Raw genomic sequence first — 55027 nt, forward strand, 5'->3', positions numbered from 1 at the left:
CGGCCCTACCGCACCGAGCAGGAACGACGCGACGCCTACCCCGACTGGCTCCACACCTACAATCACCACCGCGGACACACCGCACTCGCAGGCAAACCACCCGCCAGCCGCGTCCCCAACCTCACGGGTCAGAACAGCTAGTCGGTAGGTACACCGGCCGCCGGACCATCGGCCCCCGTCCGCACGTCGCGTGCGGGCGGGGGCCGTCGCCGTCGGGGTCACCGGATCCGCACCGGCCCCCTCCCCCGCACCGTCCGGACACCCAGCCGACCACCGTCCGCACGAGGGCGCACCGCGCCCGGTATCTCCCGCAGCGTCAGCACGATCTCGCCGTCGAACCGTTCCGCCAGCACCCGCACCAGCTCCGCCGCCCCGTCCGGCCGGACGTCGCGGGCGAGGGCGGGCAGCCTGCCCGGGGCGCTGAGGTCCTGCGCCTGGACGGCCCAGCGCGCCGCGTCGCCGTCCTCGCCCTCGGCCGCGTAGTGCACCGCGAGGCAGTGGACGGCCAGTTGGTCGCCGAACTGCGCGGCGATCCGCCACCAGAACACGGCGTCGGCGGAGCGCCCCATGCCGTAGAGCAGGCAGCCGAGGGTGCGGAAGGCCGCCTTCTCGGCGAGCTCCAGGTCCAGCGCGAGTTCGCACGGCTCCACCGTGCCCGCCACCCCCCGGCACAAGTGCCGGAGGTCGCGCCGGAGTTCGGCGCGACCGGCGCCCTCCCGCCGCGCCCCGGCACGACGGCCGGCGGCCGGGCGGACGGTCCGGTCCCGGCCCGCACCCGCCGACCGCTCGGACACCGGGCGTCCGGACGCCAGACGATCGGCCGCGAGGCGATCGGCGAGGCGCCGGGTGAAGTCCACCGGATCGTGGTCGTGGAACTCCCGTTCCAGCCCGGCGCAGTGCGCCCTCAGCAGGTCGGTCAGGTTCATTCCGCCGCCCGCCCCTCGCCCGACTCGCCGCCGCTCGCGTGCTCCAGCAGGTACTCCAGGTGCCGCCGCCCGAGGCTGTAGTACGTGCGGGCGGTGGTGTGCGCGATGCCGAGCGCGCGGCCGATGTCCGGGTAGGAGAGACCGGCCTGGCGCAGCCTGACCACGTCGGCCTGGACCGGGGCGCTGCGCGCGAGTTCCTCCATCGCCCAGTCCAGGGCGTCGAGTTCGGCGAGCTCCTCCAGCTCGTCCTGGCTGGTGTCGGGGCGGCGCTGGGCGATCACCTTGAGCCGCTTGCGCTCGGCGCGGTGGCGCTCGCGCAGGACGTCCACGATCGCGTCCTTGAGGATCTTGAACGCGAAGGCCTGCGGATCGGCGCTGGCCAGGGCCCGGCGCCAGTTCTGGTACAGCGCGGCGCCGGCGTTCTGGACGGCGTCCTGCGCGTCCTCGCGGTGGCGCAGCCGCTGCTGCGCGTACCGGAGGTAGCCGGGGTTCTCGCGGGTGAAGAAGGCGTCGAAGTCGGCCGGCAGGCCGTCGAGCGGATCCGTTCGCACGTCGTGCTCCTCGCCCGGCCCGGGGGTGGTCGGCACGCGCTTCCCCTTTTCCATGAGTCGGTGGCCGGCCCACCGGATGGCACGCCGACGGCCCCGTCGGGGGCTCGTGGTGTAACCGTCCCGGGGCGGCGGGTTGTTGACCCGATCCGACGGGCAATAATCGACCGCTTCCGTTCACTTCCGGACACCCGCGCTGACCTGCCCGTTCCGGCTCGCGGGAGCCACAGGCCGGCTCGACAGTGACGCAGATCACACTCAAGAGTCCGCCGACTTGACCGACGGCGCACGGAGCTACTCGACCGGCTCCACCGCCGCCGCGTCCAGCGCCGCGGTCACCCGGTCGAGCAGGACGCGCAGCGCGGCGAGGTCCTCGACGGGCATCCCGGTCGCCGTGAGCAGCCGGCGCGGCACCTGCCCGGCCCGCTCGCGCAGCACGGCGCCCTCCGGGGTGAGCGCGACGGTCACCGACCGCTCGTCCTCCGGGCTGCGCTCGCGGCGCACCAGCCCGGCCGCCTCCAACCGCTTGAGCAGCGGCGAGAGCGTGCCGGAGTCCAGCCGCAGGCGCTCGCCGATCCGCTTGACCGGCAGTTCGCCGTCCTCCCACAGCACGAGCATGACGAGGTACTGCGGGTAGGTGAGCCCGAGGTCCTTGAGCAGCACGCGGTAGACACCGCCGAAGGCGCGCGAGGCCGCGTTCAGCGAGAAGCAGATCTGCTGGTCGAGGCGGAGCAGTCGCTCGCCCGACGTGGCGGGGAGTCCGGGAGGCGTGGTCATGCGCCCCATGGTACCGATCGAGTTCACGCGACTTAGTTGTGCGCAATTGAATTGCGTGCTCTACTTGTCGTCGGCGGGGGCCGCGGCCACCACGGGAGCTAGACCACCCGAGGAGCACCGGCCCCGCAGGACCACCAGCAGGACCACCCGCAGCAGGAACAGCAGAAGGGAACGCACCATGGACGCGCTCTACACCGCAGCCGCCACCGCGAACGGCCGCGAGGGCCGCGCCGTCAGCTCCGACGGGCAGCTGGACCTGACCCTGGCGATGCCGCCCGCGCTCGGCGGCAGCGGCCAGGGCACCAACCCCGAGCAGCTGTTCGCCGCCGGCTACGCGGCCTGCTTCGCCAGCGCGCTGGGCCTGGTCGGCCGCCAGGCCCGGGTCGACACCAGCGAGGTCTCGGTCACCGCCGAGGTCAGCATCGGCAAGGACGACGCCGGCTTCGGCCTCTCCGTCGTGCTGCGCGTCGAGCTGCCCGAGTCGCTCGCGGGCGGGAACGGCGAGCTGCTGGTCAAGCAGGCGCACGAGGTCTGCCCGTACTCCCGGGCCACCCGCGGCAACATCCCGGTCGAGCTCGTCGTCGAGTAACCACGGCATCGACAGCCACCAAGCCCGAGCAGGGCCCCGGGGCCCGCCGCACACCCTCGATGCGGCGGGCCCCGGCCCGTACCGGCACCCGACCGGCCGCCCCTCAGCCGCCCGGCTCCGGCCCGTACGCGGACCGCAACGTGTCCAATCTGAGCCGGTACTCCTCCGCATCGATCTCCCCGCGCGCGAACCGCTCCGCGAGCAGCTGCTCCGGGGTCAGCCCCGCCACCGCCGACCGCGACGGACCGGCAGCGGCCGCACCGCGCGGCAGGGGCCGGTGCGAGCGCGAGACGTACCGGGACAGGGCCACGGCGGCGAGCACCAGCAACACCAGGACCAGCAGCATCACGAGCACCATCAGGGCGATGCCCCAGCCACTCAGCCCTTGGTGCACGTACCCGTGCCAGTGCCTCATCGGGACCTCCTCCTCCGGCCCCAGCGGGCCTGTCGAGGTGACTGTCGCCAGTACCACCATCGTGCGCCCACGGACCCCCGAAGTGCGCTGAAGAATGCGTGAGAAATCGCTCTTGCAGCACTGGCACCGCAGGCCGGGGTAGCGTTTCGGCCCATGGACCACCACGCACCGGCCGGCGAGCGCTCCGCCGAGCAGCTCGTCGCCGCCGGGGTGCTCCGGCGCCACGCGGACGGCCGCCCGCACCCCGCGCTCGGCCACTCGCCGATCTCGTACGTCTCCACCGCGCTGTGGGCCGAGCTCACCGCCCTCGCCATCGCCCCGGCCGCCGCCGAGACCACCGCCCACGCCCTGCTGTGCGCGATCGCCGCCGACGCCGCGGACGCGGCCCTCGCGCCGGGCAACGAGACCGCCCCGCGCGACGACCTCTACGTGACGTACCCCGCGCACATCGGCTCGCACCGCCGGGTCGTCTGGTTCCAGCGCTCCGGCCCGCGCGGTCCGATCACCGCCACGTTCCCGCCCGAGCACTGACCGCCCGAGCGCCGGCCATCCGGGCACCGGCCACCCGCACACCGACCGCCCGAGCGCCGGCCCACCGGAGCAGCCGGGACCTCAACGCTCCACGACGAGGCTGCGGCACACCCAGCTGAGCCGGTCCGGCCCGCCGGCCGGCGGGCGGTCGTGGTACGTCCCGTCCGCCACCGACAGGTTGACGATCAGGTACGCGTGCCAGGCCGGCCCGACCCCGTGCAGGTCCGCGTACACGAGCTCGTCCCCGACGTACCAGTCCACCGAGTGCGAGCCGAGCACCACCCGCAGCCCGAAGGTCGCGCCCGGGGCGATGCCGCTGTCCCCGCCGCGCCAGTACCGGAAGCCGCCCCGGACGTGGTTGGAGAGCTCCAGGAGGTCCGGGTTGTCCGGGTGGTACTCGAAGGCGTCCACCTCGTTGCCGCCGTCCCGCCAGGTCCAGATCGCCGGCCACGCGCCGACGGCGACGGGCAGCGTGATGAGCGCCGACAGCTCGTCCCCGGTGCGGACCTGGAATCCCTCGGGGCTGCCCTCGGTGGTCAGCAGGCTGCACGTCCACAGCCCGCCGACGGGCCGGCGGGTGGCCGTGAACACGCCCCCGGGGCAGTACGCACGGCTGAGGTAGTCGAGTTTGTGGTCGCTCCGATTGGTCGGCCCCATCTGTGGATAGGCGCTGGTGCGCCCGGCGATCCACTGCCTGGTCGAAGTGAAGTCCGCGTCGAACACGACTGCCACGGCCGCCTCCCCGGTGCTCCGCTGTTCCGGCAGTCCTGCCCGCCGGACACAAGGAGTGAGTTACCCGATACTCTCCGCAGTATGCGAAGGCAAATCGGGGTGCCCGGGCCCGCGCCGCCGACGCCGTCGACCCCGGATTCCATGAACGCCGTCAACTCCACTCTCCATGAACACAGTTGACGACTGTCGGCTTCCGTCAGCCCGCGGCCGCGGTCGCTCCGCCGGAGTCGAGCCGGTCGGTCACCGACACCACGCCGTCCACCGAGCGGCACAGGTTCAGCACGATCGGCACGAGGTGCGGCTCGGGCACCGTGCCGCTGAGCACCACCCGGCCCTGCTCCACCTCGACGCCGATCTCGGCCGGGCTGACGCCGTCGATCCGCCCGAGCACCTCCTCGACGATCTCGCGCCGGATCACGTGGTCCTCGCGCAGGAACACCCGCAGGAGGTCCCCGCGGCTCACCACGCCGATGACCCTGCCGTCGTCGTCCAGCACCGGCAGGCGCTTCAGCCCGTGCCGGCTCATCAGCCGGGCCGCGGCGACCACGCTGGTGTCGGGTGTGGTGCAGACCGGCTGCGTCGTCATCAGGTCCGCCGCCGTGACCGCGCCGACCGGAGTCGCCTGCGCCGCCTCCGGGGCGGGCAGCAGGCCGCCCGGGTCCTCCTGGGCGGCCAGGGTGCGCAGCAGGTCGGCCTCGGAGACGACGCCGAGCGGCCGCCCGTCGGCGTCGACCACCGGCACGCCGGTGATGTCGTAGTCGGTCAGCAGCGCGACGATCTCCCGGAAACCGGTCTCGGGCGCGACCCGGACCACGGGACTGGTCATCACTGATTCGACGGTGGCATGCCGCAACGCCGGTTCACCTCGTCCAACGGGCTCCTCCGGCCGGTTCCTCCCGACCGGTACCCGCAGCATGACCCCCGGCGGCGGCGATCGCCAGGGGCCAAGGGGCCGAACGGGTGGGACCTACGGCCCTCCCGCCGAACGCGGTGATGACGGGCGGCCGGGAAGTCGGCCCCGCCGACGCTCAGGAGGGAACGGCGACCCCGTGCGCGGGCGTCCACACGGACCCGTCCATCGGCGCCGCCGCGGACACCGTCCCGCCATCCCGGACGGTGCAGCCATCACGTGATCGACTCGCCGGCCGCCCGCTCCTGGGCGCCTCACCCCCGAGGCGCCAACTCGGACTCGTAGTGGGGCAGTTCGACAGTGGTCACCTGCCTGCCCAGCGCCAGCATCCGGTCCAGGACCCAGCGCCGGTTCAGCAGCGCGTTGCGCACCCGCAGGCCGCCGGCGGTGCGCGGCGCCAGGAACGGGCCGGTGCGGTCGCCACCCTTCTGGCACCCCTGGGCGTAGCCGCGCAGCAGGCGCTCGTAGCGGGCGAAGGCGGCGCGGTGGTCGCCGCGCGCCCTGGCCAGTTCACCCGCGAGGACGTACGCGGCCACGACGGCGGTGCCGGTGCCCATTCCGCCGATGGTGGCGCCGCAGGCCGCGTCGCCGAGCAGGGCGATCCGGCCGGTCGACCACGCGGGGACGTCGGCCCGGCTGATCGAGTCGAAGTACAGCTCCGGCGCCTCGCGCAGGCCCTCCAGGAGCCGCGGCACCTCCCAGCCGAGGCCGTCGAACGCGGACCGGACGAGCTCCTTCTGCTGCGCCGTGTCGTGCCGGTCGTAGGCGAGTTCGGGCGACGCGAAGACGAAGAAGGCGCCGGCCCGGGCCGGGTCGCGGTGGTCGGCGCCGACCGAGGCGAGGCGGCCGGGCACGTTCAGCCCGATCGAACCGGACCCCGGCCCGAAGCCGTTGGGCAGCTGCCAGGTGGCCGCGTAGTACCCGAGGTGGCGGACGTGGCGCTCCTCGGGGCCGAAGGCGAGCCGGCGGACGTTGGAGTGCAGCCCGTCGGCGCCGATCACCAGGTCGAACTCGCGCTCCGCGCCGCGCCGGAAGGCCGCCCGGACGCCGCTGGGTGTCTCCTCCAAGGCGGTGATCGAGTCACCGAAGACGTACTCGGCGCGGGCGGCGCTGTACCGGTGCAGCAGCTGGGCCAGTTCGCCGCGCGGGACCTCCACGTCGCCGCCCGCGAACTCGGCGGGCAGGTGGAGGAGCCGGCGTCCGTCCGGGCCGACGAAGGTGATCGGGCTGCCGCCGGTGCCGAGGGCGCGCAGCTCGTCGAGCACGCCCATCCGCTCCAGCACGGTGAGGTGGGTCGCGCCACGGAAGTCGACGTCCTGCCCGCCGCCGCGCAGCGCGGGGGCCAGTTCGACGACGGTGACCTCGAAGCCGTACCGGCCGAGCCAGTGGGCGAGGGCGGGGCCGGCGATGCTCGCGCCCGAGATCAGGACCTTGGTGCTCATCGGAAACCACTCCGTCCCATAGGGGTCCAGAACTGCGTCCATCAGACACAGTTAAGCTGCTGTGTACGGTAGACACAGTTGATTCCGGACGCAAGGCCCCGAGGAGCGGACGTGGCAGCAGACGTGGACGAGCCGGCGAACGACACGGTGCGGCTGCTCTGGGGCCCACCGGCCAAGCCCACGCGCGGGCCGAAGCCGGCTCTGAGCCTGGAGCGGATCGCCGCGGCGGGCATCGAGGTCGCGGACGCGGAAGGCCTCGGCGCCGTCTCGATGCAGAAGGTGGCCGGGCTGCTCGACTACACGAAGATGGCGCTCTACCGCTACGTCCCCGGCAAGGCGGAACTGGTCGCGCTCATGGTCGAGTTCGCCGTCGCCGAGCCGCCGGGCTCGCCCGCGGGCGGCCACTGGCGGGACCAGCTCACCGCGTGGGCCGCGGAGTTGATGCGGTCGTTCGTCGCCCACCCGTGGCTGCTCGACGCCACCGTCGGCCCCCGCGTGATGGGCCCGAAGGAACTCGCCTGGCTGGAGCGGATCGTGTCCGCCCTGGACGGCCACGGCCTCACCGGCGCCGAGCGCATGGACGCCGCCGTCCTGCTCGCCGGGCACGTCCGCGGCATCGCCCAGCAGGCCCGCGCCGCCGGGGCGGACGGCTCCCCCGAGGCCCGGCTCCTCGCGGCCCTCGGCGTCCTGGTCCAGCGGCACGCCGACGACTACCCCGCCCTCGCCGCCGCCATGGCCGAACCGGGCGGCCGGGACAACGCGCTGGACTTCGGCCTCGCCCGCATCCTGGACGGCCTGGAAGCCCTGATCGACCGCCGCACCGGGCAGCCGTGAGCAGCCGTAATCCGGTCGAACCAGCCCCGGCACGGTCGCTACGATGCCGCCCCATGGCGATGTTCGTGCACCTGACCTCGACCGCTGACGCACCCCGGGTCCGCCGCGCCGGCATCCGGGCCGACAGCCGCGGGCAGGGCGGCGGGCGCGGCGTGTACTGCTTCCCCGTTCTGCCCTCGTACACGCTGACCCACCAGTGGCTGCGCGAGCTGGCCCGGTTCGGCACCCGGGGCGGGCTCGTCGCGGTGCACGTCCGCCTACCCGACGACGAACCGGTCCTGGCCGGCCACTACCGGGACCGCGCCAAGGACGCCCAGCGCCACATGCCGGCCGCCGAGGCGGTGCGCCGGATCCGCGCGCTGGCGGACCCGCGCGGCTGGGAGGTGTTCCTGCCCCGCGCGGTGGGCGCCCGCGAGATCCACCGGATCCGCACCGCGCCCCAGGTCACCGGCTGGCGCTACCTCCCGGACGCCCACGGCACCCGCCCCTGCACGTGCTTCGGCTGCCGGATCCGGGGCGAGTACGGCGGCCGCCGCCTGCGCGAACGCCACCCGCACCCGCTGGACGGCCCGCCCCCGCCGGTGCGCGTCCTGCTGGCCCGCATCGACGCCGCCGGCACCCCGGGCGACCCGGCCGAACTCCGCGCCGCCCTCCACTGGTTCTCGCTGCGCCGCCGGGGCCCCGTCGACCGCGTCGCCCACCTCGCCGCCCACCCCGACCCCGACGTCCGCGAGGCACTCGTCCGGGCCGTCTGCGGCTGGTCCACCCCGGGCACGCGGGAGCTCCTCACCGCTCTCGCCGCCGACCCCCACCCCGACGTCCGCGAAGCCGCCGAAGCGGTCCTGGACGACAACGACTGAGCCGCAGAGCCCTCAGTACCCCTCCCGCACCTCGAACGCCCCGCTGCTCCGGTTCACGGAGGGCTCCTCGGGGTCCGTCACGCTGCGCCCCGCGGTCACTTCCGTGTCCCACGTGCCAAGGACTCGCATCCCGTGATCTCCACTCCCGTGATCTCCACCCGCCGAGCGTGGCACACGCCACCGACACCCAGGGGGGCGCGCGGGGCGCCGCCGCACAACCGCCCGCCCGCGCCACGACCTGCGAAGTCCTCGTCCGTGCACGTCCGCTGCCCTAGCGTGGCGGGACGCGAGCCGCCCAGTCCGGGAGTGAGATGCCCACACGCCGTTGCCCGCGCCTGCGGTCGGTCCTGGTCGCGCTGGCGCTGGCGCTCACGGCGTGCGGCAGCGGCGGCACCACCACCGGCCCGGCGACGCTCGACTGGTACAACTTCCCCGACGACTCCGGCGCCCTCCAGCAGGCCGCCGACGCCTGCGGCCGGGCCTCGGGCGGGCGCTACACGATCCGCTACGACAAGCTCCCGCGCACCGCCGACGGCCAGCGCCAGCAGCTCGTCCGCCGCCTCGCCGCGCACGACGCCGGCGTGGACATCCTGGGGCTGGACGTCACCTGGGCGCCGGAGTTCGCGGAGGCGGGCTGGATCCGCGCGTGGACCGGCGCGCAGAAGGACGAGGTCACCGCCGACACCCTGCCCGCCGCGCTGAAGACGGCCACCTGGAAGGACCGCCTCTACGCCGCGCCCTACAACTCCAACACCCAACTCCTCTGGTACCGCGACGACCTCACCCCCACCCCGCCCCGCACGTGGGCCGAGTTGCTCGCACAGGCGGACGCCCTGGCGAAGGAGGGCAAGCCTCACTACGTCGAGGTGCAGGGCGCCCGGTACGAGGGCCTGACCGTCTGGTTCAACACCCTCGTCAGCAGCGCCGGCGGCTCCGTGCTCACGCCCGACGCCGATGCGCCCTCCCTCGGTCAGCCCGCCGTCACCGCCGCCGGCATCATCCGCGACCTCGCCCGCTCCCCCGCCGCCGACCCGTCGCTCGCCAACCAGATGGAGGACCAGAACCGGCTCGCGGTGGAGTCCGGCACCGCCGCGTTCGAGGTCAACTACCCGTTCGTCTACCCTGCGATGAAGGCCGACCGCCCCGACCTCTTCGCCCACTTCCGCTGGGCGCCCTACCCCGCCGTGACCGCGGACCGCCCGGCCGCCGTGACGATCGGCGGCATCAACCTCGCGGTCGGCGCCTACAGCCGGCACCCGGGCCTCGCCCACGAGGCGACGCTCTGCCTGCGCAACCGCGACAACCAGCTCGTCAACGCGCTCAAGGGCGGGCTCCCGCCGTCCCTCCGGAGCCTCTACACCGCACCGGAGCTGACCGGCAGCTACCCCTTCGCCGCCGACGTCCTCACCGCCCTCGACAACGCCTCCCTCCGCCCGCGCACGCCCGCCTACCAGAACGTCTCGATCGCCATCGCCCACGCACTCTCCCCGCCCTCCGCCGTGGACCCGCGACGCACCGTCGCCGACCTGTCCGGCCAGATCAAGGACGCACTCGGCTCGAAGGGGCTGATCCCGTGACCATCACCCGGGCCGACCCGAAGAGGGCCTCCGCCGGTTCCCGCCAGGAGCGCCGCCTCGGCTGGCTGCTGTGCGCCCCGGCCGTCCTCGTGATGACGGCCGTGACGGCCTACCCGGTCGGCTACGCCGTCTACCTCTCCCTCCAGCGCTACGACCTGCGCTTCCCACAGCGGGCGCGGTTCGTCGGGTTCGCCAACTACGCGGACGTGCTGTCGAGTCCGTACTGGTGGCAGGCGCTGTGGGTGACCACCCTGATCACGGTCGTCTCGGTGACGATCGAGCTCGTGCTCGGCCTCGCGCTCGCCCTGGTGATGCACCGGACGATCCGGTGGCGCGGCACCGTCCGCACCGCCGTCCTCGTGCCGTACGGCATCGTGACGGTGGTCGCCGCGTACTCGTGGCAGTACGCCTGGACTCCCGGCACCGGCTACCTGGCCGCCCTGCTGCCGCCGGGCAGCGCGCCGCTCACCGACCACTGGCAGGCGATCGGGCTGATCATCCTCGCCGAGGTGTGGAAGACCACCCCGTTCATGGCGCTCCTGCTGCTCGCGGGCCTCGCCCTCGTGCCGGAGGAGACGCTGCGCGCCGCGCAGGTGGACGGCGCGGGCCCCGCGCAGCGCCTGCGCCTGGTCGTCCTGCCGCTGATGAAACCCGCGGTCCTCGTGGCGCTGCTCTTCCGCACGCTCGACGCGTTCCGCGTCTTCGACGACATCTACGTGCTGACCGGCGGCTCCGACAACACCGGTTCGGTCTCCATCCTCGGCTACGACAACCTGTTCACCGCGCTCAACCTCGGCATCGGATCGGCGATCTCGGTGCTGATCTTCCTGTGCGTGGCGGCGATCACGCTCGTCTTCGTCAAGGTGTTCGGCGCCGCGGCGCCCGGCGGCGGGGAGGAGCGGCGATGAGCGCCGACACCCGGCGCCGGGCCGGATGGACGCTCGTCGACATCGTCGTCGTGCTCTACGCGCTGTTCCCGGTCTGGTGGATCGCCGCGCTCTCCTTCAAGGACCCGAGCACCCTCACCGACGGCGACTTCGTGCCCCGCCGCTGGACGCTGGAGAACTACCGCGGCATCTTCCGCACCTCCGAGTTCACCCGAGCGCTGCTCAACTCCGTCGGCATCGCCGTCATCGCCACCACCGTCGCCGTCGCGCTCGGCACCATGGCCGCCTACGCCGTCGCCCGGCTGCGCTTCCCCGGCAAGCGGCTGCTGATCGGCATGTCGCTGCTGATCGCGATGTTCCCGCCGATCTCGCTGGTCTCCCCGCTCTTCGACATCGAGCGCGTGCTGGGTCTGTTCGACACCTGGCCCGGCCTGATCATCCCCTACATGACCTTCTCGCTGCCCCTGGCGATCTACACCCTCTCCGCGTTCTTCCGGGAGATCCCGTGGGACCTGGAGAAGGCCGCCCGGGTCGACGGCGCCACGCCCTGGCAGGCGTTCCGGCTGGTCATCGCCCCGCTGGCAGCACCCGGGGTGTTCACCACCGCGATCCTCGTCTTCATCTTCTGCTGGAACGACTTCCTGTTCGCGATCTCGCTCACCTCCACCCGCGCCGCGCGGACCGTCCCGGCGGCGATCGCGTTCTTCACCGGCAGCTCGCAGTTCCAGCAGCCGACCGGGTCGATCGCCGCGGCGGCCATGGTGATCACCGTCCCGATCGTGGTCTTCGTGCTGCTCTTCCAGCGGCGCATCGTGGCCGGCCTGACCGCCGGCGCAGTGAAGGGGTGACCGATGGCCGAACTCGTCCTGGACGGACTCACCAAGCACTACCCGGACGGCGCGGTCGCCGTCCAGGGCGTCGATCTGACCATCGCGGACGGGGAGTTCGTGATCCTGGTCGGCCCGTCCGGGTGCGGCAAGTCCACCACCCTCAACATGATCGCGGGCCTGGAGGACATCACCACGGGCATCCTGCGGATCGACGGCCGGGTCGTCAACGACCTCGCCCCGAAGGACCGCGACATCGCCATGGTGTTCCAGAGCTACGCCCTCTACCCGCACATGACGGTACGCCAGAACATGGGCTTCGCCCTGCGGTTGGCCGGCACGGACAAGGCGGAGATCGCCCGCAAGGTCGAGGAGGCCGCCCGCGTCCTCGACCTCACCGAGCACCTGGAGCGCCGCCCGGCCCAGCTCTCCGGCGGCCAGCGCCAGCGGGTCGCGATGGGCCGGGCCATCGTCCGCGCGCCGAAGGCCTTCCTGATGGACGAGCCGCTGTCCAACCTGGACGCCCAGCTGCGGGTCCAGATGCGCACCCAGATCGCCCGCCTCCAGCGCCGCCTCGGCACCACGACCGTGTACGTCACCCACGACCAGGTCGAGGCGATGACGCTCGGCGACCGCGTCGTGGTGATGCGCGGCGGGGTCGTCCAGCAGGTCGGCGCGCCGCAGGAGCTGTACGACCACCCGGTGAACCTGTTCGTCGCCGGGTTCATCGGCTCGCCCGCCATGAACGTCCTGGACGCCACCCTGGAGGAGGGCGCACTGCGCACCGCGCTGGGCGAGCTGCCGCTCGACGACCGGCTGCGGAGGCGGCTGGAGGGGGCCGACGCGCCGCGCCGGGTGGTGGTGGGCATCCGCCCGGAGCACTTCGAGGACGCCTCGCTGCTGGAGCACCCGCCCGGCGGGCGGACGGTGACGGTGGGTGTCGAGGTGCTGGAGTCGGTCGGCTCGGACGTGTTCGTGCACTTCACCGCCGAGGGCGGGCCCGAGGTCGTGGCCCGGATCGGCACCGCCACCCGGGCCGCCGAGGGCCGCCCGCTGGAGCTGTGGGTGGACACCGCCCGGCTGCACGTCTTCGACCCCGGCACGGGCGCCGCGCTCACCTCCGCGGCCCGCTGACCAGTGGCGCACCCCACCGACGTGCCAGTCCGGCCGAACCGGGCGATCATGGGACGGACCCCGCCCGAAAGGTGGACCGCGATGTTCCAGCTCCTGTGGATTCTGCTCATCGGCTTCGTGCTGGGCGTGCTGGCCAAGCTGTTCCTGCGCGGGCCGCAGCCGATCCCGTGGTGGCTGACGATGCTGCTGGGCGCCGCCGGCGCCTGGCTCGGCAACGCGGTCTCCGGCTGGATCGGCGTGCGTCACACCTCGGGCGTCGACTGGATCCGGCACTTCCTCCAACTCGGTTTCGCCGTGGCCCTGGTGGCCTTCGTCGCCCCGGCATGGACCAGATCGCGACCCAGCCGTTAGGGGTTGCCGGTGCCAGGTGCGGGACTCCCGCCGGGGACCGGCCGCTCAGCCCACGTGCACGGCCGGGCGCCGGCTGCGGTCGGGCTCGGCCTCGCGCAGCACCTCGCGCGTGACCGGCGCGATCTCGCCCTGCCCGAGGAGGAAGAACCGCAGGAACTGGGCGAAGGGGTTGCCCTCGGTCCACTCGAAGTAGATGTGCGGCTGCTGCCCCGTCAGGTCCCGGACCCGGAGCAGCAGCGCCGCCAGCGCGTTCGGCACGCTGGAGCTCTCCAGTGCCAGCACCCGGTAGCGGTCGTGCAGCACCTCGCCGTGGACGGTCAGTGCGGCCTCGAAGTCGGACGGGTCGAGCACCGTGACCTCGACGAAGACCAGGTCGTCCTCGGCCGGGATGTCGTTGTCGGCGCGGATCTGGCGGATCTTGTCCCGGTACTCGGCGAGGTCGCGGCTGTTCGGCTCGTTGGCGATCAGCCGCAGCGGCCGGTGGGTGTAGTCGCGGACGAAGCGCTCGGCCGTCTCGTCCAGCACGACGTCCGTGACGCGCAGTTCGAAGGCGCGCTTGAGCCGCGAGAGGAAGGAGACCAGCATGATCCCGGCGATGAAGCAGGCGCCGATCTTCACACCGTCGGACCGTTCGACGATGTTGACGGCCGTGGTGTAGAGGAACACCGCGGCGATCACGGCGAAGGTGATGCTCCAGCGCTTCTCCCTCGCCTTGCGGGCGGCGATGGTGACGGCGACCGCGGCGGAGCTGATCAGCACCAGCACGCCGGTCGCGTACGCGCCGCCCTGGGCGTCCACGTTGGCATCGAAGATCCACGTCACGAGGAAGGCGATCAGGGTGAGCACGATGACCGTCGGCCGCACGGCGCGCGCCCAGTGCGGGGCCATGCCGTAGCGGGGCAGGTAGCGCGGCATGAGGTTCAGCAGCCCGGCCATCGCGGAGGCGCCGGCGAACCAGAGGATGGCGATGGTCGACAGGTCGTAGATGCTGCCGAAGGCGCTGCCCAGGTACTCGTGGGCCAGGTAGGCGAGGGCTCGTCCGTTGGCCGGGCCGCCGCTCTTGAAGTCGTCCTTCGGGATGAGCAGCGTCGTGATGAGGCTCGTGGTGATCAGGAAGACGCTCATGATCACGGCGGCGGTCGTGAGCAGTTTCCGAGCGCCGCGGATCCGCCCGGTCGGCTTCTCCTCGGTGTCGTCGGGATCGCCCTCGATGTGGGGCATCACGGCGACGCCGGTCTCGAAGCCGGAGAGACCGAGCGCGAGTTTCGGGAAGACGACCAGCGCCACGCCGATCATGGCGAAGGCGTTGCCGTGCTCGGCGGTGAGCCCGTCGGTCCAGTCACCGAACACGTGCGGGGCCTTGACGACGTGCCAGAGTCCGTTGACCACCACCACGACGTTGAGCGCGAGGTAGACGGCGACGAGCACGACGGCCAGGCCGATCGCCTCGCTGAAACCCTTGAGGAACACCCCGCCGAGCATCGCGACCAGGATCAGGGTGAGCATCACCTGCTTGCCGGTCAGGGCGCTGTGCAGGTGGGGGTTCTCGATCAGGTGCGCGGTCGCGTCGGCGGCCGACAGGGTGATCGTGATCATGAAGTCGGTGGCGGCGAAGCCGAGCAGCGTCAGCACGAAGAGCTTGCCCTGCCAGAACGACAGCAGCCGTTCCAGCATCGCGATCGAGCCCTCGCCGTGCGGGCTCTCCACGGCCACCCGCCGGTAGACCGGCAGCGCGCCGAACAGCGTGACGAGCACCAGCACGATCGTCGCGACCGGCGACAGCAGGCCGGCGGCGAGCGCCGCGATGCCGGGCTGGTAGCCGAGGGTGGAGAAGTAGTCGAGGCCGGTCAGGCACATGACCCGCCACCAGTGCGCGCCCTTCTCGTGCGGGGCCTGCGCGTGCGGACCGGGGTGCTGCTTGGCCATGTCCGCCAGGCCTTCCAGCATCCAGGCCCGGAACCTCGCGCCGCGCGTCGGAGGCACCACCCCCGGATCGGCCGAACCCGACGAAACCACGTACACCCCTGTCCATGAGCTCGTGTCGACGACGCGGCCGGGCCGCCCACGGCTCCGGACCCCCTGGCCGCCGGGCGGGCGGCCCGGTCAGGCTAAGGGACCCGAACGCCGCCGCCGCGGAGCCTCACGACCGGACGCGCCGGTGTGCCCCCGGACGGCCCTCTCCGGTGGCGGACGGCCGCGGACCGTGCATCGACCCGGCGCGGCGGTTCCGACATGATGACCGGAAAGGGTGAGGATGTCCGCGCACCGTGACGCACGGGTGCACGAATGGAGAACACGGAGACGGGCCCAAGGAGGTCGGCGTGGCGGACGAACGGGCGGAACCGAGCCGGCGGGGGGTCCTCGGTCTGGGCCTGATGGCGGCGGCCCTCACCTCCTGCGGCACACACCATCCCGACGCGCCCGCCACCCCGCTCCCCTCCCCCGATCCCGGCGTCACCACCCCACAGCGGGCCGGTCTCAAGGACGACCGGGAACCCGAGCAGTCGCTCCCCGGCAACCCGGACTGGGAGATCACCGACCCCGGCCCGGCCGGCGCGATCGAGGGCTTCGCCGACCGGGTCAGCGTGCTGCCGGGCGAGCCGGTCGGCCTGCACGTCTCCACCCCGGCCGCCGCGTTCACCGTCTCCGCCTACCGGATCGGCTGGTACGGCGGCGCCCGCGCCCGCCTGGTCTGGCGCCGCGAGCACGTGCCGGGCGCGAAGCAGCCCGCGCCGCACGTGGACGGCACGACCCGCACCGTCCTCACCGGCTGGCAGCGGACCCTTGCCGTCGACACGGCCGGCTGGCCCGAGGGCGCGTACCTGCTGCGCCTGGACGCCGAGGACGGCTCCGGCCGGCGCTACGTCCCGCTCACCGTCCGCTCGGCCGTCACCGCCGGGAGGACGGTGGTGATGAGCGCCCCGGCGACGTGGCAGGCGTACAACGAGTGGGGCGGGTACAGCCTCTACAACGGCCCGACCGGCGGCCTCGCCACCCGCTCGCTGAAGGTCACCTTCGACCGACCGTACGAATACGACCACGGCGCCGGGCTGTTCCTGGTGTACGAGGCGCCGCTGGTCGCCCTCGCCGAGAAGCTCGGCATCCCCCTCGCGTACACGACCGGGATCGACGTCGCCCGCGAGCCGGCGCTGCTGCGCGACGCCACCGCCGTCCTGTCGCTCGGACACGACGAGTACTGGTCCCCCGAGCAGCGCGCGAACGTCGTCGCGGCCCGGGACGCCGGCACCAACCTGGCCGTCCTGGGCGCGAATTGCTGCTTCCGCCGGGTCCGGTTCGAGCCCACCGACCTCGGCCCGGACCGCACGGTGGTCTGCTACAAGGACGCCTGGGCGAGCGACCCCGGGTACAAGGCGGGCGCGCCGGCGACCACCGACTTCCGCGCCGGCCCGGGCGCCGACCCGGAGAGCTCGATGCTCGGCGTCATCTACGACGGCTACCCCGTGGACGCGCCCTACGTCGTCGGCGCACCCGACCACTGGGCGTTCGAGGGCACCGGCGTCGCGGCGGGCGCGTCCTTCCCGCACCTGGTCGGCGTCGAGTACGACAAGGTGGACACCGCCTTCCCGGTCCCGCGCCCGATCGAGGTGATCGCCCACTCCCCCGTGGTCTGCGAGGGCCGCCACTCGCACGCCGACACCGCGTACTACACCGTCCCGAGCGGCGCCGGGGTGTTCGCCACCGGGACGATGCGCTGGGTGGAGACGCTCGACGCGCACGGCCCCGGGGGCACCAGCGCCGACCACGGCATCGACGCCCGGGCCGGCGACCTGGTGCGCAAGGTCACCGAGAACGTCCTGCGCGCCTTCGCCGCCGGCCCGGCCGGACGCACCCACCCCGCCCGCGACAACCTCGCGGCCGTCTACGGCGGGCCGTAGCCCGTCAGCCGGTGGCCGGGGCAGTAGCGGTCCCCCCGAGTCTCCGCGGCGGTGGATCGAACAGGTAATGGCCTCACCCAAGCATCCATCGCAGTCGAACCGATCTCCGACGCCGGATCGCCCGTCCTCCGCCCGGTGCCCTGGAGCGGAAGCGCTCACGGGCGCGGATACACTCGCACGGTCCAATCAGTAGATCACGGACACCTGTGAGGCGGGGCACGGGTGCCGTCCGGAAAGCGCGTGAGGGAACAGAGCATGGTCGAGGCCTCCCCCAAGGTCGTTGTCGTCGTCCCCACGTACAACGAGCGGGAGAACCTTCCGGTCCTCGCGGGCCTGCTGGCGCAACTGCCGGTGCCGGACCTGCACCTGCTGGTGGTCGACGACAACTCCCCGGACGGCACCGGCGAGCTGGCCGACAAGCTGGCGGCCGGATCGGACGGCCGGATCGGCGTGCTGCACCGCACCGAGAAGGACGGCCTCGGCCGGGCCTACCTCGCGGGCATGGCCCGGGCGCTGGACGAGGACGCCGACGTCGTCGTGCAGATGGACGCCGACCTGTCGCACCCGGCCTCGGCGATACCCGAGATGGTGAGGACCCTCCTCGCCGGCGACACCGCCGTGGTGCTCGGCTCCCGCTACGTGCCCGGCGGTTCGACCGCCTCGGAGTGGCCGTGGCACCGCAAGGCCCTGTCCGCGTGGGCCAACTTCTACGTCAACACGATCCTCGGCCTCGGCGTCCGGGACGCCACCGCCGGCTTCAAGGCCTGGCGGGCGAGCACGCTGCGGGCGATCGACCTGCCGACCGTGCAGAGCAACGGCTACTCGTTCCAGGTCGAGATGAACTACCGCGTGATCAAGCGCGGGATGACGATCCGCGAGGTGCCGATCCGCTTCGAGGAGCGGGTCGAGGGCGCGTCCAAGATGAGCATCGGGGTCCAGGTCGAATCCGCCCTCGCCCCCTGGAAGCTGCGCCTGGGCCGCCGCAACTCCTGACGCCGGCGCGGGCATCCGGGTGCCCTCGGGTGCGATCGGCGGTGTGAACCGCGGTTGCGGGGAAAGAAGGGCGGCATGGCCCTTCTCCCGGAGTCCTTCACGGCCGCCGTCCGTCGTGGCGCCCGAGAACCGTTCGTCGTCCAGACCGTCCGGGCGACGGTCGCGGCCACCCTGTCCTACGCGGTGGCGACGCGCCTGAGCAGCGAGCCGGCCCCGCTGACGGCGCCGCTCACCGCGCTGCTGGTGGTGCAGGTCACCGTCTACTCGACGCTCAAGACCAGCATCCGCCGGGTCAACTCGGTGGTCGTCGGCGTGCTGATCGCGATCGGCTTCAGCGCCGTGGTGGGACTCTCGTGGTGGAGCCTCGGGCTGATCATCCTCGCCTCGCTGACGATCGGCCGGTTCGTCCGGGTCGAGGAGTTCGTCCAGGAGGTCGCGATCAGCGCGATGCTGATCCTCGGCGTCACCAAGCTCGCCTCGCAGGCCTGGGACCGGGTGCTGGAGACGCTCATCGGCGCCGCCGTCGGACTCCTCTTCAACCTGTTGTTCGCGCCGCCGGTCTGGGTGGACACCGCGGGCGCGTCGATCGAGGACCTCGCCCGGCGGGCCCGGCAGCTGCTGGTGGACATCGCCGAGGAGCTGGGCCGCCCCATCCCGGTCGCCGTCGCCGTCGAGCGGCTGCACGAGGCCCGCCGGCTGGACCAGGCGATCGTCGGGGTCGACGCGGCCCTGCGCCAGGCCGAGGACAGCCTGCGGTTCAACCCCCGGATCAGCGAGGGGCTGCTGTCCCGCCTGGTGCTGCGCACCGGCCTGGACACGCTGGAGATCTGCGTGGTGGTCATCCGGGTGCTGGCGCGCTCGCTGACCGACCTGGCGAAGCAGCGCGGGCCCGGCGAGCGGCTGTTCGCGCCGGAGGTCGCGGTGGCGCTGGAGGAACTGCTGGCGCACATCGGCGGCGCGATGGTGAGCTTCGCGGTGCTGGTGACCACCCAGGTGAGCCGCAACGCCGAGGAGGCCGAGCAGCGGCTGACCGCCGAACTCGCGGCCGCCTGGGCCTGCCGGGAGAACGTGGCCCGGCTGCTGCTGCGCCAGGTGCAGGAGCACCCGGAGGCCTGGCAGCTGCACGGTTCGCTGCTCGCCGAGGTGGACCGGATCCTCGACGAGATGGACCTGGAGCACCGCAGCCGGCGGCTGATGGAGGAGCTGGACCGGGCGTCGGTGGCGAACCGGGAGCGGTTCTCGCGGTTCGCCGGGCTGCGGGGGTGGGTACGCGGCGAGCGGAGGCGCCCGGCCACCGTGGCCGGGCGCTGAACCCGGGCCGTCGTCAGGGCATCGTCCACGGCTCCTGCGGCAGCGGGTGGCCGGTCTCCAGGTAGGTCTTGAGGTTGGAGAGGACGGCCTCCCAGCCCTTGGCCGCCTGCGCCACCTCGTCCTCGTCGGCGAGGTGCTCGTGGGTGACGGTGAGCCGGGTGAGGTCCCGCCAGCCCTCGATCGCGAAGGTGACCCGGGACGGCCCGGCCGGGCTCGGTGCGTCCGGCGAGGCCCAGGTGGTGACCAGCCGGTGCGGGCGGTCGGCGGTCTCGACGTTGCCGATGACGTCCGCGATCCCGGAGTCGTCCGCGCGCTGGTGCTCCCAGGGCGCGCCGGGCAGCCAGGTGGAGACGTTGCGGTGGCCCCAGTAGAGACCGGACTCGTCGGCGTTGGTGAGGGCGTGCCACACGCGTTCGGGTCTGGCACGCAGGTAAAGGGCGGTGCGGTACGCGGGGGCGGCCATGGCGCCTCAGCCCTTGGCCGCGTCGAGCGGCGGCTGGATCTCGGTCTTCTGCATGCGCCCGACGGTAGCGGCGGGGTCCGACGGTCGGGCCGAGCCACGGCCGGGGGTCACCGGTTCGGCGCCCCCGGCCGCCTCGACGGCTACGGCTCAGTGCACCCAGCCCGCGTAACGGCGAACGAAGCGCTGGCCGGTGTGAGCGGTGACGACGACGTCGTAGCGGCCCTGCGGGTCCAGCGGCCAGGCGATGTTGGCCTGCCGGCCGGGCTTGACCCACACGGTCTGCGTGGTGCCCGCGAAGTCGTTGGGCGCGGCGGTGAAGGCGACGTCGGTCAGGCCGTCGTTGGCCACCTGGAGGGTGAGCTTGACGTCGCCGCGCAGGTCGGCGGTGACGATCGGCACGCCGATGTCGTTCTGGCCGTCCTGCCCGTCGCGGACGACGGTGCCGGCGAAGCGGCGGACGAAGCCGTCCGGGCCGTGCACGGTGAAGTCGTAACGGCCGTCGGTGGCCGCGGCGTCCCACACGTACGTGGCGGTGGCGCCGGGCGCGACGGTGAACGGGGTGCCCGCGAACGGGAACACGATGTTCGGGTACACGGTGTAGGGGAAGGCCACCGAACCGTCGTTGCTCATCGTGCAGGTGACCTTGCCGGTCTTCCGGTCCACCTCGGCGTCGGCCCACGGCTGGTACGGCAGCGGGCGGTGCGGGCGGTCGCCGCGCTCCTGGACGGGCATCGACTGGGCGCCGACGGCCGGCAGGGCGACGCCCGGCAGCTTGGTGCCCGCGTCGGCCCTGGCCATCAGGGCGTTGGTGTCGGGCAGCCGCGGGATCGAGAAGTCCGGTGCGGCGAAGTCGAAGCAGCTCGTGAGGTCGCCGCAGACGGCCCGGCGCCAGGCGGAGATGTTGGGCTCGGCGACCCCGGTGACGACCTCCATGAAGCGCAGCACCGAGGTGTGGTCGAAGACCTGGGAGTTGACCCAGCCGCCGCGCGACCACGGGGAGGCGACCCACAGCGGCACGCGGTTGCCGAGGCCGATCGCCCGCCCCTGGGTGAACTCCTCGGGCGTGCCGGCCTCGGGGGTGGGCGGGACCATGTGGTCGAAGTAGCCGTCGTTCTCGTCGTACATGACGAGGAAGACGGTGTGCTGCCACACCTTCGGGTTGGACATCAGCGACTGCAGCGCCATGTCCACCCAGTGCGCGCCGTAGGCCGGGCCGGCCTCCGGGTGCTCGGAGAACAGGTAGGGCGCGACCAGCCAGGAGATGGTCGGCAGGGTGCCGTCCTTGCAGTGCCGGTCGAAGTCGGCCGGGTCGAACTTGGTCATCGCGTTGATGTAACGCGGGTCCGTGGTGGGGAAGTTGTGGAACTGCTTGAAGTAGGAGAGCGCGTTGTCGTCGTAGTCGCCGGTGCGGTCGTCCTTGCTGGGGTTGTGGTAGACGCGCCAGCTGATGCCCGCCCGCTCCAGGCGCTCGGCGTAGGTGGTCCAGTCGGCGACGGGGTTGTCGGTGACCGGGGTGTTGTCGATCCAGGGGCCGGTGGTGCCGTCGCGGCCGGGGCCGGCGGTGCCGGTCCACAGGTAGAGGCGGTTGGGGTCGGTCGGACCGGCGAGGGAGGTGAAGTAGGCGTCGCACAGGGTGAACGCGTCGGCCAGGGCGTACTGGTAGGGGATGTCGTCGCGCGTGAAGTAGCCCATGGTGCGCTCGCCCTTGGCGGCGATCCACTTGTTCATCGCGCCGTTGTTGATGGCCTGGTGGCCGGTGGCCCAGTCGTGGGCGAGACCGCCGGCGTTCTGCGCGTTGTACTTGGAGGTGTCCATCCGGTACGGCAGCATCACCCCGCCGTCGCTGCGGCGGCTGTCGGGCTGGCGGAACACGTCGGTGCCGTCCGGGAACTGGAGCGCCTGCTTGTCGCCGTAGCCGCGCACGCCGTTCAGGGTGCCGAAGTAGTGGTCGAAGCTGCGGTTCTCCTGCATGAGGACGACGACGTGCTTGACGTCCTTGATCGTGCCGGTGAGTTCGTCGGACCCGGGTGCCGGGGCCGCGTTCGCGGGGGTCGCGGCGAGGCCGGTCAGCGCGGCGGCGCCGGCGGCCGCGGTGGCGCCGACGAAGGTGCGGCGGGAGAGTTCGGACATGGCGAACTGGCCTCTCAGAGCTGGAAGGTGGCGACGGCGGCGGCGGTGTCGGACGGCCACTCGTTGGCCGCGGTGTTCGGCTCGGGCTGCGGCCAGTCGGCCACGAGGGTGTGCGCCTCGACGAGCTTCAACGGGCCCGCGTACTGCACGTAGTCGATGCGGTCCTGCGGCTCGGGCTTGGCACCGCGCTGCTTGCGGGTGGGCGACCAGGTGGCAGCCGGAACCTTGACCGGATCCGGGCTCTCCTCGCGCAGCGTGTCGGTCAGCCCGGCGGCCTGGAACTCCTTGCTGACGGGCCAGTCGACCGCGCCGACACCGCCGTGCGCGGCGGCGGTGGCGGCCGTCCAGTCCAGGTGGGAGGGCGAGGAGAGCGCGCCGGCGAGCACCACCGGGGTGTGCTTGGCGATGTCGGCGCGGACGGCCGCGGCCAGCGCCTTCGCCTGCTTCATCCGGACGGAGCCGTTCTCGACGGCCTGCGCCTGCGCGGCGGTGCGGCCGTCCTGGATGCCGTACGGGCCGTAGTCGGCCTCGTCGAGGTGTGCGGACCAGAAGCGGACGGTCCGTCCGCCGGGCAGCTGCACGGTCGCCGCGGCGGCGGGCAGGTCGGCCGTCGCCGGGGTGATGTCGGCCAGCGGGTGGCGGCTGAGGATCCCGACGCTGCCGGGACTCTGGTAGGCGTACCAGCCGAGCGCGTCCGCGAGGGTCCGCGCCTGGGTGCCGGCGGTCTCCTGGAGCGCCACGACGTCGAGGCCCTGGGCGAGCACCACGCGCAGTTGCTTCTCCAGCGCGTCGGTGTAGCCGGTGCCCGCGTCGTGCAGGTTCCAGCTCGCGGTCTTGAGGCGCAGCGGTCCGGCCGGGTCGGCGACCGGGATCAGCACGGTGACGGTGTCGGTCGCGCCGGCGCTGTCCTTGACGCCGACGACGACGATCTCGGGGTTCTTGCCGGCGGCGGCCGAGGGCGCGGTGCCGGTGAGGGTGCCGTCGGCGGCGACCGAGGCCCACGCCGCGCCGCCGACCTTGCGGAAGGCGGCGGTGCCCGCCGGGTTGCCGGCCGGGCGGGACCACAGGCCGCCGAGCTTGACGGACACCGCGGCGCCGGGGGCGACCGGGGCGGCGGTCAGCGAGTCGACGGCGGCGTGCGGGCGGACCACCGCGGGCTTGGGGCGGAAGCTGAACGGCGCGGTCCGGGCGAGGATGCCGTAGCCGTCCTTGGCCAGCAGGTAGGCGGTGTACGGGCCTCCGGTGAGCGCCGAGGTGTCGAGCTGGACGTCGCCGGAGCCGGCCGGGGTGTACTTCCACAGCAGGGAGGAACCGGTGCCGGGCTCGCGGCTGCCGTCGTAGATGCCGACCCAGTTCTTGGCGTCGGGGGCGTCGGTGGTCCAGTGGAAGGTGAGCCGGTCGCCTTCGGTCGGGTTGGCGGGTGCGGTGAGGGTCAGGGCGCTGCCTGCGGCCACGGTTGTCCTGTCCGCCGCCGGGGAGGCCGGGTCCGCCGGGATCGTCGGGGATCACCGGGGGCCGGTTCCGCGCGCGGCTGGTCACGGAGGCTGAGGAGGGGAGCCACAGTTGGCTGTACAACTGCGGGCGCCCTCATTCATCCGAAAGTCAGCGACCGGAACGTGAACGACGCGTGACGCACCATCGGGCGGTTCGGGAACTCCGGGACTTGCGGGTGTTCGAGCGAGCTTCGGAGGATCTGCCCGGATTCCCCCGATACGGCCCCTGACCTGCGGCGATCCACCACCTATTCCGCTGGCGGAGGACCCTTCCGCCCATTAGGCTCGGCGCGCCCGCCCCGCTCGGGGCGACGGCCCGACCGGCCGGAGCGCGGCGTGCGCGCCCGGCGGCCCCAGGAGTGGACCAATTCTGATGATGTGTGCGGTGTGCGGGGCTCGCCCTGCCGCGATCCCGAACCGGCGCTGCTGGAGCTGCACCGAGGCCGACCCCACGTGGCCGAGGGCGTACCGCTCGCCCGTCGTGCCGGCGATCCTCACCTACGTGGCGCTGGCCTTCAACATCCTGCTGGCCGCCTTGGACGTCGGCACCGACGCCACCGCCCTGGTCTTCCGCTCCCTTGCGAAGGACCCGGGTTCGGACGTCGAGCTCACCGACTTCGACACGCTGGAAAGCCTGACCAAGGTGCTGAACGGGCTGGCCTTGCCGCTCCTCGCCCTGAGCGCCGCAGCGTTCATCACCTGGTTCTACCGCGTGCGGCAGAACGCCGGCCTGTTCCTGCCGCTCGGCCACCGGCGCGGCAAGGGCTGGACGATCGGCGCCTGGATCACACCGATCGTCCAGTTCTGGTTCCCGCAGCAGCTCATGGCCGACAGCTGGGACGCGAGTGCGCCGGTGGGCCCGGACGGACGGCGCCGGCCGGTCGGGCGAGGTCTGGTCTCGGCCTGGTGGACGGCGTGGATCGTCTCGCTGATCCTCTACCGCATCGCCGCCGAACTGGGCGTGCACTCCGCCGGCCCGGTCGACCCACAGGCGCCGCTCGTGGTCGACATCGCCGCGGCGACGGTCCGCATCGCGGCGGCCGTGCTGGCGATCCTCGTGGTGCGGCGCCTGACGGCGATGCAGGAGGAGCGGCGGGCGATGGTGAATCCGTACGCGGCCGCGGCGGACGCCTCAAAGTTCGCGTTCGGGATCGGGCCGGTGGAGGAGGTCGTGGCTCCCGCGGACGGTGCAGAGCCGAGGGACGCCGTCGGCGGGCACTGAACCGGGCGGCGGGCGGCGGCCCGGCGGGGGCAACTCCCCTGCCGGGCCGTTGTGCTGGCGTCAGGAGCGCCAGGCCGGAGCGGTCACGATCGCCTTCAGGTGGTCCACGTCGAGCGCGGGGTCGCCGGGCCTGAAGGTGTAGGCGTTCTCGCCGTTCCACTCCGAGATCCGCACCTGGCTGCCGTCCGGGGAGTGCACCGCGGCCGTCCAGTGCAGGACCGGGTTCGTGGCGGTCTTCCCGTTGCCGAAACGGTTGGTGACGACGAGCGTCCCGTCGGGCCGCTTCTCCCGGGTCTCCAGCGGGGTCGGGAGGTCGCCGTCCATCGTCCTGAGCTCGTCCCGGCCCCGCTGGGACGGCGGTTCCGCGCCGACCATCAGCATGCTCGTGCGGCCCTCGAAGGTGACCGTAAGGACGGCGTGCCCGGGGTCCTGGCTCTCGACGTTCGCCCCGGCGGGCAACAGCGGGATCACCTTCGCGACCAGCTCCGCGTTCGACGGGCCACTCGTCGAGGGGGCCGGCGCCGGGGCGTCGCCCGGCTTCGGTGCGCCCTTGACCGGGGCGAGCGAGGCGAAGACCCGGTCCCAGACCGGGGAGGTCACCAGGTCGGTCAGTTGGGCGTCGACCAGCGGCGGGCTCGGCCGGTTCGCCGTGGCCGGCTGCCCGTTGTACTCGGTGAAGCCGACGCGGCGGCCGTCCGGAAGCGCCAGCGTGGCCCGCCACTCGCGACCGCCCTTGGTCGTGGTGCTCCGCAGCTTGTCGATCACCAGCACGGAACCGTCCGGCCGGACCGTCCGGTCGCAGGAGTCCTGCGGTGTCTGGAACGGGTCCGTGCAGACCGCACCGGCATCCGGCCGCAGGTTCGTCCGCTCCGCCGAGAACTCGACGATGCTCGCCCCCGCCCCGTCGTCGAACAACAGGACGGCGCCGGCCTGGTGCCCGCTGATCTTCCCCGGGCCGTTGGCGTTGAGCTCCGTCACCGTGCCCTTCGGCAGCAGGCCGGTGAGCAGCGTGACCAGTTCCCGCGACGACATCGCCGGCAGGTTCGGCGCCGGGTCGGCCGGGCCGACGGCGCCGAACGTCCCCCGGTCCACGGCCGCGAAACCGCCCGCCCCGGCCAGCACCAGGACCGCGAGGCCGCTCGCGATGACGGTGCGCCGGCGGCGTCGCCAACGGCGGCCGCGCTGCTCGGCCACGACGGCCAGGGTGTGCTGCACCGGCTCGGGTGCCAGCTCGGCGGCGCCGCGCAGGGCGCGGGCGAAGCCGTCCTCGAACTCGTCGTCAGTGGGCATGGCGCAGCACCGCCTTCTCGGAGGAGGAGTTGAGTCCGCTGGTTCCGTTCGTCCCGCTCGAACTGGTCGCACTGGTCGCACCGTTCACGCCCGTGGATCCGCCCAGGGCCGCGTCGATGTCGTCGCCCAGCACGCCGCGCAGGCGGGTGAGGGCCCGGCGGCACCGTGAGCGGACGACGCTGCTGCTCAGTCGCAGGGCGGCGGCCGTCTCCTCGACGCTGCGGTCCTCCCAGAAGCGCAGCACCAGCACGGCGCGGTCCGACGCGGGGAGCTCGGCGAGGGCGCGCAACAGCGTCAGCCGCAGCGCCGGGTCCGGGTCGTGCACGCCGACCTCGGGGAATTCGTCGGTGACGCGCTCGGAGGCGCTGCGCTTGCGGCGGTACGAGAGGAAGGTGTTGACCAGGACGGTCTGCGCGTAGCCGCTGGGGTTGTCCAGCCGGGATATCTTGCGCCACTTGACGAAGATCCGGCCGAGCGCCTCCTGGACGAGGTCCTCGGCGAGGTGGGCGTCACCGCCGGTGAGGAGGAAGGCGGTGCGCAGCAGGTGCCGGGCGCGGGAGGCGACGAAGTCCGGGAACTCCGGCCAGTGTGGTTCGGCCGGGGCGTCCGCACTCGATGATTGATCCATACCTTGGTAACGCGATGGGCCCGGGATCGTGTGACAGCTTTCGTCAGGAGGTCGTACGGACGCGCCTGCACCCCCGGGGCGGGCGCCCAGGGGTGCGCGGTGATCGGTTCAGGCTGGTGTCGGCCGGGGCGGCGGTTGTCGGCTCAGGCGGGCATCGGCTCAGGCGGCCATCGGCTCGGCCGGGCATCGGCTCAGGCGAGGGCGAGGAACAGCTTCTCCAGCTCCGCCTCGGTCATCGGCGGGGCGTCCTCGCCGGCCACCGCCATGCACTGGCGCATGCCACTGGCGACGATCTTGAACCCGGCCCGGTCGAGGGCCCGGGAGACCGCGGCCAGCTGGGTCACGACGTCCTTGCAGTCGCGGCCCGCCTCGATCATCGCGATCACTCCGGCCAACTGGCCCTGCGCGCGACGCAGTCGGTTCAGGACCGCGCCGACCGCCTCCTCGTCCACCTGCATGTCCGGGCCACCTTTCACGTCGACTGTCCAGTGTACCCGGTGGGGTATCCGAGCCGGGGGCGTCCCCGCACGCCACCACGGTGACCGGCGCCCCCTCGCCCGGCGTCAGCGCCGGGCCAGGCGGCGCTCGCCGCCGGCGCCGGTCGCGTACGGAAGCTCGTAGTGCGCGAAGACGGCGGGCTCGTCCACCGCGGGCAGGACGTCGTCCGTGCCGATCGCCGGCGCCTGCTTGACCAGGCTCTTCGGGAACGCGACCTTGACGTAGCCCGGCCCGACCACGGCCCCGTCCAGCGGGACGAAGGCCAGACGGCGCCTGGACATCATGCCGACCGTCACGGTGGCGAAGAACGGCTCGTCGGTGGACGTCTCCACGTACACGGACTCCAGCGAGCCGATGCGGGCGCCCTTCTCGTCCACCACCGCCTGGCCGCGCCACTCCCGGATGTCCGCCATTCCGATCGCCATGATCGCCCACCTTCCCGTCGACCACCTGCGATTCCCGTCCTCGATTCCCATCCTCCGACGGAAGGCCCGGGTACGCCCGACGAGCCGCCTCGCCTCACCGCCGCGCCCAGGTCGGGGGCATCACCCTCGACGGCGTCGGCGGACCGGTCGACGCCCACACCTCCAGCGGCGGCATCGAGGGCACCGGCCTCCACGGCGACCGGATCCGGGCCCGCAGGGCCGCCGGGGCGCCGCCGTCGCCGCGTTCCACACTGGTCCGGACCGGTGGAGACCGGCAGGTCCTCAGAGCCAGCCGCGCTCCTTGGCGCGGAGGCCGGCCTCGAAACGGCTGCGCGCGCCGAGGCGGGACATCAGGGCGGCGGTGTTGCGGCGAACGGTGCGGACGGACAGGGCGAGGCGGTTGGCCACGGCCTCGTCGGTGAGGCCCTGGCTGAGGAGGTCCAGGAGACCGCGCTCGTGGCGGGTGAGCTCGTCGTTGCGCGGGCCCGACGCGGCCTCCCCGGCGGCGTCGGCGGCCGCGACCAGCGGTTCGGCCGTCTCCCAGACCGCCTCGAACAGGGCCCGCAGGGCGGCGACCACGCCGGGTGCGGTGATCAGGACGGCGTCCAGGCAGTCCGGTTCCAGGGTGGTCGGGACGATGGCCGCCGCCCGGTCGAAGACCAGCATCCGGCGCAGCGGCGTGGCCGGGACGGTGCGGATCTCGGCGCCGTGCGCGGTCAGGACGGCGGCGTAGGCAAGGCTCGGCTCGTGCCGGCGCACGCTGTCCGGGTACACCGAGCGCATCCGGATGCCGCGCGCGAGACCGTCGAGGTTGAGCCTCAGGGCGTTGGCGGTCGCGACGGCGCCGCCCGTCCGCGTCTGGAACGAGATCGTCTCGAACTGGTTCTCCCGGGCGAGCTGTTCGATCCGGGCGACGACGGTGTCCTGGCCGAACAGCCGCTCGGTGTCGCGGTGGCGGATGCCGGGCTCGGCGATGGCGTACTCGGTGAGGAGCCTGGTGACGGTCGACCGGGTGCGGTCGAACTCGGCCTGCTGGGCGAGCAGTCGGGCCTCCTGCCGGGCCAGCAGGGCGCGCAGGCCCTCGCTGGGGTCGGCGAGCCGCAGCGGGCCGGGCTCCGCCGGGCCCGCGCAGCGGGACGGCGGCGCGGCGAGCGGCGCGGGGCCCGTTTCGACGGACGGCCGGAGCAGCCCCGCCGTGGCGAGCCGGTCCAGTGCGTCGCGGACCTGCTCGGCCGTCAGGCCCAGCCGCCCGGCGATCTCGGCGTGGTGCGTCACGCCCTCGCCCAGCATCAGTCCGTACACGGCCCCGGCATCCCGCCCGAGCCCCAAGCCCTCATACACCCGCTGACCTCCCCCGATGTCCCTCTGGCGCGATCCTGCCACTGGCCGGATCCTGCCCGCCGGTGATCTTCCCACAGCCGGCCACCCGCCGTCAGACTCTCGTCTGCCGACGGCCACACCCTGCCGCGGCACCGTGGAAGTCGTAGGAGGAAGTTCATGTCCCAGCCCGCCGCCAGCACCTCCCGCCGGCCCGGAGGCGCCGTCCGACTGCTGCTGGACTGGGGGCCGACGCTGCTGTTCAACATCCTCGCGCCGGTGCTCACGTACAACGCGCTCAGCGGGCACGGGATGTCGGAGGTCAACGCCCTGCTGATCTCCTCGGCCTGGCCGGCCGCCGACCTCGGCGTCTACTTCCTGCTGCACCGCAGGCTCGACGAGTTCGGGATCTTCACGCTGGTCACGCTCGTCCTCGGCGCACTCAGCGCGCTCGCGTACAACACCACCGAGCTGATCTTCATCAAGGACTCCGCGCTGACCGGCCTGATCGGCCTCGGCTTCCTCGCCACGCTGTTCGCGCCGCGCCCGGCGATGTTCTACTTCGGCCGCAAGTTCGCCGCCGGCGGCACGCCCGAGGGCGTCGCCCGCTGGAACGGCCTGTGGGAGCACGAGGGCTTCCGGCGGGGCCAGCGGCTGCTGACGGTGATCTGGGGCGTCGCGTTCGTGGTGGAGTCGGCGCTGCGGATCGCGCTGACCTACGTGCTCTCGACCGCGGCCATGGTCACCGTGAGCAGCCTCATGCCCTGGGTGTTCCTCGGCGGCCTGATCTTCTTCACCATCACCTGGGGCCGGCGGCGCCAGGCGCGGATGCAGGAGACCCTGGGGCTGGCGGACGCCCCGACGCCTACGGCCTGACCTCCTCCGCCGCCGTGGAACGCTGGTGGTCGGCGTGGTGGTCGGCGTGGTGGTCGGCGTACCGGCGGAGCACCGGCTGGAGGTAGTCGACCCGGGGACCGGCCAGGGCGGCGGCCTCCTCGGGCGTGGCGATGAGGGCCATCCCGTCGAACTCCGGCTCGACGCCGCGCGAGCGCTCGTCGGCGAGCATCGCCTCGAAGTCGTCGCGGAGTGCGGCGGCGGACCGGGGTGGGGCCAGGTAGAGGACGCCGACGTTGCCGTTCGTGGTGTGGACGACGATCCACCGGCGCAGGTCCTCGGGAGACGCGTCGACGCCCGTCTCCTCCAGGAGCTCGCGGGCGGCGTGGTGCTGGAGGGCGGGCTCGTCCAGGAGGTCGTCGCCCGTCGGGGGTTCGACGTTGCCCCCCGGGAGGCCCCAGCGGCCGGGGTGGGCGGTCGGCCCCGCCATCCGGCCGACCAGCACGCGACCGTCGTCGGTCGGCTGGACGACGGCGACGAAGAGCGCCGGCAGCCAGCCGGTCGTGCCGGGCACGCGACGCAGGACGAACTGCCGGTAGGTGGTGCGGGCCCAGCCGAGCTCAAGGTCCTGTGGACCGTCCGGCCGCAGCCCCGCGCAGACGGCGACCGGGCCGTCGAAGAACGTCGGGTTGGCCCGCACCGCCTCGGCCCAGGCGCGGTCCATCGCCGCCCGGTCCTCCGGCGTGAGGTCGGGGGCGGCGGTCTCGGCGAGCCGGATGCGGGCGGGTGCCAGGATCTCGACCTCGGCGGGGGCGGGCTGTCGTGCGGTCACCCGGCACATGCTGGCACAGGCCGCGCTGCCGGGCCGAACCCGCCGTGGAGCGCATGCCACCGATCGCCGCCCCCACCCGTCGATCAGCGCGCGAACCGGCGCAGCGCGGACCAGCCACACCGGCGCACGGCGGCGCCCGCTCCGCGCGCACCCCCACCGAGCGCCGGTCCTGCCTCCCCGGACCCCGATCCATACGGCACCCTGATGCCGCCCGCCTTGTCCGCACCCGCAGCGATTTGCCACCGTGATGGGGTGAGCGGCCGGGAGGTGCCCCCGGACCGGAGGACGGGGGATGGCGGACGATCGACAGGTGCGCGTTGCACCAAGCGACGGCCGACCACAACAAGGCGGGCGCATGAGCATGGCGGGCGCATGAGCAAGGCGGGCGCATGAGCAAGGCGGGCGCATGAACGAGCTTGGCGAGCGAACAGTCGAAGCCGACGACACCGCGGGCACCCCGCGGATCGCAATCCTCGACGGCCGGTACCAGCTGGCCGTCCACGGCCTGGCGAGGGCGGAGGATGCGTTCGCCGTCGCCTACTCGGTGACCCCGCCCATGCCCGGCGACCTGCGCATCCCCTCCCCCGTCGCCCCGCAGCCGTCCCTCCGTCTGGAGGCCGACGACGACCTCGGCCACCGCTACACCGGCTCCGGCGGCGCCCACGGCCTGAGCGCCGACGGGCTGCGCACGGAGGGAACGGTCTCCGGGCGGCCCGCCGTCGCGGCGGCGGCCGCGGAGCTCAGGGTGCGGCTGGTCTTCCTCCTCGGCCCGGAGGAATACGCCTACCGGCTCGCGTTCCCGCTCTCCCCGTAGGGCAGGTCGCCAACAGCACGCCTCAGAGCGCGACTTGGGTTTCGGCGCGCTCGCGGATGTACTCGTCCGGGTGCGTCCGGGCGATCTCCACCGCGCGCTCCACGAGCGGGTGCAGCTCGGCCGGGTAGGCGCGCGGCACGAGGGGCAGCCCGGGAAGGATGCTGCGGCGGACGTCCGGGTCCTCGTTGGCGACGAACTCCCGCAGCGCGGCCGCGTGCCACGCGTTCCGCACGCTCGCGCCGTCGTCCCCGTCGGTCCACCGGTCACCGGCCGACAGCGCCGTCCAGTACCAGGCCCGCGCCGCTCCCGCGCGCTCCTCGTCCGTGCCGGTCCGCAGCCGACCGAGCAGTGCCGTCCGGACCCGGCGCCGGCCGAAGGCCGTCAGGGCGGGCTCGACGAACCGGCGGTTGAAGCTCGGGTTCGGGTCGTAGACCGCGGCGGCCAGCAGCGCCCCGAAGTACTCCTCGGGCAGTTCGGTCCGCCCGGCGAGCGCCTTGTGGACCTCCCAGCGCCCCGCGTCGGCGAAGTCCGCCCCCGGCGCCACCTCGACGTCGAGCAGTCGGAGCAAGGCCGTCAGACGCTCCTCGAACGCCCGCGGTCCCGCCTGGGCGCCCCCGGGCAACGGCCGGAGACCCCGCACCTCGCCTGCCGTCTCTTTCGCTTCCACGAACCCCTCCTCATCCTGAGTCACCGGCACACTACTCGCTGCACATCCGTTCGGAGGTCGTTTTCGCGCAGGCCGGGGGCCCGATCGGCGCTGCCGGACCGGGTTTGACGAGTCCTCGCCCCCTCCACCACCCTTCCACTAATCGAATAGTGAAAGGGTACTTTGCCGATGCAAGAGGTCCTCGCGCCCGCACGCCCGATCCGCCCCAACCCCCGCCCCGGTCCCCAGTCCTTCCCCGGCCTCCTGGCCCGCCGGCTCGTCGTCCCGCGCCGACCGGCCGTCCTGGCCTGGGGCCTGGCCGCCGGGTTCGCCGCCCTCTACGCGTGCGTCGGCATCAACCGCCACCGACGCGGCCTCACCAAGGCCTACGACCTGGGCATCTTCGAACAGGCCGTCCGCGCCTACGCGCACGGCCGGGCACCGATCGTGCCGCTCAAGGGGCCCGGCTACCACCTGCTCGGCGACCACTTCCACCCGCTGATCGCCACGCTCGCCCCGGTCTACCGGGTCTTCCCGACCCCGGTCACGCTGATCGTCGCCCAGGCGCTGCTCATGGCCCTGGCCGTCGTCCCGCTCACCCGCTGGGCGCACGAGGTGGCCGGGCCGCGGGTGGCCCTCGCCATCGGCTGCGCCACCGGGGCCTCCTGGGGAATCGTCCGGGCGGCGGCCGACGACTTCCACGAGATCGCGTTCGCCGTCCCGCTGCTCGCCTTCACCGCCACCGCGCTCGGCAGGCGCCGCCCGCTGGCCGCCGCGCTGTGGTCGCTGCCGCTGCTGCTGGTCAAGGAGGACCTGGGCCTGACGGTCGCCGTCGTCGGCGCGATCGCCGCCTGGCAGGCCCGGCAAGGCCGCCGCAGCCCGGTGCCCGGCCTGGCCCTCGCCGCCACCGGCCTCGCCGCGACCGCCGTCACCGTGCTCGTCATACTGCCTTCGTTCAATCCGGCCGGCGACTTCGACTACTGGCAGCAGATGGACGGCAGCTGGCACCCTTCGACCGGATCGCTGGCCGCGCGCCTGGCCTGGCCCCCGATCAAGTGGCTGCTGCTGTTCCTGCTCGCCGCGACCGCCGGGTTCCTCGGCCTGCGCTCTCCGCTCGTCCTGCTCTGCGTGCCCACCCTGACCTGGCGCCTGCTGTCGGCCAATCCCCACTACTGGGGCGTCAGTTACCACTACAGCGCGGTGCTGATGCCGATCGCGCTCGCCGCCCTGGTCGACGCCGTCCGCCGGGCCGACCGCCGCCGGATCCGGCGCGCGCTCGCCGTCAGCGCCCTGGTGACGGCCGTGACGCTGCCGCTCTACCCGCTGCACGAGGTCGTGATGCCGGAGGCCTGGCGGACCTCGCCGCGCCTCACCGAGACCCGGGCGCTGCTCCGCCTGATACCGGACGACGCCGCCGTCGCCGCCTCCAACCGGCTGGCGGCGCAGCTCACCGACCGGGCGGTCGTCACCCTGGTCTGCCGGCCGCCGGACGGGCCCGGGCCGGAGTGGGTCGCCGTCGACCTGCGCGACCCGAGCGTGCAGTCGCCGTGTGCCATCGCGGCCACCACCCACATGGTGACGGAGTACCGGCAGCGCGGCTACCGGCCGCTGATCGACCAGGACGGCCTGCTCCTGCTGAAACGCCCCTGACCAGCCGGAGCCCTCGCAGCACCCCGGGTCCGGCTTGACCCGAGCGCCGCAGTGGGCCACCATTCCACTATTGAACTAGTGAAAGGCTGCGACGGGTGTGATCGAGTACCGCATCGAGCGGCGCAGCGGCGTCTCCACCTACCAGCAGATCGTGCAGCAGACCAAGCAGGCCCTGCGGCTCGGTCTGCTGCAGCCGGGAGACAAGCTGCCGACCGCCCGTGAGGTGGTCGAGCTGACCGCGATCAACCCCAACACCGTGCTGAAGGCCTACCGCGAACTCGAACGCGAGGGCCTGGTCGAGCCCCGGCCGGGGCTCGGCACCTTCGTCCGGCGCTCGCTCGCCCGGCCGGAGGCGGCGGCCGACGGACCGCTGCGCGCGGACCTGGTCGGCTGGGTGGACCGGGCCCGGGAGGCCGGGCTGGAGCGCGAGGACATCGCCGCGCTGATGGCTTCCGTGCTGGAGCAGCGCTTCGACACCGGGGTCTCCCCGGCGACACCGAACTGAGAACTACGTGTGGGGGACCGGGTGAACGACCCGACGAACATACCGCCGGCCGAAACGCCCGTCGAAGCGGCGGCGATGGCGGCCGTCGGCCTCGGCAAGCAGTACCGGGGGGAATGGGCGCTGCGCGACTGCGACTTCACCGTGCCGGCCGGGCGGATCTGCGGGGTGGTGGGCCCCAACGGCGCGGGCAAGAGCACCCTGCTCGGCCTCGCCGCCCGCCTGGTCGCCCCGACCGAGGGCGAACTGCGGGTCTTCGGAGAACCCGCCGCAACGGCCGAACTGCGCGCCCGCGTCTCGTACGTGGCCCAGGACAAGCCGCTCTACCCGGGCTTCACGGTGGCCGAGACGCTGCGGCTGGGCCGCGAGCTGAATCCGGACTGGGACGACGAGACGGCCCACCGGATCGTCGAGCAGGGCGAGTTGAGGATGCGGGCGCGGATCGGCTCGCTCTCCGGCGGCCAGCGCACCCGGGTCTCCCTGGCGCTCGCGCTCGGCAAGGTGCCCGACCTGCTGCTGCTCGACGAGCCGATGGCCGACCTCGACCCGCTCGCCCGGCACCAGCTCATGGGCACGCTGATGGCCGAGGCCGCCGAGCGCGGCACCACCATCGTGCTGTCCTCGCACATCCTCCCCGAACTGGACGGCGTCATCGACCACTTGCTGCTCGTGCAGCGCGGTCGGATCCGGCTGGCCGGGGACCTGGACGACATCCTGGACGGGCACCGGCTGCTCACCGGTCCCGCCGAGGCGCCCGCGCCGCCGGCCGACGTCCTGGTCGAACGGCGCGCCGGCGGCCGCCAGGCCACCGCGCTCGTGCGCACCGACGCACCACTGGACGGTCCGTGGGAGGGCGGCCGGCCGAGCCTGGAGGACCTGCTGCTCGGCTACCTCCGTTCCCCTGCCACCGTTCCCCTGCACGAGGAGGTCCTCCAATGAGCGAGCGAAGCATGGGGGTCTCCCCGGCCGAAGGCTGGGGGAGAGTCATCAAAAGGTGCGCGTGGGCGCATGCTCCTGCCGAGCGAAGCGAGGCGGGCGCATGAGCGCGAATGTCCTGTCCGATCGCGCCACCTCTGCCGTCTCCGCGGGTCGGCGGCCCGCCGCCGGGCGGGTGCGCGGGCTGCTGTGGCTGGCGCTGCGCCAGAACCGCTTCGTCCTGTGGACGATGGCCGCCCTCCTGGTCCTCCTGGCAGCCGACCTGCTCTGGATCCACATCGCCAGCCGGCACACCATCGGGGTCCTGCGGCGAACCGGGTGCTTCAGCCCCGAGAGCTGGGACAGCACCCAGTGCTGGACCCTGCTCTCCCCCATCAACCGGTCGGCGTTCTGGTACACGCAGGTGCTCCAGCCCGCCGTCACCGCGATCCCGCTGCTGATCGGCGTCTTCGTCGGCGCACCACTGCTCGCCCAGGAACACGAGCGCGGCACGATCCGCCTCATCCGGGCGCAGTCCGTCAGCCCGCTGCGCTGGCTGACGGTCCGTCTCGCGGTGCCCGGCCTCGTCGTGCTGGCGGCAACGGGCGTCCTCGCGGCGCTGATGAGCTGGGTGTGGTGGACGGACATCGTCCACGGCCCGATCGCCTTCGACCCGCCGTTCCAGTTCTTCACCTACCCCGCCCTCGGGGTCGCGCCGGTGGCCTGGTCCCTGTTCGCACTGGCCCTGGGCGTGCTGATCGGCCGGTTGCTGCGCCGTACGCTGCCCGCGATGTTCATCACCGCGACGCTGGTCGCGCTCACCCACGGCCTGGTCCGCTGGGGCCGCCCGTACTTCCACCCGCTGACGGAGCGGGTGGTACCGCTCAACGAGGCCCAGCCCACCAACTCGTGGCTGATCGACCGCGGAGTGACCCTGGCCGACGGGACCCGGGTCGGCGACGACCTGTGCCGCTCCACGATCCACGGCTGCGACGGGGCCACCGCCTCCTGGATCCAGTACCACCCCGCCGCCGACCTCGTACCGGTCCAACTCGTCGAGGCCGGAATCCTGCTGGCCCTCACCGCCGCGGCGCTGGCGGCCGTCTTCCGGCTCGACCGGTCGTAGCGCGCGGTCGTGGCGTCAGGCCGGGCGGCCGGGCGGGACGAGGCCGGACTGGTAGGCGATGGCGACGAGTTGCGCGCGGTCGCGGGCGTCGAGCTTGGCCATCGCGCGGTGCACGTGGGTGCGGACGGTGAACGGGCTCACGTACATGCGCCCGGCGATCTCCTCGTTGGTCAGGCCGGTGGCGGCCATCGCCATCACCTCGCGTTCGCGGGCGGTCAGCACGGCGAGGCGTTCGGCGCCGGCGCCGGTGGTGGCGGAGGCGGCCGGGTCGGGCTGGGCGAGGAACTGGTCGATGACGGCCCGGGTGGCGGCGGGCGAGAGGAGTGCGTCACCGGCGGCCACGGTGCGGACGGCGGCGAGGAGCTCCTTCGGGTCGGCGCCCTTGCCGAGGAAGCCGCCGGCGCCCGCGCGCAGCGCCTGGGCCACGTACTCGTCGATCTCGAAGGTCGTGAGGATGAGCACCCGGGTGCCGGCCAGTTCCTCGTCACCGCATATCTCGGCCGTCGCACCGAGGCCGTCCGCACCGGGCATGCGGATGTCCATGAGCACGATGTCGGGCCTGGTGGCGCGGGCCAGCTCCACCGCCTCGCGACCGTCGGCGGCCTCGCCCACGACCTCCATGTCGTCCTCGGCGTCGATGAGGACGCGGAAGGCGCCGCGCAGCAGGGCCTGGTCGTCGGCGAGCAGTACGCGGATCGTCATGCGCGCTCCTTGTCGGGTCGGGCGGCATCGGAACAGGCTGTGCCGGGTCGGGCGGCGTCGGGGCCCGGGTCGCGGGCGCCGGTGCGCAGCGGGAGTTCGGCGGTGACGAGGAAGCCGCCGCCGGGGCGGGGGCCGGCGGCGAGGTGTCCGCCGACGGCGCCGGCGCGTTCGCGCATGCCGATGAGGCCGAAGCCGCCCTCGCCGGGAGCCTGGTGGGGCAGCAGCACGGGGCGGCGGCCGGTGGTGACGGGCGGCGGGCCGCCGTTGGCGACGGTGAGGGCGACCCGGCTCTCGGTGTACCCGATGGTGACCTCGGCGTCGGCACCGCGCGCGTGCTTGGCGACGTTGGTCAGGGACTCCTGGACGATCCGGTAGGCGGTCAGGTCGACGCCGGGCGACAGCGGCCTCGCCTCGCCCCGGACGGTGAGCCGGACCGGGAGGCCGGCCCGCTCGAAGGCGTTGATCAGGTCGGGGAGGCGGTCGAGGCCGGGGGTGGGTTCGAGCGGGGCCGGTTCCTCGGCGCGGCGCAGCAGGCCGACGGTGGCGCGCAGCTCCTGGAGGGCGGAGCCGGTGGCGTCGGTGATGTGGCTGAGCACCTCGCGGGCCTGGGCCGGGTGGCGGTCCATGAGGTGGACGGCGATGCCGGCCTGGGCGTTGGCGAGGGCGATGTGGTGGGCGACGACGTCGTGGAGGTCGCGGGCGATCCGGATGCGCTCGTCGGCGACGCGGCGGCGGGCCTCCTCCTCGCGGGTGCGCTCGGCGCGTTCGGCGCGCTCCTCGATGGCGGCGAGGTGGGCGCGGCGGTTGCGGATGGAGTCGCCGAGGGCGCCGGGCAGCAGGGCCCAGGCGAGGACGCCGAGCCGCTCGCCGAGGTGGCCGCCGACGTCGACGGCCAGTGACGTCGCGGTGAGCAGGACGGCGGTGACGATGGAGGCGCGCAGCGCGGTGGTGCGGTCGGTGCGGACCGCGAGGAAGTAGAGCGCGCAGAGCAGCGGGGTGGCGAGGGCGGGGGTGAGCTTCGGGGTCGTCGGGGTCAGCAGCATCGAGCAGACCAGCGTGACCGCGACGACCGCGAGCGGGTGGCGGCGGTGGGCGAAGACGGCGAGGACGGAGACCAGTGCGAGGACGCCGGTCAGCGGGTTGAGGCCCTGGAAGTGGCCGCTCTGGTCGAGCGTCGCGCCGCAGGCGGTGGAGGTGACGAGAGCGGCGCCCCCGACGACGTCCAGCAGCCGGGGGTGGTTCTGGCGCAGGTGCTGCCAGGTGGTGGTCATGGGTGCTCTCCGGGTCGCGAGTCAGGGGCCGTCGGCGCGAGCGGCGGTGCGCTCGGCGGCGGCCCCTGACTGCAACGGTAATCGGTGGGCGTGCGAATCGGTGGGCGTGCGAATCGGTGACCGGGCTGTTCGGTGACCGGGCTAGACGCCGACGGACTCCCGGACCGGGGCCGGCGCGGGGGCGGCGGTGTGCAGCTTGCTGCCCTCGACGTCGACGTCCGGTATGAGGCGGTCGAGCCACTTCGGCAGCCACCATGCGCGGCGGCCGAGCAGGGCGAGGACGGCCGGGACGATCGTCATGCGGACCACGAAGGCGTCGAAGGCGACGGCGGCGGCGAGGCCGAGGCCCATCATCTTGATCATCGGTTCGCTCATGCCGATGAAGCCCGCGAAGACGGCGATCATGATGAAGGCGGCGGCGGTGACCACCCGGGCGTTGTGCCGGAAGCCGGTGACGATCGCCTCGCCGGGCTCCTCGCCGTGCACGAAGCCCTCGCGGATCCGGGTGACCAGGAAGACCTCGTAGTCCATGGCGAGGCCGAAGACCACGCCGATCATGAAGATCGGCATCATGCTCATCACCGGGCCGGTCTGCCGGACGCCGATCAGGTCGGCGAGCCAGCCCCACTGGAAGACCGCGACGACGGCGCCGAGCGCGGCGGCCACCGAGAGCAGGAAGCCCAGCGCGGCCTTGAGCGGGACGAGGACGGAGCGGAAGACCACCAGCAGCAGCAGGACGGCCAGGCCGACGACCACGGAGAGGTAGGGCACGAGCGCGTCGGTGAGCTTCTGCGAGACGTCGATGTTCATCGCCGTGGTGCCGCTGACCAGGACGCTCGCCCCGGTCTCCGTCCTGAGAGCGGCCGCGCGGCCGCGGATGGCGTGCACGATGTCCTTGGTCTCGGCGGCGCTCGGGCCGGTCGCCGGGATCGCGTTGAGCAGGGCCGTGTCGCCGGCCTTGTTGAACATCGGCGGGGCGACGGTGACGACGCCGGGCAGCGCGGAGACCGTCTTGGCGACCTCGCTCGCGGCGGCCTTGGGGTCAGGTGCTCCCTTGGCGTCGACCAGGACGGTCAGCGGGCCGTTGAAGCCCGGCCCGAAGCCCTCCGAGAGCAGGTCGTAGGCGCGGCGCTGGGTGGTGGAGATGGGCTTGGACTCGTCGCCCGGCAGACCGAGCCGCAGGTCGAGCGCGGGCGCGGCGAGCACGCCGAGTCCGATCACGCCGCCGAGCAGCACGGCGACCGGCCGGCGCCGCACGAACCGGGCCCAGTGGGCGCCGCCGTTCTCCTTCGCGGGCACGGGGGCGCCGCCCGCGCCGCTCCCGCCGGCCTTGCGGACCTTGCGGGGCAGCACCCGGCGGCCGATGAAGCCGAGCAGTGCGGGCACCAGCGTGAGCGCGACCAGGACGGCGATGACGACCGTGCCGGCGGCGGCCATGCCCATCTTGGCGAGGAGCGGGATGCCGACCACGGAGAGCCCGGCGAGGGCGATCACCACGGTGAGGCCGGCGAAGACCACCGCGGAGCCGGCGGTGCCGGCCGCCCGCCCGGCGGCCTCCTGCGGGGTGCGGCCCTCGGCGAGTTCGGCGCGGTAGCGGGAGACGATGAACACGGCGTAGTCGATGCCGACCGCGAGGCCGAGCATCATCGCGAGCGTGCCGGTGGTGCTGGACAGGCCCAGCGTGCTGCCGAGCGCGGTGATCAGCGCCATACCGAGGCCGACGCCGACCACGGCGGTGAGCAGCGGCAGCCCGGCGGCGACGAGCGAGCCGAAGGTGATCGTCAGGACGACCGCGGACAGCGCCATGCCGATGGCCTCGCCGCTGCCGCCGGCCTCGGGCTTGGCCGCCAGCGCGGTGCCGCCGATCTCGACCTTGAGCCCGGCGTCCCGGCCGTGCTGGGCGGCCTGCTGGAGGGCGTCGGTGGCGCCCGCGGACAGCTTGCCCGCCTTGACGGAGTAGTTCACCGTCGCGTAGGCGGTGGTGCCGTCCTTGGAGACCGTGCCGGCCTTGAACGGGCTGACCGCGCCGGTGACCTCCTCGGCGTGCGCGAGCTCGGCGACCGTCCGCTCGACCGTCTGCTGGTTCGGCCCGGCGGTGATCTTCTGTCCGGAGGGCGCGACGAACACCAGGCGCGCGGACGCCCCGTCGGCGTGGCCGCCGGGGAAGCGCTCGTTCATCAGGTCGAAGGCCTTCTGCGCCTCCGTGCCGGGCATCGCGAAGCCGTCGTCCGGTGCGGCGGGCGCCTTGGCCGCGAGGACCCCGCCGACCGCCAGCAGGGCGACCCAGAGGAAGGTCACCAGCCGGCGCCGGACGAAGGCCCATCGGCCCAGGCGGTAGAGGAACGTGGCCACGGGAGAGCGGACTCCTTCGGATCTCGGTCGCAGAACACGCCGCGGAGGGCCGGGCGCCGGTCGGCGCGGTCCTCCCGCAGCGTGACCAATCCTTCGTCGCCGCCCCCTCCTCCGTCGTCGTCCCTGCGCAGACACTTCCCGTACTGCGTGCGCAGTACGGCACCTCCCGAACGGCGGAGCGCACGCCTCCACCGGAAGCAGTCCGGGGTCCTCCCGAGGGCGCAGCCGTCGTCACCGTCCGGATCCCGGATCACCCGTGCGGGCGGCGACAACGGGCCGTGCGCGGGCGGCCGAAGTAGCGTGATGTGCCTGGCCCGGCCGTTTCCCGACGCCCGGACCGACCCCACCCGATCGGTGCTGATCCCAGCCCGCCGCCGGAGGTGCCCCATGGGCGTACCCGCCGCCCGCATCGTGTTCGACGAGAGCGACCGCACGGCCGTCGCGGACGCGGTGGCGGAGATCCTCGCCACCGGCGCGATGACGCTCGGCCCCTGGACCGAACGCTTCGAGCAGGCCTTCGCGGCCGAGCACGGCGCCTCGCACGCCGTCGCGGTCTCCAGCGGCACCTCGGCACTGGAGATCATCCTGCGCGGCGTCGGCGTACGGGACCGCGACGTGGTCGTGCCGGCCGTCACCTTCTACGCCACCGCCGGCGCCGTCCTCCACGCGGGCGGCCGCCCGGTGATCGCCGACATCGACCCGGCCACCCTCGCGCTCTCCCCCGGTACCCTCGCCGCAGCCCTCACCCCGGATACCGCGGCCGTCGTACTCGTCCACGTCGGCGGGCTGATCACCCCGGACGTCGACGACCTGCGCGCGCTCTGCGACCGGCACGGCGTCCCGCTGATCGAGGACGCCGCGCACGCCCACGGCAGCAGCCTCGACGGGCGCGCCGCCGGCTCGTTCGGACTCGCCGGCGCGTTCTCGTTCTACCCGACCAAGGTCACCACGAGCGGCGAGGGCGGCATGATCCTCACCGAGTCGCCCGAACTGCGCGACGAGGCCCGCGTCTACCGCGACCAGGGCAAGGGCTCGTTCGGCACCAACCACCACATCCTGCCCGGCTACTCCTGGCGGATCAGCGAGCTCAACGCCGCCGTCGGAGCCGTCCACCTGCGCCGGCTCAAGGAGTTCGTCGAGACCCGCCGCGCCGTCGCCCGCCGGTACGACGGGGCGCTGGCCGGGCTGGACGGCCTGGAGCCGGTGGCCGAACCGGCCGGCTGCCGCAGCAACTACTACAAGTACGTGGCGCTGCTGCCGCGCGGCGTCGACCGGGCCGACGTCAAGCGCATCGCCGCCGAGGAGCACGGTGTGCGGCTCTCCGGCGAGGTGTACGACCTGCCGCTCCACCTCCAGCCGGTGCTCGCCCCCTACCGGCGCGGCCCGCTGCCGGCCGCCGAGGACGTGTGCGCGCGGCAGATCTGCCTGCCGGTGCACTCCGACATGACCGAGGACGAGGCCGACCAGGTCGTCGAGGCCGTGTCGGCGGTCCACCGGCGGCTCGCCGGGTAGCGGCCCGGTCCGGACGGTCGACCGAACCGATCCGTCGCCCGAAAAGTCGCCCGACAAGGAGAGAGACCATGCGGATAGCCGTCACCGGGGGATGCGGATTCATCGGCTCGCACGTCGTGGACCGGCTGGTCTCGGCCGGCCACGACGTCCTCGCGATCGACACCGCCGACAAGTACCTCAACCCCGACGCCGAGCACGCCCGGATCGACGTCCTGGACCTGCCCCGCCTCACCTCCGCGCTGGCCGGGCGCGAGGTCGTCTACCACCTGGCCGCGATGGCCGACGTCGACCGGATCCACACCGACCCCCTCCGCGCCGTCCGCGTCAACATCGACGGCACGACGACCGTCCTGGAGGCCGCCCGGCGCAGCGGCCTCAGCCGCACGGTGCTCGCCAGCACCGTCTGGGTGTACGGCGCCGCGCTCGGCGCCGAGGATCAACTCGGCGGCGAAGAACAGGAGTTGGACGAGCACGTGCCGATCGAGCTGGAGCGCAGCGGGCACCTTTACGTGGCCACCAAGCTCGCCGCCGAGATGCTCGTGCACAGCTACCGCGAGCTGTACGGCCAGCACTTCACCATCCTGCGCTACGGCATCCCGTACGGCCCGCGGATGCGGGACGAGCTGGTCCTCGCCCGCTTCGTGCAGGCGGCGCTCGCCGGGCGGCCGATCACCATCGCGGGCGACGGCCGGCAGAGCCGCAACTTCGTCTACGTCGAGGACCTCGCCGACGGCCACGTCCGGGCCCTCTCCCCCGCCGCCGAGGACCAGACCTTCGCCCTGGAGGGCTCGACCGCCATCTCGGTGCGCGACATCGCCGACACCGTCGACGAGTTGCTCGGGCCGGTGTCGATCGAGCACATCGAGGCCCGCACGGCCGACTACACGGGCCGGCGGATCTCCTCGGCACAGGCGAAACGACTGCTCGGGTGGTCGCCGCGCACCAACTTCGCCGAGGGCGTGCGGCGGTACGCGGACTGGTACCGGGCGTCCCTCCGCCCATGAGACGCCGCTCGTGCCGCACGCGCTGCTGATCTCCGGCTCGCTCGGCCAGGGCCACGACGTGATGGCCCGGGCCTGCGCCGACACGCTCCGGGAGCGCGGCTGGACCACCAGCATTGTCGACGCGATGGCGCTGCTCGGCGAGCGCTCCGGCGCGGCCGGGGAGGCGGTGTTCCGGCGGCTGCTCGACCTGCCCGGGGCCTACGACGCCTTCCACTTCTCCGCGCTGCGGCCCGGCACCCGCATCGCACTCCTCGCCGACGCGGCGGCCCGATCCCGGCTGGTGCCGGCGCTGCGGGCGCTGGTCGCGCGGCAGCGGCCGCAGCTGGTCGTGTCGGTGTTCGCCACCGCGACCTCGGCGGTCAACCGGCTGGCGGGACGCGACTTCCGGCACTTCGTGTTCTGCACCGACGTCACCCCGCACCGGCTGTGGGTGCAGGAGGGGACGGATCTCTTCCTCGTCACCTCCGAGGTCGCCGCCTGCGCGGTGCGGCGCTACCGCCCGGAGGCGGACATCGCCGTGCTGCCCGCCCCGCTGCGTGCGCCGTTCTACCACCCGCCCGGCCGCACCGAGGCCAGGGCGGAGGTCGGCGTGCCGACGGACGCCCGGTGCGTGCTCCTGATGTCCGGCGGCTGGGGCCTCGGCCCGCTCGCCCGGACCGCCGCCGCCCTCGCGGCCGCCGGGCCGCACGTGCTCGCGGTGGCCGGCCGCAACCGGGAGCTCGAACGGCGGCTGCGGCAGGCCGCCGCGCGCGAACCCCGGCTGCACGCCTTCGGGTACACCGAGCGGATCCCGGCGCTGATGGCGGCGGCCGACCTCGTCGTCACCAGCTCCGGCGACACGTGCAGCGAGGCCCGGGCGCTCGGGCGGCGGATGCTGCTGCTCGACGTCGTCCAGGGGCACGGACGGGACAACCTGCAGCACGAGCTGGAGCTGGGCCACGCCGACGTGACGTCCGCCCACCCGGCCGATGTGGTCCGCAACGCCCTGGCCGCGCTGACCCGCCCCGAGCCGGCGCCGTCCGTCGGCGCGACACCGGAGGCGTGGCGCAGCGGGTTCGGGGCGGCGCTGGAGAAGACGGGGCTGGGGTGACCGGCCGACCGGTTCGGGCGTCTCGGCGCCTTCGGCTCAGCGGAGTTCGCGACGCACCAGCGCCTTGTGGGCCGGTTCGCCGGTCCTCCTCGCGTGGGTGAGGCGGCCTACGGGCCGTTCACGACAACAGCGGGCCCGGGAGCACCGCGTGGTCGCGGAGGGGGCCGAGGGTGAGGGCGTTCGCACGGCAGTGGGCGGCGACGAGCGGGAGGGCGGCGAGGGTGGCGCGCCAGGATTCGGGGGCGGAGGTGCAGTCGGAGTCGTGGAGGAGGAGGGTCGCGCCGCCGGTGAGGCCGGGGCGGGCGGTGGCGTAGACGGACTCGCCGGTGGCCTCGGCCGTCCAGTCGCGGCCCCACGCCGTCCACAGCACGCTGTGCAGGCCGAGGCGGCGGGCGACCAGTGCGGGACCGGCGGTCAGTACGCCGTAGGGCGGCCGGTACCAGAGCGGGCGGGCTCCGCACAGGTCGGTCACCGCCTCGGTGGCGCGCCGGAGTTCGCGCATGTCGCGGGTCGGGGCGGGATACCACTGCCGCCGGTGGTGCCAGCCGTGCACGGCCACCTCGTGGCCGCGCGTGACGAGTTCGCGACCGAGAGCGGGGGCGCGTTCGAGCATCACGCCGAGGAGGAAGAACGTGGCGCGGGCGCCGAGTTCGTCCAGCGCGTCGAGGATGTACGGGGTGCTGCGCGGGTCCGGTCCATCGTCAAAGGTCAGGGCGACGTGGCCGGGGGCCGCACCGTACCCGGCGGTGCGGCGCGACACCGTGCGGCGCAGCGCCGGAAGGCGGACGGCGGCCGGGGCCAGGTGCAGCAACTCGACCGCGGCCGCGATCGCGAGGACGTGACGGGCCCTCACCCGAAGCGGGACGCCATGCGGCGGAACACGCCCGGCGCGGCGCCGTGGATGCGGGCCGGGACGCCCAGCCAGTGCGGCACGAAGAGGCGGTCGCGCTCGGTGCGGATCGTCGCCACGACGGTGTCCGCGACCAACTCCACCGGGACCGGGCGGGGCCGGTCCCGGTGGTAGGGGGCGCCGCGGCGGTCGAAGAACGGGGTGTCCACCGCGCCCGGCAGCACCAGCCGCACGCCCACCCCCGTGCCGCGCAGCTCGTACCAGAGGCTCTCGGCGAGCATCGCGAGGCCGCCCTTGGTCGCCGCGTAGCCGGCCTCGTCGCGCACGCCGACCTGGCCGGCCATCGAGCCGAGCAGCACGATCCGGCCGTGGCAGCGCTCCAGCATGCCGGGCAGGAGGAGGCGGACCAGCCGCAGGGGGGCGGCGAAGTTCACCTCGATCATCCGGTCCAGGATGTCGGACGGGGTGTCCTGGAACGCGCCGCGCCAGCCCAGGCCGGCGCTCGCGACCAGCGCGTCGACCCGGCCGGCGGCGGCCAGGGCGGCCTCGGCGAGGCGGGCCGGGCCGTCCGGCTTGCTCAGGTCCTCGGGCAGGGCGAGGCCGCCGGTGCGGGCCGCGGCCTCGTCCAGCCGGGTGCGGTCGGTGCCGGAGAGCAGCGGCTGCCAGCCGGCCTCGGCGAGGCGGGTCGCGGTGGCCAGGCCGATGCCGGACGACGCGCCGGTGATCAGCACCACGGGGCGCTCGGGCGACCCCTCGCTCCGGAGCCGTCGGTGGGCTTCGTCCGCCATCGCGCACCTGCCGCTCTGCCGTCATGCGTGAGCGCCGTCCGTTTTGTCCGGCAAGTCACCTTCGCACGGCAGCGACGTCCGGGCTACCGGGAGTGCTGCCGCGGCGGGCCGGCCGGCTCCGCCACCGCGCCGCTCTCGGCGGCGACCGGCCCGGCCGACCCGCCCTCCGGCTCGCCGAACCGGGACAGCACGAACGTGCCGCCGACGGCCACCGCGAAACCCGTCAGCGCGCACCACTCGAAGCCCGGCCGGGCGGCGTCGCCCAGCGCCAGGACCCCGACCAGGGCCGGGCCGAAGGTCTCGGCGACCGTCCCGGCGGCGGTCGCGGCGGTCACCGTGCCGCGCTGGAGCGCGAGGGCGTAGGCGAGGTAGCCGCCGAGGCCGCCGAGGGCGAGGGCGTAGGCGGCGGGGTCCGCGAGCAGGGTCGTCAGTCGGTGCACGTCGAGTACGCGGACGGCCAGACTGGTCACGCCGAACCCGACGCCGGCCAGCAGGCCGAGGCCGGCCGCGGCGACGGTGCCGTCCCGGCGCACGAGGACGACGGTGAGCAGCACCATGGCGGCGGTCGCACCGAGCAGCGCCCAGTGGAAGGCGGACGGCGCGTACTCTCGGCCCTCCTTGCCCGAGCCCAGCGCGAGCAGGGTGAGGCCGACGACCACGGCCACGATCCCCGCCAGGTCTCCGCGGCGCAGCCGGGCGCCCAGCAGCCAGACGGCGGCGAGGGCGGTGACGGCGAGGCCGGCGTTGGTGACGGCCTGCACGAGGAAGAGGGGGAGGCTGCGCAGCGCGACGATGCTCAGCACGAAGCCGGCGATGTCCAGCAGCATGCCGAGGACGAACTGCCACGACCGGACGAGGGCCGCGAGCAGGCCCGCCCGCACCCGGTCCGCCCGCGGCGCCACCCTGGCCCCGCGCGCCTGGAACACCGCCCCGAAGCCGAAGCAGACGGTCGCGACCAGGGCCGTCGTGAGTCCGAGCAGCATGCCTCTCCCAGCCTCGGGGGCAGCATCGATCCGCATGGATCCACCACCAGTCTGTGCCAGGAGGCGCGGGGCCGCACGGTTCGCCGTAGCGGGGGTGGGGAGCCGCGGCACGCGGACAAGGCCCGCGAGGCAGGAGGAACGGAGCACCGTCGAAAGGGCGGGGCCGCACGGCTTGCCCGGGCGGTCGACGGGCCGAGCCGGGGGCGGGGCCGTCCCGGGTCGGCCGGGGCCGGGCGCCGATGGCGGCTCAGGGCTTCAGGGCCACCCCCGCGTAACAGGCGGCCTCGCTGTCGCTCGCGGGCGGGTCGTCCGGGGCCGGGCGCCAGCGCGGGGTGGGGACGATGGCGGGGGCGACCAGGGTCCAGCCGTCGAAGAAGCGGGTGAACTCGGCGAGTGTGCGGGGCTGGGCGGCCGTGCCGGCCGCCTGGTAGATGCGCACCAGGCGGGCGATCTCCTCCGGGGCGAACTCCGGGGCGACATGGGTCATCACCAGGGCGCTGCCGGGGGCGAGCGCGGCCTTGTAGTGCTCGACGACCGCGTGGGCGCCGTGCGCGTCCGGGACGAAGTGCAGCACCGCGTTGAGGGAGAGCGCGACCGGGCGGGTGAGGTCGAGGGTGTCGCGCAGACCGGGTGAGGCGAGCAGGCCGACCGGGTCGGTGACGTCGGCCTCGACGTAGGCGGTGCGGCCCTCGGGGGTGCCGGCGAGGAGGGCCTGGGCGTGGGAGAGCACGATCGGGTCGTTGTCGGCGTAGACGACCCGGGCGCGCGGGTTCACCCCCTGGGCGATCTCGTGCAGGTTGGGCGAGGTGGGGATGCCGGTGCCGATGTCGAGGAACTGGTCGATGCCGGCCAGCGCGAGGGCGCGGGTCGAACGGTGGACGAAGGAGCGGTTGGCGTGTGCGGCGGTGCGCAGCCAGGGCCCGATCGCGAGGGCCTGACCGGCGGCCTCGCGGTCGGCGGCGAAGTTGGTGAAGCCGCCGAGGTAGTAGTCGTACATCCGGGCCGAGTGCGGCACGTTCAGCCGGAGGTCCACTCCGTCGTACCGGTTCATCGCGCTCCCCCTTGGTCGCCACCGTGTCGCGGACCGTGATCGATTGCTGCCCGCGCCAACCGGGGGCCAATCGCGTTGCCACCCCCGCTCAATCAGGCGCTCAATCCCATGAGATGACAATCTGTATTCACTTTGCAGCCTGGAGTGACAGGGCTGATGGAATGAGGATGGGCGCACACAGCCCGACCCTCGGGTGGCCCGGCGAGCAGTCGGTGCCACGGAAAGCAGGCCCGATGACGATCGACAGGGGTGGCCGCGAGACCCTCGCGGTGCCGGGTGAGTCCGCCAACGTCCGGATGGAGCTGGCCTATTCGGCGTTCTGCGAGACGCACGAACCCGCGTGGCAGGCCCTCGCGCTCACCCGGATAGGCAACCGCGCCGACGTCGCGCTCGTGGTGGAGGCGGTCAAGGAGGACCTCGCGCGGTGCTGGCCGCAGGTGCTGCGGTTCGAGGAACCGGCCGCGTACGCCTGGCGGCTGGCGAACCGGCACGTCGCCGACTGGGTGGCGGGCGAGGAGCCCGTGGCGGTCGAGGCGGTCACCTTCGCGGCCGTGATCGGGGCGTTCAAGCAGGTCGCCAAGGGGCTGCTGCACAGCGAGGCGGACGAGGTGCGGCTGTACGCGGCGATCCTCGAACTGCCGGACCGCCAGCGGGACGTGATCATCCTGCGCTACCTGCTCGGACTGCACGTCAAGGTGATCGGGGCCTACCTCGACCGGCCGGTGGCCACGGTGCACTCCAACCTGCGGCACGCCCGGGAACGGCTGGCGCGACGGCTCGGGGTGGGCGAACTCCCGGACAGCGAGGGCGAGCAGTGAGCCTCCGGCCGGAGCCGCACCCGCCGGTGGACGGGCCCGGCGCTCCCCCGCCCGACGGGGCACGGAGCACCGACGGGGGGCGTGCGCCGCTCCACGTGCCCCGACCGGAACGCGCCCACGCCGAACGGATCGCGGCGCTGCGCCAGGCCCGGCTCACCGCGGGACCGCCCCACCTGCCCACCGAACACGAGCAGGCCGCCTTCGAGCTGGGCCTGGTGGTGGCCCTGGTACTGGGCGCGCCGGACGCCTCGCGCGGCCTGGACCTGCTGGTGAACGCGTGCCGGATCCAGCCCGAGGGGGCGGAGGTGTTCGGCGCGCTGCTGTACGCGACCGGGCGGGAGGAGGGTGCGGAGTTCTGGTGGCGGTTCGCCGCCGGGTCCGGCAGCGGGACCGCCGCGTACTGCCTGCACCTGCACCACCTGATGCTCGGCGAGACCGACGACGCGGACTACTGGCGGGCCTGGTCGGACCAGCTCGCCGCGGCCGAACGCCCGCACGGGCCACGGCCGTTGCGGATGAGCCGGCCGCTGCTGCCGGACAGCGCACGGCGCGACATCCTGTCCCGCTGCCACCGCGGGCTCGCACCGCAGCTGCCGCCCGCACTGGTCGCGGTGATCGACCGGCTGCCCGTGCAGGACGGCGACGACGAGCCGCACGAGGTGCCGAGCCCGTGGGAGCTCACCTCGGGGACGACGGCGGAGTGCTCGTGGGAGTGGGCCACCTCGGAGAGCGGGCAAGCGGACCCGCAGGGGTGAGTCGACGCACGTTCGCGGTTCCCCCGATCGGGCGACGCCGCATCCAGCGCGGCACTAACTCTCGTGCCGCATCGTGGAGTTGACATGACAAGGCGCCTCACCGAGTACGGCGCCGGCGGCCCGGAACGACCCTGACCCCGACACCGACCCTGACACCGGCACCGGCACCGGAACCGGCACATCGGACAGCCACACCGGACCGGGCCCGAGCCCGCCCGGATCCGGCGGCAGCGGCGGGGACGGACCGGCACTGGCAGGCCGAAGGATCGCAGCGGCCGCGGCCGTTCGCCTTCACGCAGGCCTCCCGGCGGCACCACGACACCACGACCCCGTGAGGCGCTCGGGCGGCTCCAGGACGGCGTACGAATCCAGTGGTCCAGTCCAATCCACGGGCGAGAACGGGACCTCCGCAACCCCCGGCGGTAGAATGCCGACCATGGGAGAGCGCCCGGGCGCACCCGCCGCCCCGCCCCTGATGGTGGTCACCGACACCGACTCGCAGCTGATCGACCCGGGCCGGTCCTACCACCTCGGCCGCGACCCGACCAGCGAGATCGTCCTCGACGACCCCCGCGTCTCCTGGCACCACGCCGTCCTGCACGCCATCGGCGACCGCTGGGAGCTGGAGGACGTCGGCAGCACCAACGGCACCTACGACGACGGACGCCGCATCCGCGCCGAGGACGTCGGCCCCGGCACCCGGGTGCGCTTCGGCAACCCCGCCGACGGCCCGTCCGCGACCTTCTCCGGCCTCCCCCGGCCCGCGCCCGGCGAACGCCCGTCCCTGCTCGCCCCGCGGGCGTCCGGCACCTTCCGCAGCCCCAGCACCGTCCTCCAGCTGGCCGCCCGGGCCGTGCGGATCGGCCGCTCGCCCGACAACGACCTCGTCCTGGACGACCTCGTGGTCTCCCGCCACCACGCCGAACTGCGCGAACTGCCCGTCGGCGGCCACGAGATCGTCGACCTGGACAGCCACAACGGCACCTACCTCAACGGCCGCCCGGTGCGCCGCGCACCCGTCGGCCCGGCCGACATCATCGGCATCGGCCACTCCGCGCTCTGCCTCTCCGACGGCCACCTCGTCGAGTACACCGACACCGGCGAAATATCCCTCGACGTGCAGGACCTCGTCGTCCGTGTCGGCCCCGACCGACGGGTGCTGCTGGACGGCGTCGGCTTCCCGCTCGCGGAGAAGGCGCTGCTCGCGGTGGCGGGCCCGAGCGGCGCAGGCAAGTCCACCCTGCTCAACGCGCTCACCGGGCAGCGCCCCGCCGACGAGGGCACCGTGCTGTACGACGGGCGCGACCTCTACCGCGACTATGCCGAACTGCGCCGCCGGATCGGCCTGGTGCCGCAGGACGACATCCTCCACACCCAGCTCACTGTCCGCCGCGCCCTGTCCTACGCCGCCGAACTGCGCTTCCCCGGCGACACCGCGGATCACGAGCGGGAAGTCCGGGTCGCCGAGGTGATCCACGAACTCGGCCTGGACGAAAGGGCCGAGCAGGTGATCGCCAGCCTCTCCGGCGGCCAGCGCAAGCGGGTCAGCATCGCCCTGGAACTGCTCACCAAGCCCTCGCTGCTCTTCCTCGACGAGCCGACCTCCGGCCTGGACCCGGGCATGGAGCGCTCGGTGATGCACATGCTGCGCGGGCTGGCCGACGACGGCCGCACGGTGGTGGTGGTGACGCACAGTGTGCTGAGCCTCAACGTGTGCGACCGCCTGCTGCTGCTCGCCCCCGGCGGCCGGACCGCCTACTTCGGGCCGCCGGAGGAGGCGCTCGCGTACTTCGGCTTCGAGGAGTGGCCGGAGGCCTTCGAGGCGTTCGAGAACGAGGACCGCGCCGTCTGGCACCAGCGGTTCCGCGCCTCGCCGCAGTACCAGCGCTACGTGGCGTCCGAGGCGGCCCATGTGCTCCACGCACCCGCCGCGGCCGCTCCGGCCATCGGCCCCGAGAAGCCGCAGAGCTGGCTCTCCCAGCTGGGCACCCTGGTGCGCCGGTACGCGGCGGTGCTCGCCGCCGACCGGCTGTTCCTCACCGTCATGGTCGTGCTGCCGTTCCTGCTCGGCCTGATGTGCCGGGTGATCGCGGGCGGGCGGATCTCCCAGGACAACGCCATCGACTGCCTGATCACGCTCTGTCTCGGCGGTCTGCTCACCGGCTCGGCCAACGCGGTCCGCGAGGTGGTCAAGGAACGCGCCATCTACCAGCGGGAACGGGTGGTCGGCCTGTCCAGGTCGGCGTACCTGGCCTCGAAGGTCGTCGTGCTGGGCGCGATCACCGTGGGTCAGGCCGTGGCACTGACCGTGGTCGGCATCGGCGGCGTGAAGATCGCCGCCAACCCGCCGCCCGGCGCCCCGCCGCCGGTGACGAGCGGCGTGCTGATGCCCCAGCTGCCCGAGCTGATCATCGCGATCGCGCTGCTCGCGTTCACGGCCATGATGCTCGGCCTGGTGGTCTCCGCGCTCGTCGACAAGGAGGAGGCCACCATGCCGCTGCTGGTGCTCCTCACCGTCGTCCAGATCGTCTTCACCGGCCTGATGCTCAAGCTGTACGGCGTGCCAGGGCTGGAGCAGGTCGCCTGGTTGGTGCCGTCCCGCTGGGGCCTCTCGGCGATGGCCCGCACGGTCGACATGCCGCACCTCTCCTTCCCGGTCAATCTCGCCGCCGACCCGATGTTCCGCCACGAGCGCGCCGGGTGGGTGCTCAGCATGGTCGTGCTGTCCGCCATGTCGGCGGTGTACGGACTGGTGGTGCTGGCCCTGCTGCGGCGGCACGAGCCGACGATCATGCGCAAGTAGCCGCCCGGGCCCCCGCCGGTAGAGTGGAAACCGACCTGTGGTTTGCCGCACCAGGCCCCCGCCCCGGGGCCCCGAGCTCCGGGCGCCGGCCCGCGCGCCGGAGGAAATGTGCCGCCCATGGACGAGTTCGCGTTCCGCCCCACCCACGTCGCCCCGCCGGGCGGGATGGCCACGTGGGCGGCCCCGGATCCGGCCCGGCCGTCCGCCCGGCTGGACGCGCTGCTCCCGGTACGGCTGGTCTCCCGGCAGGGCGACTGGGCACAGATCCTCTGCTCGAACGGCTGGAGCGCCTGGGTCGACGGCCGCCTGCTGATCGTCCTCCCGGACGCCCCGCCCACCGCCGACGGCCCGCCCGCGCGCGCCGCCGACCCGCGCCCGGCCCTCGCCGGGGCCGAGGCCGCGCTGGACCGCTACCGGGCGCTGCTGGAGGGGCTCGCGGCGGGCGCCCTGGACCTGGAGTCCTTCCGGGACCAGGCGCGCGGCCTGCGCGTCGGCCTGGTCGTCGACGGCGAGGCGCTGTGGGTGTTCGACCAGGTGCACGACCGCTGGTGCTACTGCGACGGGCTCCAGCTCCAGACGTACGCGGCCACCGGCCGGGTCGAGCAGGCGCCCGCCAACCGGCCCGCGCACTCGCCCGCCGGGTCCGGCGGCTACGCCCCCACCCGGGCGAGCGATCCGTGATCCCGTCCGCCCCCGGACCCGAACCGCCGGTCGGCGCACCTCCCGGACCGGCCGACGCTCCCAGCCTGCCCGCCGGGATGGTCGGGCGGACGGTCGCGGGCTACCGGCTGGAGGACGAGATCGGCCGCGGCGGCATGGCCGTCGTCTACCGCGCGAAGGACCTGCGGCTCGGCCGGACGGTGGCCGTCAAGCTCCTCGCCCCCGAGCTCGCCCGCAACGAGGTGTTCCGGCAGCGGTTCATGCACGAGTCCGAGGCCGCCGCCGCGATCGACCACCCGCACATCGTCCCGGTCTTCGGGGCCGGGGAGCACGACGGCATCCTGTTCATCGCCATGCGCTACGTCGACGGCGGCGACCTGCGCGCCATGATCGACCGCGGCGGCCCCTTCCCGGCCGAGCGGACCGCCCGGCTGGCCCTGCAGATCGCCTCCGCGCTGGACGCCGCGCACGACCACGGCCTGGTCCACCGGGACGTCAAGCCCGGCAACGTGCTGGTCGCCGCCGGCACCGACAGCGAGCACCCCGAGCACCTGTACCTCGCCGACTTCGGGCTCACCAAGAAGTCGCTGTCCCTCAGCGGGCTGACCAGCGTCGGCCAGATCGTCGGGACGCTCGACTACGCGGCACCCGAGCAGATCTCCGGCCGCCCGCTGGACGGGCGCTGCGACCAGTACGCCCTCGCCTGCGTGGTGTTCGAGATGCTGGCCGGTGCGCCGCCGTTCCGCCGGGAGAGTGACCTCGCGCTGCTCTGGGCGCACCTCAACGACCCGCCGCCCACCCTGTGCGAGCACCGCCCCGACCTGCCGCCCGCCGTCGACGCCGTGGTCGCCCGGGCCCTCGCCAAAGCGCCCGGGGACCGGTACGCGACCTGCCTGCAGTTCGTCACCGCGCTGCGCGCGGCCGTCACCGTCGGCGCCGCCCCCGCGGCATGGACGGGCGGCGGACCGCCGACCCGGGTCGTCCCGGCGGACGCCGCGGCGGACGCGGTGCCCGAGCCGCCCGCGTGGGCCGCCCCGGTCGTCCACCCGCCGCAGCGCGTCCGAGAGGAGCCGTACCCCAGATGAACGCCGTCAGCCAGGTATTCGCCATGCTCGCCGCCGCGATCCATCTCATCGCGTGGCCGCTGGAGAGCTTCCTGTACGGGCACCCGCGCGTGCGCTTCCTGCTCACGGGCAGCACGGCGGACGCCCCGGAAGTGCGGCTGTGGCGCTTCAACGTCGGCTTCTACAACCTCTTCCTCGCCCTCGGCCTGGTCGCGGGCCTGGTCCTCCTGCACGTCGGCCACCCGACCGCCGGGCGGGCGATGATCACCTACGTCAGCACGTTCATGATCGCCGGCGGGGTCATCCTCTTCGTCTCGGAGCCCAAGGTCTGGCGCGGCGCCCTCGCCCAGGCCCTGCCCCCGGTGGTCGTCCTGCTCACCGGGGCGTTCTGAGCGCGTTCCCCACCTCACTCCGTCGGCCCCTGCGGCACCTCGCCCCGGCGGCCCACCCGCGCCGCGAGCAGCGCGCCGAGGGCCCCGGCCAGCAGCCCCCAGCCCGCGGCCAGGGGGACGGCCGTCCACAGGTACGGGCGGAGCGTGAGGCTGCCGTTGCCGAGGCCGGCCAGCGGGTTGGCGCTGCCGAGGATGGAGCCGAGGAGGCCGCCGAGCCCGCCTTGGCCCACGCCGACGCCGAGCACGGACAGTCCGTAGTCGGCGTCCACCCGGGTCCACGCGCCGATCAGGGCCACGACCGCGGCGGTGGCCAGTGCCAGCCGGACGGCGTGCTGCCAGAGCGGGACGGTCCTCGGCGACCGGTAGGCCGCGAGGAAGCCCGCCGCGAGCAGCAGGACGGCGGCGACCGGCAGCAGCCACCAGCTGCGCGCGTCGTGGTCGGCGAGGGTGCCGAGGCTGATCGTGGCCTGCCGGCCGTCCGACGCGCGCAGCACCTCGGCGAGCGGCCTGGGCACCGGCAGGCCGACCGCCCCGGAGAGTCGGCCGTGCCACTCGGCGCCGAGCCCGATGCCGAACGCCGGCCACGCGAGGTCGGGCAGGGCGAGCA

General features: G+C 73.7%; 54 protein-coding genes and 1 pseudogene (1 of these 55 cut by a window edge). 29 read left to right on the forward strand and 26 right to left on the reverse strand.

Annotation, left to right across the window (positions count from 1 at the left end):
* Positions 1 to 141: pseudogene (locus ACWCXH_RS11255) on the forward strand (IS481 family transposase); the annotation flags it as partial.
* Between the two features lie 77 nt (positions 142 to 218).
* Here ACWCXH_RS11255 and ACWCXH_RS11260 read toward each other — a convergent pair.
* The 3 genes from ACWCXH_RS11260 to ACWCXH_RS11270 form a co-directional block, all read right to left on the reverse strand.
* Positions 219 to 926 (reverse strand): hypothetical protein, encoded by a 708-nt coding sequence (locus ACWCXH_RS11260; RefSeq protein WP_449801138.1) that lies wholly within the window; start codon positions 924 to 926, stop codon positions 219 to 221.
* Positions 923 to 1513, reverse strand: a complete 591-nt coding sequence (locus ACWCXH_RS11265) for an RNA polymerase sigma factor (protein WP_449801139.1) — start codon at positions 1511 to 1513, stop codon at positions 923 to 925. The genes ACWCXH_RS11260 and ACWCXH_RS11265 overlap by 4 nt, the downstream gene beginning before the upstream one ends.
* 255 nt (positions 1514 to 1768) lie before the next feature.
* Positions 1769 to 2251 carry a MarR family winged helix-turn-helix transcriptional regulator gene (locus tag ACWCXH_RS11270; RefSeq protein WP_449801140.1) on the reverse strand — a complete coding sequence of 161 codons (483 nt, stop codon included), beginning with the start codon at positions 2249 to 2251 and terminating at the stop codon, positions 1769 to 1771.
* Between the two features lie 178 nt (positions 2252 to 2429).
* Between ACWCXH_RS11270 and ACWCXH_RS11275 the strand changes: the two genes are divergently transcribed.
* On the forward strand, positions 2430 to 2840 hold the full coding sequence (locus ACWCXH_RS11275) for an organic hydroperoxide resistance protein (RefSeq protein ID WP_449801141.1): 411 nt from the start codon (positions 2430 to 2432) through the stop codon (positions 2838 to 2840).
* 103 nt (positions 2841 to 2943) lie between these two features.
* On the opposite strand, the gene ACWCXH_RS11280 is transcribed toward ACWCXH_RS11275, so the two are convergent.
* Positions 2944 to 3255, reverse strand: a complete 312-nt coding sequence (locus ACWCXH_RS11280; protein WP_449801142.1) for an SHOCT domain-containing protein — start codon at positions 3253 to 3255, stop codon at positions 2944 to 2946.
* Positions 3256 to 3408: 153 nt separating this feature from the next.
* On the opposite strand from ACWCXH_RS11280, the gene ACWCXH_RS11285 reads away from it, so the two are divergent.
* Positions 3409 to 3786: a hypothetical protein gene (locus ACWCXH_RS11285; RefSeq protein ID WP_449801143.1), complete on the forward strand. Its 378-nt coding sequence runs from the start codon at positions 3409 to 3411 to the stop codon at positions 3784 to 3786.
* 81 nt (positions 3787 to 3867) lie between these two features.
* Here the strand turns inward: ACWCXH_RS11285 and ACWCXH_RS11290 are convergent, their stop codons facing one another.
* The 3 genes from ACWCXH_RS11290 to ACWCXH_RS11300 all read right to left on the reverse strand — a co-directional run bounded on the left by ACWCXH_RS11290 (position 3868) and on the right by ACWCXH_RS11300 (position 6870).
* Positions 3868 to 4518: a beta-glucanase gene (locus ACWCXH_RS11290; RefSeq protein ID WP_449801144.1), complete on the reverse strand. Its 651-nt coding sequence runs from the start codon at positions 4516 to 4518 to the stop codon at positions 3868 to 3870.
* Between the two features lie 196 nt (positions 4519 to 4714).
* Positions 4715 to 5344 carry a CBS domain-containing protein gene (locus tag ACWCXH_RS11295; protein WP_449801145.1) on the reverse strand — a complete coding sequence of 210 codons (630 nt, stop codon included), beginning with the start codon at positions 5342 to 5344 and terminating at the stop codon, positions 4715 to 4717.
* Between the two features lie 338 nt (positions 5345 to 5682).
* The gene (locus tag ACWCXH_RS11300; protein WP_449801146.1) at positions 5683 to 6870 is read right to left on the reverse strand and encodes an FAD-dependent monooxygenase; all 1188 of its coding nucleotides are present in this window, start codon (positions 6868 to 6870) and stop codon (positions 5683 to 5685) included.
* Between the two features lie 111 nt (positions 6871 to 6981).
* Here ACWCXH_RS11300 and ACWCXH_RS11305 point away from each other — a divergent pair, with 111 nt between their 5' ends.
* From ACWCXH_RS11305 to ACWCXH_RS11335, 7 genes are all read left to right on the forward strand, one after another.
* Positions 6982 to 7704, forward strand: coding sequence for a TetR/AcrR family transcriptional regulator (locus ACWCXH_RS11305; protein ID WP_449801147.1), 723 nt, complete (start codon positions 6982 to 6984; stop codon positions 7702 to 7704).
* Between the two features lie 53 nt (positions 7705 to 7757).
* Positions 7758 to 8564, forward strand: coding sequence for a HEAT repeat domain-containing protein (locus ACWCXH_RS11310; RefSeq protein ID WP_449801148.1), 807 nt, complete (start codon positions 7758 to 7760; stop codon positions 8562 to 8564).
* Between the two features lie 311 nt (positions 8565 to 8875).
* On the forward strand, positions 8876 to 10141 hold the full coding sequence (locus ACWCXH_RS11315) for an ABC transporter substrate-binding protein (RefSeq protein WP_449801149.1): 1266 nt from the start codon (positions 8876 to 8878) through the stop codon (positions 10139 to 10141).
* Positions 10138 to 11049, forward strand: coding sequence for a carbohydrate ABC transporter permease (locus ACWCXH_RS11320; protein ID WP_449801150.1), 912 nt, complete (start codon positions 10138 to 10140; stop codon positions 11047 to 11049). Before ACWCXH_RS11315 ends, ACWCXH_RS11320 begins: the two co-directional genes overlap by 4 nt.
* Positions 11046 to 11876, forward strand: coding sequence for a carbohydrate ABC transporter permease (locus ACWCXH_RS11325; protein ID WP_449801151.1), 831 nt, complete (start codon positions 11046 to 11048; stop codon positions 11874 to 11876). The genes ACWCXH_RS11320 and ACWCXH_RS11325 overlap by 4 nt, the downstream gene beginning before the upstream one ends.
* 3 nt (positions 11877 to 11879) lie before the next feature.
* Positions 11880 to 12989, forward strand: a complete 1110-nt coding sequence (locus tag ACWCXH_RS11330; protein WP_449801152.1) for an ABC transporter ATP-binding protein — start codon at positions 11880 to 11882, stop codon at positions 12987 to 12989.
* 81 nt (positions 12990 to 13070) lie between these two features.
* Positions 13071 to 13340 (forward strand): GlsB/YeaQ/YmgE family stress response membrane protein, encoded by a 270-nt coding sequence (locus ACWCXH_RS11335; RefSeq protein WP_449801153.1) that lies wholly within the window; start codon positions 13071 to 13073, stop codon positions 13338 to 13340.
* A gap of 45 nt (positions 13341 to 13385) precedes the next feature.
* Here ACWCXH_RS11335 and ACWCXH_RS11340 read toward each other — a convergent pair whose 3' ends face one another.
* Positions 13386 to 15287, reverse strand: a complete 1902-nt coding sequence (locus tag ACWCXH_RS11340; RefSeq protein WP_449801154.1) for an amino acid transporter — start codon at positions 15285 to 15287, stop codon at positions 13386 to 13388.
* Positions 15288 to 15661: 374 nt separating this feature from the next.
* Between ACWCXH_RS11340 and ACWCXH_RS11345 the strand changes: the two genes are divergently transcribed.
* From ACWCXH_RS11345 to ACWCXH_RS11355, 3 genes are all read left to right on the forward strand, one after another.
* Positions 15662 to 17236 carry a N,N-dimethylformamidase beta subunit family domain-containing protein gene (locus tag ACWCXH_RS11345; protein WP_449801155.1) on the forward strand — a complete coding sequence of 525 codons (1575 nt, stop codon included), beginning with the start codon at positions 15662 to 15664 and terminating at the stop codon, positions 17234 to 17236.
* 240 nt (positions 17237 to 17476) lie between these two features.
* Positions 17477 to 18229 (forward strand): polyprenol monophosphomannose synthase, encoded by a 753-nt coding sequence (locus ACWCXH_RS11350; protein ID WP_449801156.1) that lies wholly within the window; start codon positions 17477 to 17479, stop codon positions 18227 to 18229.
* Positions 18230 to 18304: 75 nt separating this feature from the next.
* Positions 18305 to 19540 carry an FUSC family protein gene (locus ACWCXH_RS11355; RefSeq protein ID WP_449801157.1) on the forward strand — a complete coding sequence of 412 codons (1236 nt, stop codon included), beginning with the start codon at positions 18305 to 18307 and terminating at the stop codon, positions 19538 to 19540.
* A gap of 13 nt (positions 19541 to 19553) precedes the next feature.
* Here the strand turns inward: ACWCXH_RS11355 and ACWCXH_RS11360 are convergent, their stop codons facing one another.
* The 3 genes from ACWCXH_RS11360 to ACWCXH_RS11370 form a co-directional block, all read right to left on the reverse strand.
* On the reverse strand, positions 19554 to 20003 hold the full coding sequence (locus ACWCXH_RS11360) for an SRPBCC family protein (protein WP_449801158.1): 450 nt from the start codon (positions 20001 to 20003) through the stop codon (positions 19554 to 19556).
* 147 nt (positions 20004 to 20150) lie between these two features.
* The gene (locus tag ACWCXH_RS11365; RefSeq protein WP_449801159.1) at positions 20151 to 22133 is read right to left on the reverse strand and encodes a phosphocholine-specific phospholipase C; all 1983 of its coding nucleotides are present in this window, start codon (positions 22131 to 22133) and stop codon (positions 20151 to 20153) included.
* Between the two features lie 14 nt (positions 22134 to 22147).
* Positions 22148 to 23587, reverse strand: coding sequence for an endonuclease/exonuclease/phosphatase family protein (locus ACWCXH_RS11370; protein WP_449801160.1), 1440 nt, complete (start codon positions 23585 to 23587; stop codon positions 22148 to 22150).
* A 424-nt stretch (positions 23588 to 24011) separates the two neighbouring features.
* On the opposite strand from ACWCXH_RS11370, the gene ACWCXH_RS11375 reads away from it, so the two are divergent.
* Positions 24012 to 24848 (forward strand): DUF4328 domain-containing protein, encoded by an 837-nt coding sequence (locus tag ACWCXH_RS11375; protein ID WP_449801161.1) that lies wholly within the window; start codon positions 24012 to 24014, stop codon positions 24846 to 24848.
* 60 nt (positions 24849 to 24908) lie between these two features.
* Here the strand turns inward: ACWCXH_RS11375 and ACWCXH_RS11380 are convergent, their stop codons facing one another.
* The 5 genes from ACWCXH_RS11380 to ACWCXH_RS11400 all read right to left on the reverse strand — a co-directional run bounded on the left by ACWCXH_RS11380 (position 24909) and on the right by ACWCXH_RS11400 (position 28991).
* Positions 24909 to 26138 (reverse strand): hypothetical protein, encoded by a 1230-nt coding sequence (locus tag ACWCXH_RS11380; RefSeq protein WP_449801162.1) that lies wholly within the window; start codon positions 26136 to 26138, stop codon positions 24909 to 24911.
* Positions 26128 to 26766 carry a SigE family RNA polymerase sigma factor gene (locus tag ACWCXH_RS11385; protein WP_449801163.1) on the reverse strand — a complete coding sequence of 213 codons (639 nt, stop codon included), beginning with the start codon at positions 26764 to 26766 and terminating at the stop codon, positions 26128 to 26130. Before ACWCXH_RS11385 ends, ACWCXH_RS11380 begins: the two co-directional genes overlap by 11 nt.
* 191 nt (positions 26767 to 26957) lie before the next feature.
* Positions 26958 to 27224 (reverse strand): metal-sensitive transcriptional regulator, encoded by a 267-nt coding sequence (locus ACWCXH_RS11390; protein ID WP_449801164.1) that lies wholly within the window; start codon positions 27222 to 27224, stop codon positions 26958 to 26960.
* Positions 27225 to 27329: 105 nt separating this feature from the next.
* Positions 27330 to 27689: a PRC-barrel domain-containing protein gene (locus ACWCXH_RS11395; RefSeq protein ID WP_449801165.1), complete on the reverse strand. Its 360-nt coding sequence runs from the start codon at positions 27687 to 27689 to the stop codon at positions 27330 to 27332.
* Between the two features lie 282 nt (positions 27690 to 27971).
* Positions 27972 to 28991: a helix-turn-helix transcriptional regulator gene (locus ACWCXH_RS11400; RefSeq protein ID WP_449801166.1), complete on the reverse strand. Its 1020-nt coding sequence runs from the start codon at positions 28989 to 28991 to the stop codon at positions 27972 to 27974.
* 195 nt (positions 28992 to 29186) lie between these two features.
* On the opposite strand from ACWCXH_RS11400, the gene ACWCXH_RS11405 reads away from it, so the two are divergent.
* Positions 29187 to 29882: a VC0807 family protein gene (locus ACWCXH_RS11405; protein ID WP_449801167.1), complete on the forward strand. Its 696-nt coding sequence runs from the start codon at positions 29187 to 29189 to the stop codon at positions 29880 to 29882.
* On the opposite strand, the gene ACWCXH_RS11410 is transcribed toward ACWCXH_RS11405, so the two are convergent.
* Positions 29872 to 30681, reverse strand: coding sequence for an NUDIX hydrolase (locus ACWCXH_RS11410; protein ID WP_449801168.1), 810 nt, complete (start codon positions 30679 to 30681; stop codon positions 29872 to 29874). The genes ACWCXH_RS11405 and ACWCXH_RS11410 overlap by 11 nt on opposite strands.
* 397 nt (positions 30682 to 31078) lie before the next feature.
* On the opposite strand from ACWCXH_RS11410, the gene ACWCXH_RS11415 reads away from it, so the two are divergent.
* A complete protein-coding gene (locus ACWCXH_RS11415) occupies positions 31079 to 31486 on the forward strand; it encodes a hypothetical protein (RefSeq protein WP_449801169.1) in 408 nt (135 codons plus the stop codon).
* A 22-nt stretch (positions 31487 to 31508) separates the two neighbouring features.
* On the opposite strand, the gene ACWCXH_RS11420 is transcribed toward ACWCXH_RS11415, so the two are convergent.
* Positions 31509 to 32054, reverse strand: coding sequence for a hypothetical protein (locus tag ACWCXH_RS11420; RefSeq protein WP_449801170.1), 546 nt, complete (start codon positions 32052 to 32054; stop codon positions 31509 to 31511).
* Positions 32055 to 32321: 267 nt separating this feature from the next.
* On the opposite strand from ACWCXH_RS11420, the gene ACWCXH_RS11425 reads away from it, so the two are divergent.
* The 4 genes from ACWCXH_RS11425 to ACWCXH_RS11440 all read left to right on the forward strand — a co-directional run bounded on the left by ACWCXH_RS11425 (position 32322) and on the right by ACWCXH_RS11440 (position 36325).
* Positions 32322 to 33782 (forward strand): DUF2079 domain-containing protein, encoded by a 1461-nt coding sequence (locus tag ACWCXH_RS11425; protein ID WP_449801171.1) that lies wholly within the window; start codon positions 32322 to 32324, stop codon positions 33780 to 33782.
* Between the two features lie 97 nt (positions 33783 to 33879).
* Positions 33880 to 34287, forward strand: a complete 408-nt coding sequence (locus ACWCXH_RS11430; protein WP_350523129.1) for a GntR family transcriptional regulator — start codon at positions 33880 to 33882, stop codon at positions 34285 to 34287.
* Between the two features lie 75 nt (positions 34288 to 34362).
* Positions 34363 to 35223 (forward strand): ABC transporter ATP-binding protein, encoded by an 861-nt coding sequence (locus ACWCXH_RS11435; RefSeq protein ID WP_449801343.1) that lies wholly within the window; start codon positions 34363 to 34365, stop codon positions 35221 to 35223.
* A 100-nt stretch (positions 35224 to 35323) separates the two neighbouring features.
* On the forward strand, positions 35324 to 36325 hold the full coding sequence (locus ACWCXH_RS11440) for a hypothetical protein (RefSeq protein ID WP_449801172.1): 1002 nt from the start codon (positions 35324 to 35326) through the stop codon (positions 36323 to 36325).
* A 15-nt stretch (positions 36326 to 36340) separates the two neighbouring features.
* On the opposite strand, the gene ACWCXH_RS11445 is transcribed toward ACWCXH_RS11440, so the two are convergent.
* The 3 genes from ACWCXH_RS11445 to ACWCXH_RS11455 form a co-directional block, all read right to left on the reverse strand.
* Positions 36341 to 37027: a response regulator transcription factor gene (locus ACWCXH_RS11445; protein WP_449801173.1), complete on the reverse strand. Its 687-nt coding sequence runs from the start codon at positions 37025 to 37027 to the stop codon at positions 36341 to 36343.
* Positions 37024 to 38298, reverse strand: a complete 1275-nt coding sequence (locus ACWCXH_RS11450; RefSeq protein ID WP_449801174.1) for a sensor histidine kinase — start codon at positions 38296 to 38298, stop codon at positions 37024 to 37026. The genes ACWCXH_RS11445 and ACWCXH_RS11450 overlap by 4 nt, the downstream gene beginning before the upstream one ends.
* A 141-nt stretch (positions 38299 to 38439) precedes the next feature.
* Positions 38440 to 40650 carry an MMPL family transporter gene (locus tag ACWCXH_RS11455; protein WP_449801175.1) on the reverse strand — a complete coding sequence of 737 codons (2211 nt, stop codon included), beginning with the start codon at positions 40648 to 40650 and terminating at the stop codon, positions 38440 to 38442.
* Positions 40651 to 41037: 387 nt separating this feature from the next.
* On the opposite strand from ACWCXH_RS11455, the gene ACWCXH_RS11460 reads away from it, so the two are divergent.
* From ACWCXH_RS11460 to ACWCXH_RS11470, 3 genes are all read left to right on the forward strand, one after another.
* The gene (locus ACWCXH_RS11460; protein ID WP_449801176.1) at positions 41038 to 42162 is read left to right on the forward strand and encodes a DegT/DnrJ/EryC1/StrS family aminotransferase; all 1125 of its coding nucleotides are present in this window, start codon (positions 41038 to 41040) and stop codon (positions 42160 to 42162) included.
* A 68-nt stretch (positions 42163 to 42230) separates the two neighbouring features.
* The gene (locus ACWCXH_RS11465; protein ID WP_449801177.1) at positions 42231 to 43166 is read left to right on the forward strand and encodes an NAD-dependent epimerase/dehydratase family protein; all 936 of its coding nucleotides are present in this window, start codon (positions 42231 to 42233) and stop codon (positions 43164 to 43166) included.
* Between the two features lie 10 nt (positions 43167 to 43176).
* On the forward strand, positions 43177 to 44256 hold the full coding sequence (locus tag ACWCXH_RS11470; protein WP_449801178.1) for an MGDG synthase family glycosyltransferase: 1080 nt from the start codon (positions 43177 to 43179) through the stop codon (positions 44254 to 44256).
* A 118-nt stretch (positions 44257 to 44374) separates the two neighbouring features.
* Here the strand turns inward: ACWCXH_RS11470 and ACWCXH_RS11475 are convergent, their stop codons facing one another.
* From ACWCXH_RS11475 to ACWCXH_RS11490, 4 genes are all read right to left on the reverse strand, one after another.
* Entirely contained in the window at positions 44375 to 45109 is a 735-nt protein-coding gene (locus tag ACWCXH_RS11475) for a polysaccharide deacetylase family protein (RefSeq protein ID WP_449801179.1), read from the reverse strand.
* Positions 45106 to 45894 (reverse strand): SDR family NAD(P)-dependent oxidoreductase, encoded by a 789-nt coding sequence (locus ACWCXH_RS11480; protein WP_449801180.1) that lies wholly within the window; start codon positions 45892 to 45894, stop codon positions 45106 to 45108. The genes ACWCXH_RS11475 and ACWCXH_RS11480 overlap by 4 nt, the downstream gene beginning before the upstream one ends.
* Positions 45895 to 45977: 83 nt before the next feature.
* Positions 45978 to 46877, reverse strand: a complete 900-nt coding sequence (locus ACWCXH_RS11485; protein ID WP_449801181.1) for a hypothetical protein — start codon at positions 46875 to 46877, stop codon at positions 45978 to 45980.
* A gap of 247 nt (positions 46878 to 47124) precedes the next feature.
* On the reverse strand, positions 47125 to 47928 hold the full coding sequence (locus ACWCXH_RS11490) for an SAM-dependent methyltransferase (RefSeq protein ID WP_449801182.1): 804 nt from the start codon (positions 47926 to 47928) through the stop codon (positions 47125 to 47127).
* Between the two features lie 233 nt (positions 47929 to 48161).
* Between ACWCXH_RS11490 and ACWCXH_RS11495 the strand changes: the two genes are divergently transcribed.
* The 6 genes from ACWCXH_RS11495 (at position 48162) to ACWCXH_RS11520 (ending at position 54420) form a co-directional block, all read left to right on the forward strand.
* A complete protein-coding gene (locus ACWCXH_RS11495; RefSeq protein WP_449801183.1) occupies positions 48162 to 48746 on the forward strand; it encodes an RNA polymerase sigma factor in 585 nt (194 codons plus the stop codon).
* A gap of 95 nt (positions 48747 to 48841) precedes the next feature.
* Entirely contained in the window at positions 48842 to 49501 is a 660-nt protein-coding gene (locus ACWCXH_RS11500; protein WP_449801184.1) for a hypothetical protein, read from the forward strand.
* A 436-nt stretch (positions 49502 to 49937) separates the two neighbouring features.
* Entirely contained in the window at positions 49938 to 52304 is a 2367-nt protein-coding gene (locus ACWCXH_RS11505; RefSeq protein ID WP_449801185.1) for an FHA domain-containing protein, read from the forward strand.
* Positions 52305 to 52421: 117 nt separating this feature from the next.
* Positions 52422 to 52985, forward strand: a complete 564-nt coding sequence (locus ACWCXH_RS11510) for a hypothetical protein (RefSeq protein ID WP_449801186.1) — start codon at positions 52422 to 52424, stop codon at positions 52983 to 52985.
* 77 nt (positions 52986 to 53062) lie between these two features.
* Positions 53063 to 54049 carry a serine/threonine-protein kinase gene (locus ACWCXH_RS11515; protein ID WP_449801344.1) on the forward strand — a complete coding sequence of 329 codons (987 nt, stop codon included), beginning with the start codon at positions 53063 to 53065 and terminating at the stop codon, positions 54047 to 54049.
* Positions 54046 to 54420 carry a DUF1304 domain-containing protein gene (locus ACWCXH_RS11520; protein WP_449801187.1) on the forward strand — a complete coding sequence of 125 codons (375 nt, stop codon included), beginning with the start codon at positions 54046 to 54048 and terminating at the stop codon, positions 54418 to 54420. Before ACWCXH_RS11515 ends, ACWCXH_RS11520 begins: the two co-directional genes overlap by 4 nt.
* A 14-nt stretch (positions 54421 to 54434) precedes the next feature.
* Here ACWCXH_RS11520 and ACWCXH_RS11525 read toward each other — a convergent pair whose 3' ends face one another.
* Positions 54435 to 55027, reverse strand: partial view of a streptophobe family protein gene (locus ACWCXH_RS11525; protein ID WP_449801188.1) — the 3' end only. Its footprint extends 751 nt past the window's final position; only the last 593 of its 1344 coding nucleotides appear in the window; its start codon lies off the right edge, out of view; it ends in the stop codon at positions 54435 to 54437.

The sequence above is a fragment of the Kitasatospora sp. NPDC001660 genome (genome assembly GCF_053596725.1).

What these genes read in the sequence shown, in the direction of transcription:
- ACWCXH_RS11260 (WP_449801138.1), bottom strand. Translation starts at nt 926, where the DNA reads ATGAACCTGACCGACCTGCTGAGGGCGCACTGCGCCGGGCTGGAACGG.
- ACWCXH_RS11270 (WP_449801140.1), bottom strand. Translation starts at nt 2,251, where the DNA reads ATGACCACGCCTCCCGGACTCCCCGCCACGTCGGGCGAGCGACTGCTC.
- ACWCXH_RS11275 (WP_449801141.1), top strand. Translation starts at nt 2,430, where the DNA reads ATGGACGCGCTCTACACCGCAGCCGCCACCGCGAACGGCCGCGAGGGC.
- ACWCXH_RS11280 (WP_449801142.1), bottom strand. Translation starts at nt 3,255, where the DNA reads ATGAGGCACTGGCACGGGTACGTGCACCAAGGGCTGAGTGGCTGGGGC.
- ACWCXH_RS11285 (WP_449801143.1), top strand. Translation starts at nt 3,409, where the DNA reads ATGGACCACCACGCACCGGCCGGCGAGCGCTCCGCCGAGCAGCTCGTC.
- ACWCXH_RS11295 (WP_449801145.1), bottom strand. Translation starts at nt 5,344, where the DNA reads ATGACCAGTCCCGTGGTCCGGGTCGCGCCCGAGACCGGTTTCCGGGAG.
- ACWCXH_RS11300 (WP_449801146.1), bottom strand. Translation starts at nt 6,870, where the DNA reads ATGAGCACCAAGGTCCTGATCTCGGGCGCGAGCATCGCCGGCCCCGCC.
- ACWCXH_RS11310 (WP_449801148.1), top strand. Translation starts at nt 7,758, where the DNA reads ATGGCGATGTTCGTGCACCTGACCTCGACCGCTGACGCACCCCGGGTC.
- ACWCXH_RS11315 (WP_449801149.1), top strand. Translation starts at nt 8,876, where the DNA reads ATGCCCACACGCCGTTGCCCGCGCCTGCGGTCGGTCCTGGTCGCGCTG.
- ACWCXH_RS11325 (WP_449801151.1), top strand. Translation starts at nt 11,046, where the DNA reads ATGAGCGCCGACACCCGGCGCCGGGCCGGATGGACGCTCGTCGACATC.
- ACWCXH_RS11330 (WP_449801152.1), top strand. Translation starts at nt 11,880, where the DNA reads ATGGCCGAACTCGTCCTGGACGGACTCACCAAGCACTACCCGGACGGC.
- ACWCXH_RS11335 (WP_449801153.1), top strand. Translation starts at nt 13,071, where the DNA reads ATGTTCCAGCTCCTGTGGATTCTGCTCATCGGCTTCGTGCTGGGCGTG.
- ACWCXH_RS11340 (WP_449801154.1), bottom strand. Translation starts at nt 15,287, where the DNA reads ATGCTGGAAGGCCTGGCGGACATGGCCAAGCAGCACCCCGGTCCGCAC.
- ACWCXH_RS11355 (WP_449801157.1), top strand. Translation starts at nt 18,305, where the DNA reads ATGGCCCTTCTCCCGGAGTCCTTCACGGCCGCCGTCCGTCGTGGCGCC.
- ACWCXH_RS11360 (WP_449801158.1), bottom strand. Translation starts at nt 20,003, where the DNA reads ATGGCCGCCCCCGCGTACCGCACCGCCCTTTACCTGCGTGCCAGACCC.
- ACWCXH_RS11365 (WP_449801159.1), bottom strand. Translation starts at nt 22,133, where the DNA reads ATGTCCGAACTCTCCCGCCGCACCTTCGTCGGCGCCACCGCGGCCGCC.
- ACWCXH_RS11380 (WP_449801162.1), bottom strand. Translation starts at nt 26,138, where the DNA reads ATGCCCACTGACGACGAGTTCGAGGACGGCTTCGCCCGCGCCCTGCGC.
- ACWCXH_RS11385 (WP_449801163.1), bottom strand. Translation starts at nt 26,766, where the DNA reads ATGGATCAATCATCGAGTGCGGACGCCCCGGCCGAACCACACTGGCCG.
- ACWCXH_RS11390 (WP_449801164.1), bottom strand. Translation starts at nt 27,224, where the DNA reads ATGCAGGTGGACGAGGAGGCGGTCGGCGCGGTCCTGAACCGACTGCGT.
- ACWCXH_RS11395 (WP_449801165.1), bottom strand. Translation starts at nt 27,689, where the DNA reads ATGGCGATCGGAATGGCGGACATCCGGGAGTGGCGCGGCCAGGCGGTG.
- ACWCXH_RS11405 (WP_449801167.1), top strand. Translation starts at nt 29,187, where the DNA reads ATGTCCCAGCCCGCCGCCAGCACCTCCCGCCGGCCCGGAGGCGCCGTC.
- ACWCXH_RS11410 (WP_449801168.1), bottom strand. Translation starts at nt 30,681, where the DNA reads ATGTGCCGGGTGACCGCACGACAGCCCGCCCCCGCCGAGGTCGAGATC.
- ACWCXH_RS11415 (WP_449801169.1), top strand. Translation starts at nt 31,079, where the DNA reads ATGAACGAGCTTGGCGAGCGAACAGTCGAAGCCGACGACACCGCGGGC.
- ACWCXH_RS11425 (WP_449801171.1), top strand. Translation starts at nt 32,322, where the DNA reads ATGCAAGAGGTCCTCGCGCCCGCACGCCCGATCCGCCCCAACCCCCGC.
- ACWCXH_RS11435 (WP_449801343.1), top strand. Translation starts at nt 34,363, where the DNA reads ATGGCGGCCGTCGGCCTCGGCAAGCAGTACCGGGGGGAATGGGCGCTG.
- ACWCXH_RS11440 (WP_449801172.1), top strand. Translation starts at nt 35,324, where the DNA reads ATGAGCGCGAATGTCCTGTCCGATCGCGCCACCTCTGCCGTCTCCGCG.
- ACWCXH_RS11445 (WP_449801173.1), bottom strand. Translation starts at nt 37,027, where the DNA reads ATGACGATCCGCGTACTGCTCGCCGACGACCAGGCCCTGCTGCGCGGC.
- ACWCXH_RS11450 (WP_449801174.1), bottom strand. Translation starts at nt 38,298, where the DNA reads ATGACCACCACCTGGCAGCACCTGCGCCAGAACCACCCCCGGCTGCTG.
- ACWCXH_RS11460 (WP_449801176.1), top strand. Translation starts at nt 41,038, where the DNA reads ATGGGCGTACCCGCCGCCCGCATCGTGTTCGACGAGAGCGACCGCACG.
- ACWCXH_RS11465 (WP_449801177.1), top strand. Translation starts at nt 42,231, where the DNA reads ATGCGGATAGCCGTCACCGGGGGATGCGGATTCATCGGCTCGCACGTC.
- ACWCXH_RS11480 (WP_449801180.1), bottom strand. Translation starts at nt 45,894, where the DNA reads ATGGCGGACGAAGCCCACCGACGGCTCCGGAGCGAGGGGTCGCCCGAG.
- ACWCXH_RS11485 (WP_449801181.1), bottom strand. Translation starts at nt 46,877, where the DNA reads ATGCTGCTCGGACTCACGACGGCCCTGGTCGCGACCGTCTGCTTCGGC.
- ACWCXH_RS11490 (WP_449801182.1), bottom strand. Translation starts at nt 47,928, where the DNA reads ATGAACCGGTACGACGGAGTGGACCTCCGGCTGAACGTGCCGCACTCG.
- ACWCXH_RS11495 (WP_449801183.1), top strand. Translation starts at nt 48,162, where the DNA reads ATGACGATCGACAGGGGTGGCCGCGAGACCCTCGCGGTGCCGGGTGAG.
- ACWCXH_RS11505 (WP_449801185.1), top strand. Translation starts at nt 49,938, where the DNA reads ATGGGAGAGCGCCCGGGCGCACCCGCCGCCCCGCCCCTGATGGTGGTC.
- ACWCXH_RS11510 (WP_449801186.1), top strand. Translation starts at nt 52,422, where the DNA reads ATGGACGAGTTCGCGTTCCGCCCCACCCACGTCGCCCCGCCGGGCGGG.
- ACWCXH_RS11515 (WP_449801344.1), top strand. Translation starts at nt 53,063, where the DNA reads ATGGTCGGGCGGACGGTCGCGGGCTACCGGCTGGAGGACGAGATCGGC.
- ACWCXH_RS11520 (WP_449801187.1), top strand. Translation starts at nt 54,046, where the DNA reads ATGAACGCCGTCAGCCAGGTATTCGCCATGCTCGCCGCCGCGATCCAT.